The sequence below is a fragment of the Nitrobacter sp. genome, from assembly GCF_051535235.1.
Lineage (GTDB): Bacteria > Pseudomonadota > Alphaproteobacteria > Rhizobiales > Xanthobacteraceae > Nitrobacter.
Map to the genome: position 1 here is coordinate 57,672 of NZ_JBPPLZ010000009.1, position 54,675 is coordinate 112,346.

General features: G+C 62.6%; 54 protein-coding genes and 1 pseudogene (2 of these 55 running past the window's edge). 22 read left to right on the forward strand and 33 right to left on the reverse strand.

What is annotated here, in order from left to right; all coding sequences use genetic code 11:
- Both ACS3WA_RS12645 and ACS3WA_RS12650 read left to right on the forward strand, forming a co-directional pair.
- Positions 1 to 1,027: the 3' portion of an ABC transporter permease gene (locus ACS3WA_RS12645; RefSeq protein ID WP_438278868.1), read on the forward strand. Its footprint begins 152 nt before the window's first position; only the last 1,027 of its 1,179 coding nucleotides appear in the window; its start codon lies off the left edge, out of view; it ends in the stop codon at positions 1,025 to 1,027.
- A 6-nt stretch (positions 1,028 to 1,033) separates the two neighbouring features.
- Complete coding sequence (locus tag ACS3WA_RS12650; RefSeq protein ID WP_438278869.1) at positions 1,034 to 2,665, forward strand: ABC transporter ATP-binding protein; 1,632 nt, start codon at positions 1,034 to 1,036, stop codon at positions 2,663 to 2,665.
- 179 nt (positions 2,666 to 2,844) lie between these two features.
- Here ACS3WA_RS12650 and ACS3WA_RS12655 read toward each other — a convergent pair whose 3' ends face one another.
- Positions 2,845 to 3,687 carry a C40 family peptidase gene (locus tag ACS3WA_RS12655; protein WP_438278870.1) on the reverse strand — a complete coding sequence of 281 codons (843 nt, stop codon included), beginning with the start codon at positions 3,685 to 3,687 and terminating at the stop codon, positions 2,845 to 2,847.
- Positions 3,680 to 5,062, reverse strand: coding sequence for a leucyl aminopeptidase family protein (locus ACS3WA_RS12660; RefSeq protein ID WP_438278871.1), 1,383 nt, complete (start codon positions 5,060 to 5,062; stop codon positions 3,680 to 3,682). The genes ACS3WA_RS12655 and ACS3WA_RS12660 overlap by 8 nt, the downstream gene beginning before the upstream one ends.
- 147 nt (positions 5,063 to 5,209) lie before the next feature.
- On the opposite strand from ACS3WA_RS12660, the gene ACS3WA_RS12665 reads away from it, so the two are divergent.
- Complete coding sequence (locus ACS3WA_RS12665) at positions 5,210 to 6,019, forward strand: tetratricopeptide repeat protein (protein WP_438278872.1); 810 nt, start codon at positions 5,210 to 5,212, stop codon at positions 6,017 to 6,019.
- Between the two features lie 149 nt (positions 6,020 to 6,168).
- Here ACS3WA_RS12665 and ACS3WA_RS12670 read toward each other — a convergent pair whose 3' ends face one another.
- From ACS3WA_RS12670 to ACS3WA_RS12715, 10 genes are all read right to left on the reverse strand, one after another.
- A complete protein-coding gene (locus tag ACS3WA_RS12670; protein WP_438278873.1) occupies positions 6,169 to 7,146 on the reverse strand; it encodes a type II secretion system F family protein in 978 nt (325 codons plus the stop codon).
- A gap of 9 nt (positions 7,147 to 7,155) precedes the next feature.
- The gene (locus ACS3WA_RS12675; RefSeq protein ID WP_438278874.1) at positions 7,156 to 8,130 is read right to left on the reverse strand and encodes a type II secretion system F family protein; all 975 of its coding nucleotides are present in this window, start codon (positions 8,128 to 8,130) and stop codon (positions 7,156 to 7,158) included.
- A gap of 12 nt (positions 8,131 to 8,142) precedes the next feature.
- On the reverse strand, positions 8,143 to 9,612 hold the full coding sequence (locus tag ACS3WA_RS12680) for a CpaF family protein (RefSeq protein WP_438278875.1): 1,470 nt from the start codon (positions 9,610 to 9,612) through the stop codon (positions 8,143 to 8,145).
- 21 nt (positions 9,613 to 9,633) lie between these two features.
- Complete coding sequence (locus ACS3WA_RS12685) at positions 9,634 to 10,902, reverse strand: AAA family ATPase (RefSeq protein WP_438278876.1); 1,269 nt, start codon at positions 10,900 to 10,902, stop codon at positions 9,634 to 9,636.
- A complete protein-coding gene (locus ACS3WA_RS12690) occupies positions 10,899 to 11,642 on the reverse strand; it encodes a CpaD family pilus assembly protein (RefSeq protein WP_438278877.1) in 744 nt (247 codons plus the stop codon). Before ACS3WA_RS12690 ends, ACS3WA_RS12685 begins: the two co-directional genes overlap by 4 nt.
- A 20-nt stretch (positions 11,643 to 11,662) precedes the next feature.
- Entirely contained in the window at positions 11,663 to 13,129 is a 1,467-nt protein-coding gene (locus tag ACS3WA_RS12695; RefSeq protein WP_438278878.1) for a type II and III secretion system protein family protein, read from the reverse strand.
- 15 nt (positions 13,130 to 13,144) lie between these two features.
- Positions 13,145 to 13,921 (reverse strand): Flp pilus assembly protein CpaB, encoded by a 777-nt coding sequence (gene cpaB, locus ACS3WA_RS12700; protein ID WP_438278879.1) that lies wholly within the window; start codon positions 13,919 to 13,921, stop codon positions 13,145 to 13,147.
- 129 nt (positions 13,922 to 14,050) lie between these two features.
- The gene (locus ACS3WA_RS12705; RefSeq protein ID WP_438278880.1) at positions 14,051 to 14,575 is read right to left on the reverse strand and encodes an A24 family peptidase; all 525 of its coding nucleotides are present in this window, start codon (positions 14,573 to 14,575) and stop codon (positions 14,051 to 14,053) included.
- Between the two features lie 81 nt (positions 14,576 to 14,656).
- Entirely contained in the window at positions 14,657 to 14,797 is a 141-nt protein-coding gene (locus ACS3WA_RS12710; RefSeq protein ID WP_438278881.1) for a hypothetical protein, read from the reverse strand.
- A 96-nt stretch (positions 14,798 to 14,893) separates the two neighbouring features.
- Positions 14,894 to 15,064, reverse strand: coding sequence for a Flp family type IVb pilin (locus tag ACS3WA_RS12715; RefSeq protein WP_438278882.1), 171 nt, complete (start codon positions 15,062 to 15,064; stop codon positions 14,894 to 14,896).
- A 579-nt stretch (positions 15,065 to 15,643) separates the two neighbouring features.
- On the opposite strand from ACS3WA_RS12715, the gene ACS3WA_RS12720 reads away from it, so the two are divergent.
- The 3 genes from ACS3WA_RS12720 (at position 15,644) to ACS3WA_RS12730 (ending at position 17,512) form a co-directional block, all read left to right on the forward strand.
- Entirely contained in the window at positions 15,644 to 16,135 is a 492-nt protein-coding gene (locus ACS3WA_RS12720; protein WP_438278883.1) for a pilus assembly protein N-terminal domain-containing protein, read from the forward strand.
- A gap of 203 nt (positions 16,136 to 16,338) precedes the next feature.
- The gene (locus ACS3WA_RS12725; RefSeq protein WP_438278884.1) at positions 16,339 to 16,896 is read left to right on the forward strand and encodes a TadE/TadG family type IV pilus assembly protein; all 558 of its coding nucleotides are present in this window, start codon (positions 16,339 to 16,341) and stop codon (positions 16,894 to 16,896) included.
- Between the two features lie 13 nt (positions 16,897 to 16,909).
- Positions 16,910 to 17,512, forward strand: coding sequence for a TadE/TadG family type IV pilus assembly protein (locus tag ACS3WA_RS12730; protein WP_438278885.1), 603 nt, complete (start codon positions 16,910 to 16,912; stop codon positions 17,510 to 17,512).
- Between the two features lie 201 nt (positions 17,513 to 17,713).
- Here the strand turns inward: ACS3WA_RS12730 and ACS3WA_RS12735 are convergent, their stop codons facing one another.
- From ACS3WA_RS12735 to ACS3WA_RS12750, 4 genes are all read right to left on the reverse strand, one after another.
- Entirely contained in the window at positions 17,714 to 17,926 is a 213-nt protein-coding gene (locus ACS3WA_RS12735; protein ID WP_002714433.1) for a cold-shock protein, read from the reverse strand.
- Between the two features lie 266 nt (positions 17,927 to 18,192).
- Positions 18,193 to 18,474 carry a translation initiation factor IF-1 gene (gene infA / locus ACS3WA_RS12740; RefSeq protein ID WP_011508994.1) on the reverse strand — a complete coding sequence of 94 codons (282 nt, stop codon included), beginning with the start codon at positions 18,472 to 18,474 and terminating at the stop codon, positions 18,193 to 18,195.
- Positions 18,475 to 18,714: 240 nt separating this feature from the next.
- Positions 18,715 to 20,151, reverse strand: coding sequence for a DEAD/DEAH box helicase (locus ACS3WA_RS12745; protein WP_438278886.1), 1,437 nt, complete (start codon positions 20,149 to 20,151; stop codon positions 18,715 to 18,717).
- 340 nt (positions 20,152 to 20,491) lie between these two features.
- A complete protein-coding gene (locus tag ACS3WA_RS12750) occupies positions 20,492 to 21,361 on the reverse strand; it encodes an RluA family pseudouridine synthase (RefSeq protein WP_438278887.1) in 870 nt (289 codons plus the stop codon).
- 115 nt (positions 21,362 to 21,476) lie between these two features.
- On the opposite strand from ACS3WA_RS12750, the gene ftsY reads away from it, so the two are divergent.
- Positions 21,477 to 22,424: a signal recognition particle-docking protein FtsY gene (ftsY, locus tag ACS3WA_RS12755; protein WP_438278888.1), complete on the forward strand. Its 948-nt coding sequence runs from the start codon at positions 21,477 to 21,479 to the stop codon at positions 22,422 to 22,424.
- Positions 22,425 to 22,426: 2 nt separating this feature from the next.
- Positions 22,427 to 23,029: a septation protein A gene (locus tag ACS3WA_RS12760; RefSeq protein ID WP_438278889.1), complete on the forward strand. Its 603-nt coding sequence runs from the start codon at positions 22,427 to 22,429 to the stop codon at positions 23,027 to 23,029.
- A 27-nt stretch (positions 23,030 to 23,056) separates the two neighbouring features.
- On the opposite strand, the gene ACS3WA_RS12765 is transcribed toward ACS3WA_RS12760, so the two are convergent.
- The 7 genes from ACS3WA_RS12765 to ccmA form a co-directional block, all read right to left on the reverse strand.
- Positions 23,057 to 23,671 carry a hypothetical protein gene (locus tag ACS3WA_RS12765; RefSeq protein WP_438278890.1) on the reverse strand — a complete coding sequence of 205 codons (615 nt, stop codon included), beginning with the start codon at positions 23,669 to 23,671 and terminating at the stop codon, positions 23,057 to 23,059.
- A 57-nt stretch (positions 23,672 to 23,728) separates the two neighbouring features.
- Complete coding sequence (locus ACS3WA_RS12770) at positions 23,729 to 24,091, reverse strand: ComEA family DNA-binding protein (RefSeq protein WP_438278891.1); 363 nt, start codon at positions 24,089 to 24,091, stop codon at positions 23,729 to 23,731.
- Between the two features lie 345 nt (positions 24,092 to 24,436).
- The gene (locus ACS3WA_RS12775) at positions 24,437 to 25,027 is read right to left on the reverse strand and encodes a DsbE family thiol:disulfide interchange protein (RefSeq protein ID WP_438278892.1); all 591 of its coding nucleotides are present in this window, start codon (positions 25,025 to 25,027) and stop codon (positions 24,437 to 24,439) included.
- A complete protein-coding gene (gene ccmD / locus ACS3WA_RS12780; RefSeq protein ID WP_438278926.1) occupies positions 25,024 to 25,203 on the reverse strand; it encodes a heme exporter protein CcmD in 180 nt (59 codons plus the stop codon). The genes ACS3WA_RS12775 and ccmD overlap by 4 nt, the downstream gene beginning before the upstream one ends.
- A gap of 5 nt (positions 25,204 to 25,208) precedes the next feature.
- Entirely contained in the window at positions 25,209 to 25,940 is a 732-nt protein-coding gene (locus ACS3WA_RS12785; protein ID WP_438278893.1) for a heme ABC transporter permease, read from the reverse strand.
- Positions 25,941 to 26,031: 91 nt separating this feature from the next.
- On the reverse strand, positions 26,032 to 26,700 hold the full coding sequence (ccmB, locus tag ACS3WA_RS12790; protein WP_438278894.1) for a heme exporter protein CcmB: 669 nt from the start codon (positions 26,698 to 26,700) through the stop codon (positions 26,032 to 26,034).
- A 196-nt stretch (positions 26,701 to 26,896) separates the two neighbouring features.
- Positions 26,897 to 27,505, reverse strand: a complete 609-nt coding sequence (gene ccmA, locus ACS3WA_RS12795) for a heme ABC exporter ATP-binding protein CcmA (RefSeq protein WP_438278895.1) — start codon at positions 27,503 to 27,505, stop codon at positions 26,897 to 26,899.
- A 222-nt stretch (positions 27,506 to 27,727) separates the two neighbouring features.
- On the opposite strand from ccmA, the gene acnA reads away from it, so the two are divergent.
- From acnA to ACS3WA_RS12815, 4 genes are all read left to right on the forward strand, one after another.
- Complete coding sequence (gene acnA, locus ACS3WA_RS12800) at positions 27,728 to 30,445, forward strand: aconitate hydratase AcnA (RefSeq protein WP_438278896.1); 2,718 nt, start codon at positions 27,728 to 27,730, stop codon at positions 30,443 to 30,445.
- 174 nt (positions 30,446 to 30,619) lie between these two features.
- Positions 30,620 to 31,396 carry a DUF1223 domain-containing protein gene (locus ACS3WA_RS12805; protein WP_438278897.1) on the forward strand — a complete coding sequence of 259 codons (777 nt, stop codon included), beginning with the start codon at positions 30,620 to 30,622 and terminating at the stop codon, positions 31,394 to 31,396.
- A 650-nt stretch (positions 31,397 to 32,046) separates the two neighbouring features.
- Positions 32,047 to 32,418, forward strand: coding sequence for a DUF2794 domain-containing protein (locus tag ACS3WA_RS12810; RefSeq protein ID WP_438278898.1), 372 nt, complete (start codon positions 32,047 to 32,049; stop codon positions 32,416 to 32,418).
- 276 nt (positions 32,419 to 32,694) lie between these two features.
- Positions 32,695 to 33,303 carry a hypothetical protein gene (locus tag ACS3WA_RS12815; RefSeq protein ID WP_438278899.1) on the forward strand — a complete coding sequence of 203 codons (609 nt, stop codon included), beginning with the start codon at positions 32,695 to 32,697 and terminating at the stop codon, positions 33,301 to 33,303.
- Between the two features lie 165 nt (positions 33,304 to 33,468).
- Here ACS3WA_RS12815 and ACS3WA_RS12820 read toward each other — a convergent pair whose 3' ends face one another.
- Both ACS3WA_RS12820 and ACS3WA_RS12825 read right to left on the reverse strand, forming a co-directional pair.
- Positions 33,469 to 33,705: a DUF3551 domain-containing protein gene (locus tag ACS3WA_RS12820; RefSeq protein ID WP_438278900.1), complete on the reverse strand. Its 237-nt coding sequence runs from the start codon at positions 33,703 to 33,705 to the stop codon at positions 33,469 to 33,471.
- Positions 33,706 to 33,841: 136 nt separating this feature from the next.
- Complete coding sequence (locus ACS3WA_RS12825) at positions 33,842 to 34,909, reverse strand: glycosyltransferase family 4 protein (protein ID WP_438278901.1); 1,068 nt, start codon at positions 34,907 to 34,909, stop codon at positions 33,842 to 33,844.
- Between the two features lie 276 nt (positions 34,910 to 35,185).
- Here ACS3WA_RS12825 and ACS3WA_RS12830 point away from each other — a divergent pair, with 276 nt between their 5' ends.
- From ACS3WA_RS12830 to ACS3WA_RS12845, 4 genes are all read left to right on the forward strand, one after another.
- Positions 35,186 to 36,949: an ABC transporter ATP-binding protein gene (locus ACS3WA_RS12830; protein ID WP_438278902.1), complete on the forward strand. Its 1,764-nt coding sequence runs from the start codon at positions 35,186 to 35,188 to the stop codon at positions 36,947 to 36,949.
- Positions 36,950 to 37,040: 91 nt separating this feature from the next.
- A complete protein-coding gene (locus ACS3WA_RS12835; protein ID WP_438278903.1) occupies positions 37,041 to 39,212 on the forward strand; it encodes an amylo-alpha-1,6-glucosidase in 2,172 nt (723 codons plus the stop codon).
- A 152-nt stretch (positions 39,213 to 39,364) separates the two neighbouring features.
- Positions 39,365 to 39,874 carry a PRC-barrel domain-containing protein gene (locus ACS3WA_RS12840; RefSeq protein ID WP_438278904.1) on the forward strand — a complete coding sequence of 170 codons (510 nt, stop codon included), beginning with the start codon at positions 39,365 to 39,367 and terminating at the stop codon, positions 39,872 to 39,874.
- Positions 39,875 to 39,971: 97 nt separating this feature from the next.
- Positions 39,972 to 41,207 (forward strand): MFS transporter, encoded by a 1,236-nt coding sequence (locus ACS3WA_RS12845; RefSeq protein WP_438278905.1) that lies wholly within the window; start codon positions 39,972 to 39,974, stop codon positions 41,205 to 41,207.
- A gap of 134 nt (positions 41,208 to 41,341) precedes the next feature.
- Here the strand turns inward: ACS3WA_RS12845 and ACS3WA_RS12850 are convergent, their stop codons facing one another.
- Positions 41,342 to 41,500, reverse strand: coding sequence for a hypothetical protein (locus tag ACS3WA_RS12850; protein ID WP_438278906.1), 159 nt, complete (start codon positions 41,498 to 41,500; stop codon positions 41,342 to 41,344).
- Positions 41,501 to 41,867: 367 nt separating this feature from the next.
- On the opposite strand from ACS3WA_RS12850, the gene ACS3WA_RS12855 reads away from it, so the two are divergent.
- Positions 41,868 to 43,493 carry an FMN-binding glutamate synthase family protein gene (locus ACS3WA_RS12855; RefSeq protein WP_438278907.1) on the forward strand — a complete coding sequence of 542 codons (1,626 nt, stop codon included), beginning with the start codon at positions 41,868 to 41,870 and terminating at the stop codon, positions 43,491 to 43,493.
- 139 nt (positions 43,494 to 43,632) lie between these two features.
- Here the strand turns inward: ACS3WA_RS12855 and ACS3WA_RS12860 are convergent, their stop codons facing one another.
- From ACS3WA_RS12860 to ACS3WA_RS12870, 3 genes are all read right to left on the reverse strand, one after another.
- Positions 43,633 to 45,651 (reverse strand): carbohydrate porin, encoded by a 2,019-nt coding sequence (locus tag ACS3WA_RS12860; protein ID WP_438278908.1) that lies wholly within the window; start codon positions 45,649 to 45,651, stop codon positions 43,633 to 43,635.
- 432 nt (positions 45,652 to 46,083) lie between these two features.
- Entirely contained in the window at positions 46,084 to 46,344 is a 261-nt protein-coding gene (locus tag ACS3WA_RS12865) for a hypothetical protein (protein ID WP_438278909.1), read from the reverse strand.
- A 135-nt stretch (positions 46,345 to 46,479) separates the two neighbouring features.
- Positions 46,480 to 47,298 carry a creatininase family protein gene (locus tag ACS3WA_RS12870; RefSeq protein ID WP_438278910.1) on the reverse strand — a complete coding sequence of 273 codons (819 nt, stop codon included), beginning with the start codon at positions 47,296 to 47,298 and terminating at the stop codon, positions 46,480 to 46,482.
- Between the two features lie 134 nt (positions 47,299 to 47,432).
- Between ACS3WA_RS12870 and ACS3WA_RS12875 the strand changes: the two genes are divergently transcribed.
- The 5 genes from ACS3WA_RS12875 to ACS3WA_RS12895 are packed head-to-tail and all read left to right on the forward strand — an operon-like array spanning position 47,433 to position 51,849.
- A complete protein-coding gene (locus ACS3WA_RS12875; protein WP_438278927.1) occupies positions 47,433 to 48,485 on the forward strand; it encodes an ABC transporter substrate-binding protein in 1,053 nt (350 codons plus the stop codon).
- 11 nt (positions 48,486 to 48,496) lie between these two features.
- Positions 48,497 to 49,303, forward strand: coding sequence for an ABC transporter ATP-binding protein (locus tag ACS3WA_RS12880; RefSeq protein WP_438278911.1), 807 nt, complete (start codon positions 48,497 to 48,499; stop codon positions 49,301 to 49,303).
- Positions 49,300 to 50,139, forward strand: coding sequence for an ABC transporter permease (locus ACS3WA_RS12885; protein ID WP_438278912.1), 840 nt, complete (start codon positions 49,300 to 49,302; stop codon positions 50,137 to 50,139). Before ACS3WA_RS12880 ends, ACS3WA_RS12885 begins: the two co-directional genes overlap by 4 nt.
- A complete protein-coding gene (locus ACS3WA_RS12890) occupies positions 50,139 to 51,122 on the forward strand; it encodes a 2-hydroxyacid dehydrogenase (RefSeq protein WP_438278913.1) in 984 nt (327 codons plus the stop codon). The genes ACS3WA_RS12885 and ACS3WA_RS12890 overlap by 1 nt, the downstream gene beginning before the upstream one ends.
- A 1-nt stretch (position 51,123) precedes the next feature.
- Positions 51,124 to 51,849 carry an AprI/Inh family metalloprotease inhibitor gene (locus ACS3WA_RS12895; protein WP_438278914.1) on the forward strand — a complete coding sequence of 242 codons (726 nt, stop codon included), beginning with the start codon at positions 51,124 to 51,126 and terminating at the stop codon, positions 51,847 to 51,849.
- Positions 51,850 to 51,856: 7 nt separating this feature from the next.
- On the opposite strand, the pseudogene ACS3WA_RS12900 reads toward ACS3WA_RS12895, so the two are convergent.
- From ACS3WA_RS12900 to ACS3WA_RS12915, 4 genes and pseudogenes are all read right to left on the reverse strand, one after another.
- Positions 51,857 to 52,021: pseudogene (locus ACS3WA_RS12900) on the reverse strand (JAB domain-containing protein); the annotation flags it as partial.
- A 100-nt stretch (positions 52,022 to 52,121) separates the two neighbouring features.
- On the reverse strand, positions 52,122 to 52,352 hold the full coding sequence (locus ACS3WA_RS12905; RefSeq protein WP_438278915.1) for a helix-turn-helix transcriptional regulator: 231 nt from the start codon (positions 52,350 to 52,352) through the stop codon (positions 52,122 to 52,124).
- Between the two features lie 326 nt (positions 52,353 to 52,678).
- Positions 52,679 to 54,136 (reverse strand): nucleotidyl transferase AbiEii/AbiGii toxin family protein, encoded by a 1,458-nt coding sequence (locus ACS3WA_RS12910; protein ID WP_438278916.1) that lies wholly within the window; start codon positions 54,134 to 54,136, stop codon positions 52,679 to 52,681.
- Positions 54,133 to 54,675: the 3' portion of a type IV toxin-antitoxin system AbiEi family antitoxin domain-containing protein gene (locus tag ACS3WA_RS12915; protein WP_438278917.1), read on the reverse strand. The gene runs 267 nt beyond the window's last position; only the last 543 of its 810 coding nucleotides appear in the window; the start codon falls outside the window, past its right edge; the stop codon is at positions 54,133 to 54,135. Before ACS3WA_RS12915 ends, ACS3WA_RS12910 begins: the two co-directional genes overlap by 4 nt.

Consider the following 54,675-nt stretch of genomic DNA (forward strand, 5'->3'; position numbering starts at 1 on the left):
CTGGATATTCCTGATCCTGTTTTTCATTTCGCTATTTGCGGAATTGATCGCCAACGACCGGCCGTTCCTGATCCGCATCGACGGTCATTTCTATTTCCCGGCGTTCGTGACTTACCCGGAAACCGCGTTCGGCGGCGATTTCGAGACCGCCGCAGATTATCGCGACCCCTATGTTCAGAAGCTGATCAAGGATAAGGGCGGCACCATCATCTGGCCGCCGATCCGCTATTCCTACGACACCCACAACCTCGATCTGCCGACGCCGGCGCCCTCAAAACCGACCTGGCTCTTGACCGAGGCTGAATGCAAGGACGTGGTGCAGCGCAAGCACCTCACGGGCTGCCGCGATCTCGAATACAACTGGCTCGGGACCGACGATCAGGGCCGCGACGTGGTGGCGCGGCTGATTTACGGATTCCGGATCTCGGTGCTGTTCGGGCTTTGCCTGACCATCGTGTCGTCCATCATCGGCATCGCCGCCGGCGGCGTGCAGGGCTATTTCGGCGGCTGGGTCGATCTCGCCTTCCAGCGCTTCATCGAGGTCTGGACCGCGATTCCCTCGCTCTACCTGCTCCTGATTTTGTCGTCGGTGCTGGTGCCGGGATTTTTCGTGCTGCTCGGCATCCTGCTGCTGTTCTCATGGGTGTCGCTGGTCGGTCTGGTGCGCGCCGAATTCCTGCGCGGCCGCAACTTCGAATACATCACGGCGGCGCGGGCGCTCGGCGTGTCGAATGCGACCATTATGGTCCGTCACCTTTTGCCGAACGCCATGGTCGCGACCATGACGTTCCTGCCGTTCATCGTGTCGTCGTCGGTGATGACCCTGACCGCGCTGGATTTTCTCGGCTTCGGTCTGCCGCCGGGCTCGCCCTCGCTCGGCGAGATGCTGGCGCAGGGCAAGGCCAACGTGCAGGCGCCGTGGCTCGGCTTCACCGGATTTTTCGCACTCGCGATCATGCTTTCGTTGCTGATCTTCATCGGCGAAGCGGTGCGTGATGCCTTCGATCCGCGCAAGACGTTCAGGTAGGCCGGAATGGACGCCATCGATCAGCCGCTGCTCGAGGTTCGCGACCTGTCCGTCGCGTTTCACCATGCCGGAGGAACCTCGGTCGCTGTCGATCACATTTCGTTCGATATCAAGCGCGGCGAGTGCGTCGCGCTGGTCGGCGAATCCGGATCCGGAAAATCCGTCAGCGCGCTGTCGATCCTCAAGCTGCTGCCCTATCCGGCCGCGTCGCACCCCGGCGGCAACATCCGCTTCAAGGGCCGCGAGCTGCTCGGCCTGTCCGAGCGCGAGATCAGGAGCATTCGCGGCAACGACATCTCGATCATTTTCCAGGAGCCGATGACCTCGCTCAATCCGCTGCACACCATCGAAGCGCAGATCAGCGAGATCTTGCTGCTGCACGGCGGGGCTCGCGGCGCGGCGGCGCGACGGCGCACCGTGGAACTGCTGACGCAGGTCGGCATTCCCGAGCCGGAAACCCGCCTCGCCAGCTATCCGCATCAACTGTCCGGCGGCCAGCGCCAGCGCGTGATGATCGCGATGGCGCTCGCCAACGAACCCGACCTGCTGATAGCGGACGAGCCGACCACGGCGCTCGACGTCACCGTACAGGCGCAGATCCTGGCGCTGCTGGCGGACATCCGCGCCCGGCTCGGAATGAGCCTGTTGTTCATCACGCACGATCTCGGCATCGTCCGCCGCATCGCCGACCGTGTTTGCGTCATGAACGGCGGCAAGATCGTCGAGAAGGGACCGGTCGAGCAGGTCTTCGAGACGCCGAAGCATCCGTACACGCGCGAGCTTCTGGCCGCGGAGCCGAAGCCGGATCCGGCGCCGCCGCGGCCGGAGTCGCCGGTCGTGATCGCGGCAGACGATCTCAAGGTCTGGTTCCCGGTCCGGCGGGGGCTGCTGCGCAAGACGGTCGGTCACATCAAGGCGGTTGATGGCGTGACGCTGAAGGTGCGCAAGGGCGAGACGCTCGGCGTCGTCGGCGAATCCGGGTCCGGAAAGACCACCCTCGGTCTGGCGTTGTTGCGGCTGATTTCGTCGGACGGACCCATCGTATTTCTGAGCAAAAACATCCAGGGCCTGCGTTTCAAGGAGATGCGGCCGTTCCGCCGCGACATGCAGATCGTGTTTCAGGACCCGTTCGGAGCGCTGAGCCCGCGGATGTCGGTCGGCGATATCGTGGCCGAGGGCTTGAGCGTGCATCAACGCTCGCTGTCCGACGCCGAGCGCGAGGCGCGGGTGGTCAAGGCGCTCAACGATGTCGGGCTCGATCCGGCGACGCGTTTTCGCTATCCGCACGAATTTTCCGGCGGCCAGCGCCAGCGCATCAGCATCGCGCGCGCCGTGGTGCTGGAGCCCGACTTTGTGGTTCTGGACGAGCCGACCAGCGCGCTCGACATGCTGTTTCAGGCACAGATGGTTGATCTCCTGCGCGATCTGCAGCGCAAGCGCGACCTCACCTACATGTTCATCTCGCATGATCTGCGCGTCGTCGCCTCGCTCGCCAGCCATCTCATCGTGATGCGGCACGGCAAGGTGGTGGAGGAGGGGCCGGCATCGGCATTGTTCAAGAGTCCGAAGTCTGATTACACGCGGGAGCTGTTTGCCGCAGCGTTCCGGCTGGAGACCGCAAACGGCGCGGAAGCCTGAGACCCCGTTCGGGGTTTTCGTGTCAGACGCCATGTCCCGGACGCGATGCGGCGTGTGACGCCGCACCGCAGAGCCGGGACCGTTTCAGATACCGATGTCGCGAAATGTCCGTGTTGTGACGGTCCCGGGTCAGCACCGCGGCGCTGGCGCGCTGCGGCGAATCCGGGACACGGGCGCTGTTACAACCGCTTCACGCTGGTCACGTCGCTTCCGGCCGCCTTGATGCGGGCGATCGCTTCGTGAATGCCCTCGATGGCTGTCGCCATGTGATGCGCGTTGGCGTGGAGCAGCGTGGCCGCGTCGCGGACGATCGCGACGTGGCCTTTCCAGAAGATGAGGTCGCCGCGCTGCGGCTGTCGTGCTTCTGCGGGCGGCAATGCGTGTCCCAAGGCGGCTTCCTGCATGTCGCTGTCGCGCGGACAGTCGATGCCGGCGGCGTTGAGCGCCACCTGCACGAGACCCGAGCAGTCGATGCCGAGGCTGGTCTTGCCGCCCCAGAGGTAAGGCGTTCCGACGAACATTTCAGCGACCGCGACGAAATCGCTGGCTAAATGATCGAGCGGCGCGACATGAGCGGCGGGAATGTAGAGATCGCCGGCGGCGACGGCGAACACGCCGTTATGGCGGCGGATGGTCAGCGCCGCGCCGAGCGGCAGCGTCTGCGCCGGCGCGAGTTTGATCGATGGCCCCGGAAACACGAACGTCCGCAGCGCGATGACCTTGTGGGTCGGTGCTGCGCGGGGCCTTGCAAGCGCGCGGTCGGGAATCCATCCGACATAGCCGTCGCTTTTCAATTGACACCAGGCCCAGCCTTCGGCGCTGTGATCGTAGACCGTGACGCGCTCGCCGCGCAGCGCCTGGGTATCGAGCATGGCGTCGGGCAAAGGCTCGCGCTGCAGCGGTGCAATGGCGTCGACGACCTCGCGTTCCTCGCCGTCGGCGTAGCGCTCCGCCTTGACCTTGCCCTCCAGGTAACGTGCGGCAATCTCCGGCCGGGCGGGCGTGAGACGCGGATCATCCATAGCGTTCGCCCAGCAGTCGGTAGATCGCGCGCGCGGCCTGGCATTCGCCGCCTTCGGGTCGCGCCGGTTTCGCGGTCGGAGTCCAGCCGTAGATATCGATATGAAGCCAGCGTGTGGTCGCCTCGACGAAGCGTTGCAGGAACAGCGCGCAGGTGATCGAGCCGGCGAAGCCGCCCGAGGGCGCATTGTTGATGTCGGCGACCTTGGAATCCAGCCACGCGTCGTAAGCGGGCCATAGCGGCATCCGCCACAGCGGATCGTTCTCGGCCTCCGCGCAGCGCGCGAGATCGCGCGCGAGCCGCTCGTCGCTCGTATAGAAAGGCGGGATGTCCGGTCCGAGCGCCACGCGCGCCGCGCCGGTGAGCGTGCCGAGATCGATCAGCAGATCGGGTTTGTCTTCACCGGCCAGTGCCAGCGCATCGGCGAGAACCAGCCGGCCTTCGGCGTCGGTGTTGCCGATTTCGACGCTCAAGCCCTTGCGCGACGGAAAGACGTCCAGCGGCCGAAACGCGTTGCCGGCGACGGCGTTTTCCACCGCCGGGATCAGGACGCGAAGCCGGATTTTCAGCTTCTTATCCATGACCATCAGCGCCAAAGCCAGCACATTGGCCGCGCCGCCCATGTCCTTCTTCATGATCTGCATGCCGCTGGCGGGTTTGAGATCGACGCCGCCGGTGTCGAAGCAGACGCCTTTGCCGACCAGCGTGACCTTCGGATGCGCGGAATCGCCCCAGGTCATATCGATCAGCCGCGGTGCGCGCGGCGAAGCCATTCCGACTGCATGGATCAGCGGAAAATTCCTGTGCTTCAGATCGTCGCCGGTGATGCAGTTGAAATCCGCGCCGAAACGCCGCGCGAGATTTTGCGCCGCTGCCGCGAGTTCTTCCGGTCCCATATCGTTGGCGGGGATATTGATGAGATCACGCGCCAGCGCTGCGGCGTCGGCCATCCGCGAGATATCGGCGAGGTCGATACCGTCGGGAGGCACCAGCCGAGCCTTCGGCGCGTCGGCCTTGCGGTAGCGGCCGAAGCGGTAGCTGCCGAGTGCAAAGGACAGCGTCGCGAGATGCATGTCATTGGTCGCATTGGCGAAGCGGAATGTTCCGGCGGGCAACAGGCCCGGCAGCTTGCCGGCGAGGAAGGGGTCGTACGAGCGACCTGCCGTATCGCCGAGTCCGAACAGAATGCGAGAGACCTCGCCGTTCGCGGCCGGCAGCGCGAGGTACTGACCCGCCTTCGCCGCAAAACCGTTCGCCTCGGCGAACCGGCGTGCCGGACCGTCCAGCGTTGCGCCCGTCGTTTCCCACGCCGCCTCGGCGACGAGGGTGATCGGAACGGCCTCCTCGGCCGGCGCGGTCGTGAACGCGGGATGCATAGGTGTCTCGATCTCTGTTCGATGCGGAGAGTTTAGCGGCAGAGCGCGCGGGTGTCAGTCGGCCTAGTTAACCAGACGTTAGGGTTAACAGTCTATTGCTGAAGTCGCCCATTTTCCAAACGGCCCGCATTTACAAGCGAAGGTGCCATGCGTCAGCAGTCGTATCTTGCCAGGCTTCTCGCATCCGCCGCCATGTCGGTGATGCTGGCGAGCGGACTCGGCGGCTGTCAAACCACCGGGGTCCCGGATATCACCGGCTCGCTTGGTGCTAAGGCGAACACGAACTCCGCGTCCGATCCCAATCAGGCCGCCGAAGTTTATGGCGAAAGATTTCGCGCCAACCCCAAGGACGCCGACGCGGCGCTGAAATACGGACAGGCATTGCGCGCCATCGGGCAGCGCGCCCAGGCCGTTGCGGTGCTGGAACGCGCCGCGATCTTGAATCCGGGCAACAAAGCGGTACTGGCCGGCTGGGGACGGGCGCTCGCCGATAACGGTCAGTCGCAGCAGGCATTCGATGTGCTCAGCCGCGCTCACACGCCGGCAAATCCGGACTGGCGGATTCTTTCGGTCCAGGGAACGACGCTGGACAAGCTCGGCCGTCACGACGAAGCGCGCCGCTATTACGATAGCGCGCTCAGGATCGCGCCGGACGAGCCGTCGGTGCTGTCCAATCTCGGCATGTCGTACGTCCTGACCAAGGAACTTCCCAAAGCCGAGGAAGTGTTGCGCCGCGCTTACGCCAGCGCCCGCGCCGACAGCCGGATCCGGCAGAATCTGGCGCTTGTCGTCGGATTGCAGGGCAGGTTCGACGAGGCAGAGAGCATCGTGAAGGCCGATCTGCCCGCCGACGAGGCCGAGGCGAACGTTGCCTATCTGAAGCAGATGCTCGGGCGCGGAGGTAACGCGCGCGCCGGCGCCGGAGATGTTCTCGCTCAGGGCGCCCGCAAATCGTGAGACTTGCCGGGTTTTGATCGAATCGGGGTTCTGTTCTCGTTATTGCGAGAAGCGGAGCGACGAAGCAATCCACAGATGCTTTTAAAGCAAGGACTGGACTTGGATCGCTTCGCTCTGCCCGCAACGATCCCTCGCGCCGAGGGCAGGGATCAATGCATCGTGGCTGCGAGCTTGATGCCCGTCGGTCCGAGAATGACCACGAACAGCACGGGCAGGAAGAACAGGATCATCGGCACCGTCAGCTTGGGCGGCAGCGCGGCCGCCTTTTTCTCGGCTTCGGACATGCGCATGTCGCGGTTTTCCTGCGCCATCACGCGAAGGCTTTGCGAGAGCGGTGTGCCGTATCGTTCCGACTGCTGCAGCGCGAGGCATACGGATTTCACGCCCTCGACCCCGGTGCGTTTCGCCAGATTCTCGTAAGCGACCTTGCGGTCCTGAAGGTACGACAGTTCGGCCGTGGTCAGCGTGAACTCTTCGGCCAGTGCGACGGACTGGCTGCCGATTTCCGTGCTGACCTTGCGAAACGCGACTTCGATCGACATGCCGGATTCAATGCAGATCAGCAGCAGATCGAGCGCGTCCGGAAAAGCCCGCTTGATCGAAAGCTGGCGCTTGGTAATCGAGTTTTTCAGAAACAGCATGGGCGCTTGCAAGCCCAGAAACGCTGCGCCGATGCAGATGCCGACCTTGAGCAGAATGGACTGCTCCATGTGCGACAATAGAAAGACGTAGACGGCGGCCCCGATCAGCATCACGATCGGGGTGACCATGCGGAAGAACAGGAAGGTGATGTAGGGAGCCTGGCCGCGATACCCCGCCATGACGAGCTTGTCGCGCGCGGCTTCCTGAGCCACCCATTTGCCGAGATTGAGATCTTCCACGACCCTCGAGATGAATTGCTTCGGTGCCTGACGCAGCGAGACCTTTTCGGATTTGGCGAGCCGCTCGCGCTCGCGCTGGCGGATGCGCTCGCGTTCGCTGGCGACGGCCTTCATCCGCTTCGTCAGGCCCTCCGCCGCAAAAAACGGCGTGATCAGCGTATAGACAGTGGCGCTGGCTGCTATGGCGGCGAGCACCATCGTCATGAATCGCGGATCGTGGAGTTTCTCGACCAGGAGTTCGAGCATGTTGCACCGTCAGAAGTCGAAATTGATCATTTTCTTCATCACGAAGATGCCGGCAGACATCCAGATCACGCAGGCAGCCAGCATCAGCCGTCCGGTAGGATGGGTCCACAGCAGAGCGATGTAGTCCGGCGTGGTCAGGTAGACGAGCAGCATGACGACCACGGGCAGCGCGCCGATGATTGCGGCCGACGCCTTGGCTTCCATCGACATGGCCTGGATTTTCTCGGCCATCTTCTTGCGGTCGCGCAGCACCTTGGACAGATTGCCGAGAGCTTCCGACAGGTTGCCGCCGGATTTCTGCTGGATCGCGACCACGATGCCGAAGAAGTTCGCTTCAGGAAGCGGCATCCGCTCGTACAGCCGCGAACAGGCATCGCCGAGCGGCATGCCGATCGCCTGAGTTTCGATGATCGCGGCGAATTCGCTTTTCAGCGGTTCGGGAGAATCAACCGCGACGACCTTCAGCGATTCGAACAGCGGCAGGCCGGCCTTGATGCCGCGGACAATCACATCGACCGCATCGGGAAGAGCGCGCAAAAACGCCTTCTCCCGGCGCTTCTTGAGGAAACTCAGCAGCCAGCGCGGCAAACCGAGGCCCGCCGCGAATGCGAGGCCGGCGGCAGGCAGAAATCCGGACCCCAGGATTATCGGAACGGCAAAACAAACCACAGCGAAAATGCCTGAAACGATCAGAAACTTCTCCTTCGACCAGGACAGGCCCGCCTGCGCGATTCGCGTGCTGAGCGCGATCTTGCTGTTGCGCTTGCTGCGTTGTTCGATTTCCCTCAGCGATCCTTCGATCTGTTCGCGTCGCGAACGTTGGGCTCGATCGACCTGACGGACCGCCGGCGCCGTCCGCGCGAACGCGGCGCGGCGCTTTTCGGCCTTCGTCTCGCCCGATAGCGCCGGATACAGGAACACCCATGCGATGCCGCCCACCGCGGTCGCGGCCATGAATGCCATTGCGAGCATCTGCAAGTTCATCGGCGCACGTCCTCAGATTTCGACCTTGACTTCCGCCGCATCCAGTGCGGCTGCGAGTCGCTTCTCCTCGTTGTAGTACCGCGCGCGTTCCCAGAACCGCGGCCGGCCGATCCCCGTCGAACGGTGCCGGCCGATGATGTGTCCGTTGGCGTCTTCGCCCAGCAGGTCGTAGATGAAGATGTCCTGGGTGATGATGGTGTCGCCCTCCATCCCCATCACTTCGGTGATATGAGTGATGCGGCGAGAGCCGTCGCGAAGGCGGGCAGCCTGCACGATAATGTCGATCGAGGCGCAGATCATCTCGCGGATGGTGCGCGAGGGCAGCGAATAGCCGCCCATGGTGATCATGGATTCGCAGCGCGACAGCGCTTCGCGCGGGTTGTTGGCGTGCAGCGTGCCCATCGAGCCGTCATGGCCGGTGTTCATCGCCTGCAACAGGTCGAACGCCTCGGGGCCGCGGACTTCGCCGACGATGATGCGTTCCGGACGCATGCGCAGGCAGTTCTTGACCAGATCGCGCATCGTCACCTGGCCCTCGCCCTCGATGTTCGGCGGACGGGTTTCCAGACGCACCACATGCGGCTGCTGCAACTGAAGCTCGGCGGCGTCCTCGCAGGTGATAATGCGCTCGTCATGGTCGATATAGTTTGTGAGGCAGTTCAGCAGCGTGGTCTTGCCGGAGCCGGTGCCGCCCGAGATCAGCACGTTGGCGCGGCAGCGTCCGATGATCTGGAGGATGGTGCCGCCCTCCGGCGTGATGGCGCCGAACTTGACAAGCTGATCGAGCGTCAGCTTGTCTTTCCTGAATTTTCGGATTGTGAGCGCGGGCCCGTCGATCGCCAGCGGCGGAACGATGGCGTTGACGCGGGATCCGTCGGCGAGGCGCGCATCGCATATCGGCGAGGATTCGTCGACCCTGCGGCCGATCTGGCTGACGATCCGCTGGCAGATGTTCAGCAGTTGCTGGTTGTCCCGGAACCGGATGCCGGTTCGCTGGATCTTGCCGCCGACCTCGATGAAGACCGTGCCGGCGCCGTTGACCATGATGTCCGCGATGTCGTCGCGCGACAGCAGCGGCTCGAGCGGGCCATAACCGAGAACGTCATTGCAGATGTCGTCGAGCAGTTCTTCCTGCTCGGCGATCGACATCACGATATTCTTGATCGCGATGATCTCGTTGACGATGTCGCGGATTTCCTCGCGCGCGGATTCGCCGTCGAGCTTGGCGAGTTGGGCGAGGTCGATCGCCTCGATCAGGGCGCCGAAAATCGTTGCCTTGACCTGGTAGTATGTATCGGATCTGCGCGAGTCGATGACCGGCGCGGGCGGCGCGGCGCGTGCCGGCGCGATCGGCGGAGCCGAAGCGATTGGTGAAGCATTTTCCGCGGGCGCTGGCGCGTTCCGGGTGGCCGGCGCGGCCTCCAGCGTCAGGCCTCCTGGCTTCCGGGCCTCGTTCTCTGGTCCGCTACGCTTGCCAAACACGACCGTACTCCACGCAAGGACTTATCTTGCCCGCAACTTTTCGATGAACGGAAGCAGAAGCGATTTCCGCGACTTCTTTGCCTCGCCGCGGCCGGTCAGGCGCTGCCCGATCTGCAAAAACATTTCCGCGGCGCGGTGGCTCGGCGCGACTTCGGCGATCATCTGGCCGTTGTTTGCTGCCGATCCGAACATCTGCGGCTCGAACGGAATGGCGACGATCGGCTGGCTTTCAATGGCTTTGGCGAATTCGTTGGCGCTGATCTCCGGGCGCTTCGGAACGCTGACCTGGTTGAGGCAATAAAGCGGCGGCCGGTCGTTCGGGCGCGCCAACTTGAGCAGGTCGATCAGGTTTTTCGTATTGCGAAGATTGGCGAGATCGGGCGTGGCGACGACGAGGATGTCGTCCGCGCCGATCAGGGCCCGTTTGGTCCAGCCGGACCATTGGTGCGGGATATCGAGCACGATGCAGGGCATCGTCGCCCGCAGGGTGTCGAGAATCGAATCGAACGCTTCCGTTCCGAAGTCATAGACCCGGTCCAGCGTTGCCGGCGCGGCCAGCAGGCTCAGATGATCGGTGCATTTCGACAACAGGCGATCGACAAAGGCCGTGTCGATGCGGTCGGGCGAGAAAACGGCATCGGCGATGCCCTGCGCTGGGTCTTGATTGAAATCCAGTCCCGCCGTTCCAAAGGCGAGGTCGAGGTCGGCGACGACGGAATCGAGCGCCAGATCGCGAGCGATCATCCAGGCGACATTATGGGCGACGGTCGACGCGCCGACGCCGCCCTTGGCTCCGACAACGGCGATGATCCGGCCGACCGCCTTCGCTTCAGGAACTGAAAACAGGCCGCAAACCGAGCGTACGACGTCAATGGCGCTGACCGGCGCGATGACATAATCGCTGACGCCACGCTTGACCAATTCGCGATACAAGCTGACGTCGTTGACGCGGCCGATCACGACGACCCGCGTGCCCGCGTCGCACACGCTCGCAAGCTGGTCGAGCGCTGCGAGGATGTCGCCGCGCTCTTCCGCCTCGAGAATGATGACGTTCGGTGTCGGCGCCGAGCGATAGGCCTCCACGGCCGCGGTCATGCCGCCCATCTGGATCTTGAGGTGGGCCTTGGCCAGCCGGCGATCCTCGCCGGCCGATTGCACGGCTGTGGCTGTTTCCATCGTCTCGCAAAAAGCCTGCACCGATACGCGCGGCGCCGGCGCGACGTGATCGTCGGCTTTCGGCGGAAGCGAGGCAGTCGGCTCTTCTGCGTTCTGGCGAGCGTAATTGATCATTTGCCTGTATCGCTGAGTTTGGCCTTTTCGGCTTCGGGATAGTCCGTGGTCGTGGTGTTGCCCTTGCGATATTTCTCGAAGCCTTCGGAGCGGCGGGCGGTGTAGGGCGGGGTTTCGGGCCGCGGCTGCACGAGGTCAGAGGGATTGTCGATCATCGAGGCAAGGTTGCGCTGGGTGGCGCATCCGAAATTCCAGTACGGCTTGTTGTCGAGATAACCCTTGTTCTTGATCGAGGGGCCGAGATCCTCAGGCCAGACGCCGCAGGGGCCCGCCGTGGCCGCGATTCGCGGGTAGGTCAAGCGAATGGTAGCGAACAGGCGCGGGTCGGCGGGGCGGTATTGCCGGACGATGATTCCACGCGGCGGAATGCCGGCGGCAGCCAGCAGCGAGCGAACTTCCTTGAACGAATCGGCGGCGGCCCGGGCGTTGCTGGTGCCGACAGGAACCTCGGCGACGATGGCGCCGGTTCCCTCGCGGAGCCAGATGCTCGCAAGCCCGATGACATCGGCGCGCTGCGATGCCGACAGTCCGCCTCGCGTGTTGCCGACGAAGATGTTTACGGTTCGGTTCGCTTCCTGGATCGCGATGGGGTGTCGCAAGCGATAATCGTTCGGAATGCTCGCGGTGATGTCCTCGTCCTGGCTCGTATGAGTGCAGGCGCCCAGTGCGGCGGCCGCGCTGACGACGAGGACAGCTACGCGAAGACGGCGGTAGCGATTGGCGGAATCTGTGGATGTCATCGTTTCGTTCCTTGCCCGCCTCAGTCGGTGATGAAGCCGTAGCTGCCGCGATAGTGACGCGCGGGTTCGGCGCGGCCCGGAGCGCCATAGATGCGATTGATATTGCCGAGCAGGTCGGACTGCGGATCCGATGCGTCCACGAAACCGTCATCCGGCCGCGAGAGATCCTTTTGCGCGACGGCGCGCACGACATAGGGTGTCACCAGGACCATCAACTCGGTCTGCCCGTTGACGTAGTCGCGGCTGCGGAACAGCGATCCGAGCACCGGCAATTGCGTGAGACCGGGCAATCCATTGATGGCCTGCTTGGTCTGCTCCTGAATCAGGCCGGCCATGGCCATCGAGCCGCCCGACGGAATTTCCAGCGTCGTTTCCGCACGCCGGGTCCTGATCGATGGGATGGTAAGCGAATTGCCGACCGCCTGGGTCAGCGTAATGGCGTTCTCGTTCGAAAGCTCCGAGACCTCCGTCATCACCCTGAGGCTGATCCGGCCTTCGGTCAGCACCACCGGCGTGAAGTTCAGCGAGATACCGAATTTCTTGAATTTGATTTGCGTCGTGCAAACATGAGTGGTGGGATCGCAGGAATAACCCGCGGGAATCGGAAACTCACCGCCCGAGATGAATGTCGCCGATTCACCCGATATCGCGGTCAGATTCGGCTCGGCGAGCGTCCGAACCACGCCGACGCTCTCCATCGCGCGCAGAGTCGCGGTGACTGCGGGCACGGCGCTGCTGCCCCCGAACGAACCCGCAAGACTGTTGGGCGTCAGCGGCCGGCCATAAGCAGTGAACGGGTTTGCGTTGTTGAAATTCACCACCGCGGTGCCGTAGTTCAGGTTGGCGCTGAGGTCGATGCCCAACTGCTTGATGACGGTGCGGGCGACCTCGGCGACCGTGACCTTGAGCATGACCTGGTCGCGGCCTCGCACAGCGATGTTGTTGACGACCTTTTGCGCGCCGTCCGCAAGGCGTGCGGCGAGATCGCCCGCCTGCTGCGCTTCAATCGGACTCGACACCCAGCCGGAGAGCATGACACCGTCGCCCAGGCCATCGACCTTGATGGCGGCATTCGGCAAAAGCTGCTTGAGCGCGGTGCGCAGGCCGTTGAGATCGCGCGTGACCGCGATATCGTAGGCTGCGATCTGCTGGCCGTTGCTGTCAAAGAATATGATGTTGGTCTGACCGACCGCGGCGCCGATGATGTAGGCGCGCTGCGCCGATCTGACCACGGCATTCGCGATCTTCGGATCGGCGACGAGAACGTCCTTGACGTCGCTGGGCAGGTCCACCACGACGGACTTGCCGATGCCGAGCGACAGCGAATGCGCGTGCATATCTGCACCGGATGTCGCGGCGGAAACACGGTAATCGCTTGCAAACACCGGCGTCAGCGCAGGGTTCAGCGTGAAGGCGGCGATCGCCGCGAACGAGAGCGACCGCGTCACGAAGGCCTGCAACGGTGTCGGATTTGTCGTCCACTTCATGACGGGCGTCCTTGATTACCTCTGTACGGTGGTCTGGGTTGGAACGCCGTAACGGACGACATTGATGCTGTCGCGCCTCTGGTCGTCGGTGCTTTCCGGAGCATTGGCATCGGCAAGGCTGCGCAGCGCCAGCGACAGCGTTCCCATCTGGCGCGACCGCGCCAGCGACTCCGCCTGATCCGGCTTCAGTTCGAGCGTTGCAGTCTTGCCGACAACGACTTTCTGACCGTTTTTCTCCTCGATGGTCTGATCGATCGCGAGAACCCGCACATTGCTGAGAATGGTCTCGGAATTGACGGAATCAGAAGGATGGTCCGCGTTTTTTTCCCGTTTTGAGAGGATCACGTCGACGCGGTCATTGGGAAGAATGAAGCCGCCCGCGCCTGTCTCGGGCGAAATCTCGGTGGAAACCGCGCGCATACCGGTCGGCAGGATCGCGGCCATGAAGCCGGATCCCTTCGCGCTGACCAGCTTGGGTTCGCGAATGGGCTCTCCAGCGATGAAGGGCGAGCGGGCGATCGATCCCGCCAGCTCCGTGGTGGCGTTGGGACGCTGGTCACGGCGAATGAAGCTGCTGCTGGCGGCGCTCGCGGGCCATGCCTGCCACGCCACCTCGTTCGCGGTTACCGCCTGTCCGAGTTGAATCTCCGACTTCGCAACCAGAACGTCCACGGTCGGGAGCTGCGCGGTCTGGACCGGCGGCGGCTTCTTGTCGGACCCGCTCGCGAGATAGGCGGCGAGGCCGCCGGCACCGACAGCGACGGCCAGGACGACGATGCGTGCGGTATTCATACGCTTCACTTTCCCAGTTGCGGTGCGGCCCTTGCGCCGCCTTTAACCGGGAGTTGAACATTTATTCGTCAAAGCATGGTTAATGAGGCGTATCTAAATCGCGTTAATGAGACCTTTATCGCGTGCTCGTCAGTGAAGCGCGAAGCGCGTCAGGTCGACCGCCCGGACCCATTCGGTCTCCGGATAGACCAGCAGCGCGCCAAGCGCGAGCGCGATGCCATAAGGAATTCCGCTCTCATTATTGTGCAGGCGCGCCAGCCAGGGCTGACCGTACAACACGGCCGGAAGCGGCCATTGCCTGAACTGCAGAAGAAGCAGCGTCAGGGCACCGCCGAACACGGAGGCATAGACCAGGTAGTCCAGCATATGTCCGAAGCCGAACCAGAGCGCGACCGCCGCCGCCACCTTTGCGTCACCGCCGCCGATCCAGCCCATGGCAAAGCAGGTGAACGATACCGCAAGTACGGTGGCGCCGGCCGCGATATGCAGACCGATCACGGTCGGCCCCATGCCGGAGGCGACCGCGAGCACGAAGAAACCGGCGATCAGCAGCAGCGATACGCGGTTCGAAATCGTCATGGTCAGGAGATCGCTGGAGGCTGCGAACGCCATCAGGGTCGGAAACAACAGAAGCCGGAGAAGGTCGAGGATCATGAGGCTGCCCGTGTCGCGCGTTCCATGGGGGCGTCATACTAACCAGCGAACAATGAACAATCACGAAATGCGCGCGACGTTTCACAACAGGCTGACGGCCCGGATCAGAAGGGTGGCCGAGGCCAGCGCGAGTGCCATGCAGACGGTCTGAAGAACCCGTCGTGTCCGCTCGCCGTCAGGCGAAGGGGGCAGGTCCGGATGGGCGAACTTCAACGGGGCCATTCCGTTTCACTCGAATTGTCGCCTCGGTGCGGTCGGAAGCGAAAAGGGTCCCGGGTTGCCCGGGACCCTTTTGTGGCAAGAACAAAAAGCTGACGACTAGGGAGTGGCGAGCTGTCCGTTGATGCCGGTAAATACGCCGTTCAGCGTGGTTCCGAGTGTCCGGACGGCCGCGATGATCACGACGGAAATACCGGCGGCGATCAGGCCGTATTCGATCGCGGTCGCACCGGACTCATCCTTCAGAAAACGCGAAAAAAGATTCTTCATAATTGGCTCCATGTGTTCACGTAGCTGTCGAACTGCACCTGGTCGTAACGGCGTTCTCAGCACCGTGACCATGGCATCATCGTAGGGAAGGAAAATTGCAGCGCAGTTAATTCGATTGCAGAAACCCCGGTGTAATGGGATGTTCTTGCTCAGAGTAAATTTAGATTTAAGTCGAATGCAAAGCGCTGCGTGGCGATGGGATCGCCTCGGGTCTCTCTTCATGAATGCGTTTCGAGCGTTCGGTTTTGCGCGTCGCCGGGCAGAGGACGACGACATAACTAGAGGCCGCCGGCGTACTTTAACTTGCCGACCAAGCGGGCGGCGGACCTCTATTCTGGTGTCGCGGCGCTCCCGAATCCGCTGCGGCTGAAGCCGTCTCCTCTGATCCTGCCGAACCCCGTGCGCATTTCAGCACCGTTTCGCGGCGGCATACCGGTCTGCCGTTTCAGCAAGCATGGGACCGGAAGCCCGGCCGTCGCGTTTGCAGTTCGTTCATCAATTAACGGCAGATTTGCCATATCGGGCGCCGGCACCGTTACCTATGTCCTTATGCCGGCTCGTATGCGTCCGGAGTGTAGTATGTGGTTCAAGTCCCTGCGCGGCCGTTCGCGTGCTTCGGTCATCGGCCTGTCGCTTGCAACGGCGGTCTTGCTTTGTCCGGCGGCGTTGCTCGCCGAAGTGACGAGCGATCCGATCTCGGTCAATGTGGACCAGGCGAAATTGATCAAGCTGCCCGGACATATCGCCACGATCGTGGTCGGTAATCCGCTGATCGCCGACGTCACCTTGCAGCCTGGCGGCCTCGTCGTCGTCACCGGAAAAGGTTATGGCGCAACCAATGTGATTGCGATGGATCGCGCCGGAACCATTCTCGTGGATCGCCTTATCCAGGTCGAAGGGCCGAGCGATCGAGTCGTGACGGTTTATCGCGGCGTGGAGCGTGAGTCCTATAGCTGCATGCCGATTTGCGAGAAGCGGGTCACACTCGGCGACAGCGCTCCTTATTTCAAGGCCACGATGGAGCAGGCCAGCAATCTGAGTTCACAGGCCGGCGGCGCCCCAACAAAATAATACAGCCGGACAATCGTCCGGCAACCGGCGTGGGGCACTCGCGCGTGGGTGCGTCCCCGATCCGCGTCGCTCGGCCAACCAGGTATGGTCAAGATCGAGTTGACGAAGTGGGGTATTTTGCTCTGATCGGGCGAAACACTTCAACAATCACTTTAAGCTAGTCCTTGACGGTAGATAAATCCGCCGCGTGCAAGGATTTTGTGATGTCGCCGTCCCCCCGTTTCAGGATAGCAGCCGCCAGGGCGGCCAACCGTTTTCGTGGCAACAAGCGCGGGTCCGCGGCCGTGGAATTCGCCCTCGTCGCGCCAATGTTCTTCGCGCTTCTGTTCGCGATCATCGAGACGGGACTGGTGTTCTTCGCGAGCCAGAGCCTGGAAACCGCATTGCAGGACTCGGCGCGCACGATCCTGACCGGTCAGGCGCAGGTCGCCAAGTACGACAAGCAGGGCTTCAAAAAAGACGTCGTTTGTCCGCATGTGAGCGCGCTGTTCGACTGTGCGAACGGAATTTTCGTCGATGTTCAGAGCTACCCGTCCAGTTCGGGGTTCGGAAGCGTTGCGATTTCCGATCCGGTTACGGGCGGAAGTTTCGTCGATAATACGAAATACAGCCCGGGCGGTCCGGGCGATATCGTGGTCGTTCGGCTGTTCTATCAGTGGCCGCTGTTCGTCACGGGGCTTGGCTACAACATCGCGAATCTGAGCGGTGGCAAGCGGCTGCTGTCGGCGACGGCTGCTTTCAAGAACGAGCCCTACAGCTGAGGACGTGAAGCCGATGTCCAGCATCTGGTCATGTATCAAGGTTCCGGCGGCAGCGCTGTGGCGTGATTCGCGGGGCCTCGCGGCGACTGAATTTGCGATGATCGTGCCGTTGATGCTCCTGATGCTGTTCGGGACCATCGATGTGTCCTCAGGCGTGGCGGTCGACCGCAAGGTCACGCTGGTCGCGCGGACGCTGTCCGACCTGACGTCGCAGTCCAAGGCCGTGGGCGACGCGGACTTGGATAATTTCTTCCTCGCCAGCTACGGCATCATGTGGCCTTATCCGTCGACGCCGGTCCAGGCCACGATTTCGGAACTGTATATCGACCCGGCGAGTTCGGTGGCGCGGGTGCAGTGGAGCAAGGGATCGGCGCCGCGAGGCGCGGGATCGACAATCGGAGTTCCGCCGGGCCTCATCGGCCGGGATTCGTCAGGTAACATTCTCCCCAATCAGTACCTGATCTTTAGCGAGGTCAGCTATCTCTACCGGCCGATCGTCGGCTATGTCATGGCGAAAGCCGGCGTGACGCTGAGCGACACCGCCTATACGCGACCGCGTCAGTCAACCTGCGTGTTTTACGGCAGCGAGACCGCCTGCCCGAAAACGGGGACCTGACCAGACGGACCGGCGAGCCGGTTCTGCCTCGCGAAGGACGGGTCACGCTAAACACAAAGGCCGCGCTTGACGCGCGGCCTTTGTCCGATCTGGTCTTCGATGGAGTAACGCCGAAGAAGCTAGAGCGCGATCAGCAAAGTGAACTCCCGTTTTGCGTCCGGTCGATCGTTTCGCCAAACCGCCCGTACTTGGCGGATCGTGCTAGCCGGCAGCGCGCAGATTGTCTGCCGACGATTTTCCAGAGCGGCGATCAGCAACGATCTCGTAGCTGATCTTCTGTCCTTCACGCAGCGTTCCGAGCCCGGCCCGTTCAACTGCGCTGATGTGAACGAACACGTCGTTGCCGCCATCGTCAGGTTGAATGAAGCCGTATCCCTTGGTCGCGTTAAACCACTTCACGGTTCCCATGCTCACGGGTAGTCCCTTTATCAGATACGTATGTCGAAGCCCGCTTTCGGCGGGCTGGTGAGATTGGATTTTTGGAAGGGTCGTCAGTGTCTAAACCGGCTGTACCGGTGGTAGCTAATGTCGTCCGGCCGAAAATCGCTGAATGCCATATTATTCGAAGGCAGCCCCCAAAACAATCCTGACGTGCACGATTTTTTGAGATGTGCCGATGTGCAGGTTCGGCCGAGAGCTTTCGGCTGATATCGGCGGGGTCGTGACGCTGCGGGACCCGGCTATCTGCGACGGAACTGGCCCCCCCGGGGCGGTCCTCCACGCGGTGCGCCGCTGGGGCGTTCGTCCTTGTGCCGGAAGATCAGGCGTCCCTTTTCGAGATCATAAGGGGACATCTCGATGGTGACGCGATCGCCGGCCAGTGTCTTGATCCGGTTCTTTTTCATCTTGCCTGCGGTATAGGCAACGATCTCATGTCCAGCATCGAGTTGCACCCGATAGCGGGCGTCGGGCAGGATTTCGGTAACCAGTCCTTCGAACTGGATCAGTTCTTCTTTCGCCATGGCGTTCTCCGGATCAAGTGACATTTCGCTGGATCGATGATTTTTGGATCCAAAATCATGAACGTGATCTATTCCAATATCTTAAGAAGCGGGAGGCCGGCGAGGAAAACCGCTACGCGCTTTTCCTCATCCTGCTCCGGTGGCCCGGTCCTGGCATTTGCATCCGCCGCGGCAGCAGTCCTTGCCAATGTTGGAATTTAAACGACCGCGGACAACCAGGTTTCCGGTGAAATTCCCCCGCTAACGTTGAGGACGCAGGTTGGACTTGGCGCGCGCCGGCCGGCTTTCGCGATGCAGGAAGGCAACCCCCTGTATCCCCTCGGCCTTGCCGCCTCGCGCCGGCCGGGCGGACTCTTGCCGGGGGGCCTCCGGCCGGTTCGGTTTCTTCGGTGCGCCGTCGCCGTGCCGGCCGCGCCGGCGCGGACCTTTCGCGCCCGGAGCAGTGTCCCCAGACCTGGTCGCATGACCGTGGGGCGCGGGACGTCCGGCGCGATGCTGCTGGCGGGCCGGCGTCGCCTCGCGCTGCCCCGGTGTCCGGCGATCTTCTCTCGGTAGCGCCACGCGGATCAGTTTTTCGATGTCGCGGAGATAGGTCATTTCCTCGGCGCCGGCGACCAGCGAGATCGCCGCGCCTTCGGCGCCCGCACGCGCGGTGCGTCCGATGCGATGGACGTAGGTCTCGGGAACGTTCGGAAGGTCGAAGTTGACGACGTGGCTGATCCCGTCGACGTCGATGCCGCGCGCCGCGATGTCGGTCGCGACCAGGGTGCGGATCTCTCCGGTCCGGAACGCCGCCAGCACGCGCTCGCGGTGGTTCTGCGACTTGTTGCCGTGGATCGCATCGGACCTGATGCCGGCCTTGGCGAGGCCCTTCACCACCTTGTCGGCGCCATGCTTGGTGCGCGTGAAAATCAGCGCACGGTTGACCGGCTCCTGCTTCAGAAGCTGGGCGAGAAACGCCGGCTTGCTGGCGTGATCGATCTGGATGATGCGCTGGGCGATACGGTCCACGGTCGAAGCGACGGGCGTTACCGCGACGCGCGCCGGATCGCGCAGCATCTGCTCGGCGAGTTCGGCGATGTCCTTCGGCATGGTGGCCGAGAAAAACAGCGTCTGGCGCTTGACGGGAAGCTTGGCGACGACTTTGCGGATGTCGTGGATGAAGCCCATGTCGAGCATGCGGTCGGCTTCGTCCAGCACGAGAAATTCGACCTGGCCAAGCCTGAGCCCGTTGCTCTGAACGAGATCGAGCAGGCGGCCCGGCGTTGCGACCATCACCTCGACGCCTTGCATCACGGAGCGGACCTGACGTCCCATTGGAACGCCGCCGATCGCGAGAGCCGAGGTCAGGCGCAGGTGGCGGCCGTAAGCATTGAAGCTGTCGAGGATCTGGCCCGAAAGTTCGCGCGTGGGGCTGAGCACCAGAACCCTGCAGCTCTTGGGCTGCGGCTTGATGCGGTTCTGCAGCAGGCGATGCAGGATCGGAAGAGCGAATGACGCAGTCTTTCCGGTGCCGGTCTGGGCAATTCCGACGACATCGCGTCCGGAAAGGGCAAGAGGAATGGTTTGAGCCTGGATGGGCGTGGGCGTCAGATAGTTCTCTTCTGCGAGCGCACGTGAAATGGGATCGGCAAGGCCGAAATCCTGAAAGGAGGGCAAAAGGTTGTTTCTTTCCATTATGCGACCGGGCGCCCGGCAATGTCAGCCGGAGCGTGCCAGGTTGTCTGGAGACACCCGCGTGTCGAGGGCGTCGATTGACGTTAGCTGAAGGGGCAAGCCAGAAACCGTCGAACGGGCTCAGAACACGCGGCTCGCAGTGACCCGAAGATCTCAGGGTCATGCCACCATATGGAACAGGAACGCGGCAGATTCAAGGTGAATTGTCGCAGTTTCGTCTGACGTTGGGTTTCCGGAAGCTAGGCTGGGCGTGCTTTAGCCGGGATCGGCAACCCGTCATGCCTCGGCGTTATGCCGATCCACGTCTCTCTAAGACTCGCGAGCTTTGTGCGTCCGCAAATTACTCCCCGTTCCACCCGCAGGCCTTGAGGCGCTCATGCAGATGCTCGGGTGCGGGTGCGGTGACCACGATAGGCGGTTTGTTCTTCGACAGGGGAATAGCAACCTCACGGGCATGCAGGTGCAGGCTCGGTTCGCCGAAACGCGGAACGTATTGTTCATTGCGCAGCCGTCGTAAGCTTGCCTGCGTTCCGTAGATATTATCGCCGGCGATCGGCCAGCCCATCGCCGCACAATGGACGCGCAGTTGATGGGTTCGGCCTGTCACCGGCTCCAGTGCGAGCCAGGCCAGTCGAACTCCCTCTCCCATCTCTCTTGCTCCCTCCTCCCTTGCGGGGGAGGGTTGGGGAGAAGGATGAACCGTTGGTTCAACCACCCCCTTCCCGAACGCTTTGCGTTCGATCTCCCCCAAAAGGGGAGAGGTGGTTAGCGATCCGCGCCCCAGCACTTTCCATTTCGTCACCGAAGGCAGCCCGTCCGGGTCGGGCTTCTGCCACCAGCCCCGTTCGTGGTTCAGCCGCCCGAGCGGGATGTCGATGGTGCCCTCGTCCTCAGCGGGGCCACCCTCGACCACGGCCCAGTAGGTCTTCGAAATCCTGCCGTGCTTGAACAACAGGCCGAGCGAGGCCGTCGCCTTGCGATGGCGTCCGAGCACCAGGCAACCCGAGGTGTCCCGGTCGAGCCGATGGGCAAGCACCGGCGGCCGGGGCAGGCCGAACCGCAGCGCCTCGAACGAGGCCTCGAGATTGGCGCCGCCCTTGGGGCCGCGATGCACCGGAATGCCGGCCGGCTTGTCGATCACCAGCATCAGCCCGTCGCGATGGAGCACACGGGCCCGGATTTCCTCCGGTGTCGGCTGTGGGGTGTCCATAAGTCACTTTAATCTGATTGCGGCATGATCCTATCCGAAAACCGGTCTCCACTTTTCGGGATCATGCCGCGCAAGTCTTTCGCTCGCAGGTCGAAACGGCTAACACACCTCCACAATGAGCGACAGCACCGACGACAAACCGAAACAGAGCTGGTGGCGCAGGCTGTCCGGCGGCCTCAAGCGGACCTCGACCTCGATCGGCACGGCGGTGGCCGATCTCGTCACCAAGCGCAAGCTCGACCGAGCCATGCTCGACGATATCGAGGACGTGCTGCTGCGCGCCGATCTCGGAACGGCGGTCGCGGAGCGGATCGCGGCCGCTGTCGGCGAGGGCCGTTACGACAAGGCGATCTCTGCCGACGAGGTCAAGACGGTCGTCGCGACCGAAGTTGAAAAGGTCCTCGCGCCGGTGGCGCAGCCGCTGGTCATTGACGAAACCCAAAAGCCGTTTGTCATCCTGGTGGTCGGCGTCAATGGTTCGGGCAAGACCACGACCATCGGCAAGCTCGCGGCGAAACTGTCGGCCGAGGGCCGCAAGGTGATGATGGCGGCGGGCGACACGTTTCGCGCGGCAGCCATCGATCAGTTGAAGGTCTGGGGCGAGCGCACCGGATCGCCCGTCGTCGCGGGCGCGCAAGGGTCGGATTCCGCGAGCCTTGCCTTCAACGCGCTGACCGAGGCGCGCCACGACAGGCGCGATGTGCTGCTGATCGACACCGCCGGCCGCCTGCAGAACAAGGCCGAACTGATGAACGAACTGGAAAAGATGGTTCGCGTCATCCGCAGGGTCGACGAATCAGCGCCGCATGCGGTGCTGCTGGTGCTGGATGCGACCGTCGGGCAGAACGCGCTGTCGCAGGTCGAGGCGTTTCACCGTATCGCCGGGGTTACCGGCCTGGTGATGACAAAGCTGGACGGGACAGCGCGCGGCGGCATTCTGGTGGCGCTGGCGGAAAAGCACAGACTGCCGGTGCATTTCATCGGCGTCGGCGAGGGGGTTGACGATCTTGCGCCGTTCACCGCAGGCGATTTTGCAAAAGCGGTCGCGGGGATTGAAGGCTGACGATGGACAAGAAGCAACCGCACCCGCTGTTCAAGCTCGCGACCGAACTCGGCCCGCTCCTGGTGTTCTTCGCCGCCAATGGGAGGTTTGACCTGTTCATCGCGACCGGCGCATTCATGGTGGCGATCGTGGCCGCGATGATCGCGTCCTACGTGGTGACGCGACATATCCCGCTAATGGCGCTGGTCACCGGCGTCGTCGTCATCGTGTTCGGCACGCTGACGCTGGTGCTGCACGACGAGACCTTCATCAAGGTCAAGCCGACCATCATCTACGGACTGTTTGCAACCGTACTCGGCGGCGGACTGTTATTCGGCCGCTCCTTCATCGCGATCATGTTCGACCAGGTATTCAACCTCACCCCCAAGGGCTGGCGACTCCTGACGCTGCGCTGGGCGCTGTTCTTTTTGGGCATGGCGGTCCTGAACGAGATCATCTGGCGGACCCAGAGCACGGATTTCTGGGTCAACTTCAAGGTTTTCGGCGCGATCCCGCTCACCATGATCTTCGCGATGATGCAGATGCCGTTGACCAAACGCTATCATCTCGAACCCGCCACGCTCGAGGCCAGCGATGCGAGGGAAGGCGATATCGGTAAAGGATAAGGGGCGGGGGCGGTATGCCCTCAAGGACTATTCGTCAACGACATAAAAATGCGGTGCGAGGCGAATAACATTCGTAAAACGATCGGGCCTGCCGAAGCCGTGACTTTCCAAGCGCTGGACAAATGCAGCCGATTGTTCCGATGAAGGCAGCATGATTTCATCGCTCTCGTCGTAGACGACAAACCGGTTCAGACCGACCATGGCATTGCCACCCCAATCGAAGAACGCCAGTCGCGCACCCTTCTGACCGAGACGGGCAATTTTGTCCTGGTACTTACTTTCATACAAAAGAAAATGAACGCGGTCGACGACCGGCGCGGCGTGGCGAGCGAAGGGAAGCGCTGCCAACAGCAACAACGGAAACGCACAGGCTGAGATTGCCCTGCGCCACTGCCGATTGACTGCAGACCGGACGATCGTCCAGAGAGCTACGACGGATAAAATGACGATTATAATGGCTAGAAACGGAGCCCATATTAAGGACAGCATCGAAAACGCGATTGCGGCAACAGGCCACGAGAATACAAAAGCGGCAAAGAGCATCATGGCGGCGCCGGCATACGACGGCCAGTAAATGAATCTGTCCTCGATTGTCGAAGGTTTTTCTGACGTCGTTACCGAATCTGTACCGGGGCTTGTCATGTCGGCGTGCCGCCGCATCGGCGCGGGAGCGCCGATGCGTTCAAAAAGAGCCCAGCGTTACTTCGGCTGCGACGCGATGATCTGGCTGGAGATCTTCTTGTAGGTCGCTTCGGGAAGAATCTTCTTGGAGACGAGTTGGTCCTTCTTGGCGTAGGGCCGGCCGGCGATGATCTTGTCGGAATACTTGTCGCCGATGCCCTTGAAGGCCATCAGTTCTTCCTTGGTCGCGGTGTTGATGTCGAGCTTGGCCGCCTCGGCGTTTGCGGGCGCCATCTTGCTGGCAGGAGCCATCTTCCCCGCCGGCGCCATCCTGTCGGACTTGGCAGCGGGCTGAGTCGACTGGGCCATCGACGGCGTTGAAGCGAGCAGACCGAGCGCAAGCGCGGCGGCGGTAATCGAGGCAAGCGTAAAGCGACGCATGAAAAGTGTCTCCCTCCCGGGGGCTGTTGCTAGAGCACGATCCCGAAAAGTGGAAACCGGTTTTCGGATAAGATCATGCTCAATCAAAATACAAGGTCAGGGTCTGGTTCAACGTAGTTGAACCGGACCCTAACGGCAAAGCTATCTGCGGATTTGCGGCGGCGCGATGGCCGCAAAATGAACGGCAGATAAACGTTGGGAATATATTTGACGTCATTCCGGGCCGTGCGAAGCACGAACCCGGAATCCAGTAAAGTTAAGCGAGACTTGTGCCTGGATTCCGGGTCTGGTCCTGCGGACCATCCCGGAATGACCGTGCAGACTTTTGCTGCGTCAACGCCGATCTCAGGAGCCCGCCTTCAGCGCTTTCTCGATTTCCGGCTTCAGCACGGTGTCGACATTGTCCGGCGTGATCGCGCCGACCAGCTTGTAGACGATGGTGCCGTTGCGCCCGACCACGAAGGTCTCCGGCACGCCATAGACGCCCCACTCGATCGAGGCGCGGCCATTGTCGTCGACGCCGACGGCGCCGAACGGATTGCCGTAGCGGCCGAGGAAACGGCGGGCGTTGTCCGGCGCGTCCTTGTAGTTGATGCCGACGAACTGAACGCGCCGGTCCTTGGCAAGTTCGGTCAGCAGCGGCGCCTCGCCGTGGCAGGGGACGCACCAGGACGCCCAGACGTTGACCAGGCTGACCTTGCCCTCGAACGTCGCGAGATCGATGCCCGGCACCGGCTTGCCGTCGCTGACGAGGCCGGACAACGCAGGCAACGTGGTTTTGGGGGCGGCATGGCCGATCAGCGCCGAGGGGATTCGCGAGATGTCGCTGTCGCCGAGCCGGAACCAGAACAGCAGCGCCAGCGCGGCGAAGACCACGAGCGGCAGCGCCATCAGCCAGCGTCGTTTCGCCGTCGCAGGCATCGCGGGATCGGTCATTTGACGTCCGTTGCGCTGCGTCCCGATCGCCTGACCGCGCCGGCGGCCTCGAGGTCGCGCAGGCGCGCCTTCTGGCGGCGGTAGTCGGTGATCACCCAGATAACGAGCGCCGCGACGACGGTTGCGACCGCGACATAGGACGCGACGATGAAGGAAGCATAGGGACCGAGCGTCATGATCGTCACGCCGCCGACTTGCTGGCTTGCAGCATCTGCAGGGTGCGGACGCGGCGGCGCAGGATTTCGTTTCGCATCGCGGCGATATGCAGGGTGAGGAACAGCAGCGTGAATCCGATCGCCATCACCAGCAGGGGGATCAGGAAGGCGCGGTCGAGCGTCGAGCCGCCCATGCGGATCACCGAGGCCGGCTGATGCAGCGTATTCCACCAGTCCACCGAGAACTTGATGATCGGAATATTGATCGCGCCGACCAGTGTCAGCACCGCGGCGGCGCGCGCCGCGCGCGACGGATCGTCGACCGCGCGCCACAGCGCCATCAGGCCGAGATACATCAGGAACAGGATTAGCACCGAGGTCAGCCGGGCGTCCCATTCCCAGTAGGTGCCCCACATCGGGCGGCCCCACAGCGACCCCGTCAACAGCGCAAGGAATGTGAAAGCCGCGCCGATCGGGGCCGCGGTCTTGGCCGCGACGTCTGCCAGCGGGTGCCGCCACACCAGCGTGCCGAGCGCGGCGACGCTCATCACGCCCCACACGAACATCGACAGCCACGCATTGGGAACGTGGATGAACATGATCTTGACGGTCGCGCCCTGCTGGTAGTCGTCGGGCGCGGTCGCGGACTGGTACAGGCCGACCGCGAGCACGAGCACGGTCAGGGCCGCGAGCCACGGCAGAATCCGGCCGGCGAGCGAGAGAAAGCGGGAGGGATTGGCGAGATCGATCAGCGTCATGGCACCACTGATAGTCGCCGAAGCCAGCGCAGGCAATGCGGATTTGGGCGCGGTTTTCCGCTTGAGCAAAAGTTGATCGGCCGCATGGGCTTCAATCCAGCCCGTGCCGCAGGCTTGCGGCCGCGGCAAACGGGCCGATCACGAGGCTTATCAGCGACAGCGCGCACAGAATCGAGAATGGCGTTCCGAACGGCGATGGTCCCGACAGCGCGGCGTTGGAGGCGGCGATGCCGAAAATCAGCACCGGAATCGACAGCGGCAGCACCAGCACGGAGAGCAGCAGGCCGCCGCGACGGAGTACGACGGCGAGCGCGGCGCCGATCATGCCGGTGAAGGTGAGCGCGGGCGTTCCCGCAAGGAGCGTCAGCGCCACCGCGCCGGTCGCGGTGCCGTCGAGGTTGAGAAGCAGCCCCAGCACCGGCGTCGCGGCGACCAGGGGCAGCCCCGCCGCCAGCCAGTGCGCCAGCGCCTTCGCCGCGCAGGCCAGTTCGAGCGGCGTGCGGCTCATGACGATCAGATCGAGCGAGCCGTCGTCGTGATCGGCGGTGAACAGCCGGTCGAGCGTCAGCAGGCTCGCCAGCAGCGCACCGAGCCAGAGGATCGCGGGGCCGAGTTTTTTCAGAAGCGCGAGGTCGGGGCCGACCGCAAACGGCATCAGCACCACGACCGTGAGGAAGAACAGCACGCCGATCAGCGCGCCGCCGCCGACGCGCAGCGCGACGCTGACATCCCGGCGAATCAGTGCGGCGAGGGCGGTCATGCCGGCTCGCTCCCTTCTGGTATTAGCTCCCTCTCCCCTTGCGGAAGAGGGTGCCCGAGCGAAGCGAGGGCGGGGGCGCGGTCAAGCATCGCGTTTCGGATCGGCCCCCCGCCCGGTTTCTCGCCACGCTCGAAACCACCCTCTCCCGCAAGGGGAGAGGGGAGGAGCGCCCGCTGAACGACCCTGCTCAAGCCCTTCACGCCGCCCCCCCGATCCGCAGGTCCTGCACCGCGATGCCGAGCGGCGTGTGGGTCGCGGCCAGGATGATGCCGCCGCCTTTCAGGTGCTCGGTCATGATGGCGGCGAAGGCGCTTTGGCCGGAAACGTCGAGCGCGGAGGTCGGTTCGTCCAGCAGCCAGACCGGCCGTTTCACCGCCAATAGCCGCGCGATCGACAGCCGGCGCCGCTGCCCGGCCGAGAGATAGGCCGCCGGCAGATGCGCGACGTGGTCGAGTCCCACGGTAGCCAGCGCAGTATCGGCTGCCGATGAGCGCGCCGCGCCGCCGAGAAACTCCCGCCAGAACGACAGGTTTTCGCTGACGCTGAGCGCGGGTTTCAGGGCGTCGCGATGGCCGAGATAATGCGCCTGCTCGGGCAATGTCAGCTCGGGATCGCCGCCCTCAAGACTGACCGACCCGCCCGCCATCGCCAACAACCCCGCCAGGAGCCGCAGCAGGGAGGTTTTGCCCGCGCCATTGGGCCCGGTGACCGCCACCGCGCGGCCTGCTTCCGCCATGACGTCGAGGCCCGAAAATACCTCCCGTCCGCCCCGCACGCATCGCAAGCCGCGCCCTGAAAGTTTCATGATGACCCTGTTTGCACAGCCGTCGTGCGATCTGTGTGCATGGCTGAAAGGCGGGGAGCAAGCATTGTTGGCGTGGCGGACAGTCTGGAAAAACTCTATAAATTCGGAACTTGATGCAGCACAAAATCCCCCGCAACGAAACCCCGCGCGTCAGTTTCTCCTGCGGTGTTTTGATACCGTCAACCAATCCGGTACACCTAACCCCTGGATCGGGATCCTCATATGGCTTCGCTCGACAGCTTCAAATGTCTGAAAACCCTCAAGGTCGGCGGCAAGACCTACGCCTACTACAGCCTGCCGGCCGCCGAGAAAAACGGTCTCAAAGGCATCTCCAGGCTGCCCTACTCCATGAAGGTGCTGCTGGAAAACCTGCTGCGCAACGAGGACGGCCGCTCCGTGACCAAGGAGGACATCGTCGCCTTCTCCAAATGGCTGAAGAAGCGCAAGCTCGAGCATGAGATATCCTTCCGCCCGGCGCGCGTGTTGATGCAGGATTTCACCGGCGTTCCGGCCGTGGTCGATCTCGCCGCGATGCGCAACGCGATGCAGAATCTCGGTGGCCGGCCGGACAAGATCAATCCGCTGGTGCCGGTCGATCTCGTCATCGACCACAGCGTGATCGTGAACTTCTTCGGCGACAACAAGGCGTTTGCCAGGAACGTGGTCGAGGAATACAGGCAGAACCGGGAACGCTACGAGTTCCTGAAGTGGGGCCAGAAAGCGTTCTCGAACTTCTCCGTGGTGCCGCCCGGCACCGGCATCTGCCACCAGGTCAATCTCGAATATCTCGCGCAGACGGTCTGGACCAGGAAAGAGAAGCTGACGATCGGCAAGAAGACCGCGACCATGGAGGTCGCCTATCCCGATACGCTGGTCGGCACCGACTCCCACACGACGATGGTCAACGGCCTCGCCGTTCTGGGCTGGGGCGTCGGCGGCATTGAAGCCGAAGCCGCGATGCTCGGCCAGCCGCTGTCGATGCTGTTGCCGGACGTGGTCGGCTTCAAGCTCAAGGGCGCGCTGAAAGAGGGCGTGACCGCCACCGACCTCGTGCTGACCGTCACGCAGATGCTGCGCCAGCAGGGTGTCGTCGGCAAGTTCGTCGAATTCTATGGTCCCGGCCTCGATCACCTGTCGGTGGCGGACAAGGCGACTATCGGCAACATGGCGCCGGAATACGGCGCGACCTGCGGCTTCTTCCCGGTCGATGCCGCGACCATTGATTACCTCAAGACGTCCGGCCGCGCGGCGGCCCGCGTTGCGCTGGTGGCGAAATATACCAAGGCGCAGGGCCTGTTTCGCACCACCGCGTCGCCGGATCCGGTATTCACTGAAAAGTTGACGCTCGATCTCGGCACAGTGGTGCCGTCGCTTGCGGGACCGAAGCGTCCCGAGGGCCGGCAGGCGCTGCCCGCGATCGCCGACGGTTTCGCGAATGCGCTCGTGAATGAATACAGGAAGAGCGACGCCGCAGCCCGCTTCCCGGTGGAGGGCCGCAACTTCGATCTCGGACACGGCGACGTGGTGATCGCGGCGATCACCTCGTGCACCAATACATCCAATCCGAGCGTGCTGATCGCCGCCGGGTTGCTGGCGCGCAAGGCGGCGGCAAAAGGACTGACCGCAAAGCCGTGGGTGAAGACGTCGCTGGCGCCCGGCAGCCAGGTCGTCGCGGAATATCTCGCGAACTCGGGACTGCAGCTTGACCTCGACAAGGTCGGCTTCAATCTCGTCGGGTTCGGCTGCACCACCTGCATCGGCAACTCCGGGCCGCTGGCGCCGGAGATTTCGAAATCGGTCAACGACAACGGCATCGTCGCCGCGGCCGTTCTCTCGGGCAACCGCAACTTCGAGGGGCGCGTATCGCCGGACGTGCAGGCGAATTATCTCGCCTCGCCGCCGCTGGTCGTCGCCTATGCGCTGGCGGGCTCGGTGACCATGAACCTCGCCACCGAGCCGCTGGGCACGGACAAGGCCGGCAAACCGGTGTATCTGAAGGACATCTGGCCGACATCGAAAGAGATCAACGCTTTCATCAAGAAGTTCGTGACCTCGCGAATCTTCAAGAAAAAATACGCCGACGTGTTCAAGGGCGATACCAACTGGCGCAAGATCGACACCGTGAAGAGCGAAACCTTTCGCTGGAACATGGGTTCGACCTATGTGCAGAACCCGCCTTACTTTGAAGGCATGACGAAAGAGCCGGAGCCGATCGCCGACATCGTCGATGCACGGATCCTGGCCGTGTTCGGCGACAAGATCACCACCGATCACATCTCGCCGGCGGGATCGATCAAACTGACGTCGCCTGCCGGCAGATATCTGAGCGAACATCAGGTGCGGCCGGCGGATTTCAATCAATATGGCACGCGGCGCGGCAATCACGAGGTGATGATGCGCGGCACCTTCGCCAATATCCGCATCAAGAACTTCATGCTGAAGGACGCGGATGGCAACATTCCGGAAGGCGGACTGACCAGGCACTGGCCCGACGGCGAGCAGATGTCGATCTACGACGCTGCCATGAAGTACAGCCAAGAGAATGTGCCGCTCGTCGTGTTCGCGGGAGCGGAATACGGCAACGGCTCGTCGCGGGACTGGGCCGCCAAGGGCACGCGCTTGCTCGGCGTGCGCGCGGTGATCTGCGAGAGCTTCGAGCGCATCCATCGCTCCAACCTGGTCGGCATGGGCGTATTGCCGCTGACGTTCGAAGACGGCGTGTCCTGGCAATCGATCGGGCTCAAGGGAGACGAGACGGTTACGATCCGCGGCTTGCAGGGCAATCTGAAACCGCGTCAGAAGCTGACGGCTGACATCGTCTCGCGCGACGGCACGCTGCATCGCGTCTTGCTGCTCTGCCGCATCGACACGCTGGACGAACTCGACTATTACCGCAACGGCGGCATCCTGCATTATGTGCTGCGCAAGCTCGCGGCTTAATCGCGTGGTCCGATTACGGCATTCGCGCCTCATTTCATCGGCGATGGCCTCACCGCGAATTGAGTGGCAGGTGAGCGAAAGGCAGCCTATGAAAATGCCGGCCTCTCGCGCTCGGAAGCGTGCTTCCTTTCATAACGCAGGCACACGTCGTGCCGCGATTTCGGTGTGGCCTCGATGATGTCTCAAGGCTCTTTGTCGCGTGATCGTTTGTCTCGACTGTTCGGCGTTTGCGCGCTTGGCGTTTGCGCGTCCGTCGCGGTCGTTCGTCCTACCCTGGCGGATCCGCGCGCCGTGGTCGAACTGTTCACGTCGCAAGGCTGCTCGTCATGTCCGGCCGCCGACAAGATTCTTGGCGATCTCTCCAAGGATCCCTCGATCGTTGCGATGAGCATGCCGATCGATTACTGGGACTATCTCGGCTGGAAGGATACGCTGGCCGACAATCGCTTCACCGCGCGCCAGAAAGCCTATTCGCTGATGCGCGGCGATCGCGACGTCTACACGCCGCAGGTGATCGTCAACGGATCGGCTCATGTGATCGGCAACGATCGTGAGGCCATCGACACTGCCGTCCGCGATACGCGGAAAAACGAAGAGGTGATGTCCGTGCCGGTTTCAATGGCCATATCGGGCAAGCAGCTCAATGTGTCGGTGGCATCCGCCAGGGCCGACCATCCTTCCGATCACGGTGAGATCTGGATATGTGCGATCGCAAAAGCGGTGCCCATCGCGATCGGGCGCGGTGAGAACGGCGGCCGCGAAGTGACCTACCACAACGTCGTGCGGAGCTGGCTCAAGGTCGGTGACTGGACCGGCAAGGCCGGTACCTGGGCCGTGCCGATCGAGAACATCGCGCGCGATGGCGTCGATGCAGCGGTGGTCTACGTTCAGGACGGCAATCGTGACAGGCCCGGTCTGATGCTCGGTGCGGCCTACACCCCGCTTCACTGACTCAATTCTTTCATTAGAGCGTTTTCGAGCGAAGCATGTCCTCGAGCTTGACCCGAGGATGGATACCCGCGCGTGGGAAGAAGCGCGTCAAATAAAATCATTCAAACAAAAGCATGGAGCCTCGCTTCTGATTCCATCAGAGGCGGACGAGCTCAGCATTCGCCCGGATGCTCATGCCGATTGCTGAGACGTCTTCGCCTCCGTGCGGCACGTTCGAACGCGTGCGATCAGGCATCAGCGTCAGTCGCATCAACGACCACGTTCCAAAGAGGAATGCTCGCGCAAAAGAACCGGCGCAAAAAGACAAAAAGAAAAGGACCAGCTTTCGCCGGTCCCAAGCCGTCCAGTTATGAAGTTCCCTGCGAAAGGGGCCCGATCCTGACGGCCCCGGGGGGCTGGGGGCTGAGGATCCGGTGCCGAAAGAATCGGGCCATCGCAGAGAAGTTTTTTTCGCAATACAGCGGGGCGGTTGCTTGACGGAAATTGGGCTGCATTATGATTTTTGATCATCGATTTCGTGATGGCGCTGTTCTGAGCGCGCCGTTTTGACGCAACTTGCGGGATGGGTTCCGGCAAATCGGCCGAGACGAGGCCCCTTGCGGTGAGGCCCGTCCGGCGCGATCATGTCGCGACCCTGACAGGAGGCGCCGATGAGTTCGCCATCGGACGACGTCGATCCAAGCGACAACCGCACGGCAGAACGCAGTCCCGCCGTGCTCCCCGTTCCAAGTCGGGTGACGTTCAATCGTCTCGAACTCAATCGCATTCTCAATCTTTATGGACGCATGGTCGCCGACGGCGAATGGCGGGATTACGCGATCGATTTTCTTAAGGATCGTGCGGTGTTTTCGATCTTTCGTCGTGCCTGCGAAGTTCCAATCTATCGGATCGAGAAAGACCCGCGGCTGACGCGCAAGCAGGGCGCCTATAGCGTGATTTCGGCCAGCGGGTTGATCCTGCGGCGGGGTCACGAGCTCGACCGCGTCCTGCTCGTCATCGACCGCAAGCTGGCGCTGGTCTGACGGCAGCCTCGGTCCGTCGCCGTGTCGTCGACGTGGGGCGATATCGCGAGGCGGCCTTTTGCAGAAATTTGAAAACGCGAACGACCGCGCGCGCCATCGGCAGGATCGGCGACGGGGGCAAACAGCCGCTTTTGGAATCCGTCAAGCAAACGCGGGATAAGCCGTGATCGGGGAGTGACAAAGCGTCGATATTTCCCGAGAATCATTCGATCCGAAGAGGATTGGACGAGGCTGTTGGCGGTGGCTGGCGCGAGAAGACTTCTGGCCGGTTTTGCAATGGCTTGCTGCACGATGGGACTGGTTTCCTCCCACGCGGATGCGGCATGGTGGTCGCTCGCCCCTGCCGACTTCGAGGAATGCGCTGCGAGCGCACAAAAGAATTCAGTATCGCCCGAGGACAAGGACAAGCGGATCACGGCGTGCGAAGCCAAGTTTGCCGGACGGCGCAAGCCAGGAGGCGGCTATACCTACTTCGACTTCATGCAGAACCGGCATTTCGACATCGCGGGGCCAAACCCGACTCGGGCAGAGCAGAAATACATCGACGAGCAATATGCCACCTATCTGAAGGACCAGCGGCACAGCATCATCGCGGCGGCATTTCTTCGGAAGCAACAGCAGGTAGAGCAGACTCAGATCGCGAACCCGACCGTCGCCAAGGCGGCGACCGATCGTACGATGCGCTCCGGCGGCATCAGGCCCGCGGCAGCGCCGAAAGCGGCTGACAGGCACGTAGCCGTGCTTCCGCAGCCGCGTCCCAGGATCATGTCTCCTTGCGAAAAGGAACTTTTCTCCGCCTGCGGCTGGTCGCGGATTTCGACCGGGATGCAGACTCTCAAAAGGGTCCTGTTCGGCTCATCCCCCGGCAAACATGAACGCAGCTAGATGAGCATGATCCCCAAAAAAACCTGCCCCGGGCTCGATCGGGTAGGGCACCGGTTTTCGGACAAGATCATGCTCGATCAGAAGGCTGGAGGCTGTTCAACGAAGCGGGATCAGACCCCGATAGGCAGGCGCGTCTGATGAACACGGGTCGATCACGGCCCCGGCTTATCGGTAACGTCCCCGCTCGCGAAAAGCGACGCGCGGGTTGATGCCGCAATGGGCGTAGGTTCCCGACGCCGTAGCCATGCACTGCCGATAGGTCGAGAACTGGCAGTTTCCGGGATAACCCCATTCCCTGCCTTGCAGGCAGTATCTGTAGTCATGAGCCGAAGCCGACGAAGCCGCGGCGGCGACCATCAGGACGAAAGCGGTCAATAAAGCCGCACCGATCGGGTTGTGCATCTCGCATCTCCTTTGCCAATGAACGAATCGGAAATGAGGACGTTCCATTATCCTCGACGGATGCAGAGAATAATCGGTTTGGCGGGAGCCGTCTCGCGGGTCTTCGAGACGCTCCCCGCCGAGCTGAGCGGTCGAACTACTCCGCGCTACTCACCAGCTTGATCTTCGGCGTCGCGGCCTCGACCAGTTCATGATAGGCATCGAGGTAATCCAGCGCCATGCGCCGCGCCGTGAAGCGCGCCTCGAATTCGGCCCGGATGGTTCTGCGGTCGAGGGTTGCCAGGCGGTCGACGGCGGCGACGGCGCTGATCTCGTCCTCGACGATAAAGCCGGTCAGGCCGTCCTCGACGATTTCGGCGGCGGAGCCGCGATTGTAGGCGATGACGGGAGTTCCGCACGCCATGGCCTCGATCATGACAAGGCCGAACGGCTCGGGCCAGTCGATCGGCAGCAGCAGCCCGACGGCGCCGCTGAGGAAATCCGGTTTTTCGCGGTCGCTGATCTCGCCGATATAATCCACGAGCGGATGGTCCATCATCGGGCGGATGAATTCATCGAAGTAATCCTGATCGGCCCGGTCGATCTTTGCGGCGATCTTGAGCGGGATGCCGCAGCGAATGGCGATCTTGATCGCGCGGTCGACGCCTTTTTCCGGAGCGATGCGTCCAAGGACGGCAAGATAGCCCGGCGTGACGGGCCGCGGCGTCAGCAGATCTTTCGGAAGTCCGTGATGGATCGTGCGCAGCCAGCCGGCCTGCGGGACCGGACGACGTTGCGCATTCGAGATGGATATCACGGGAATTGATGAAAATGCGTTGAATACCGGCTGATGTTCCGGAAGATCGAGCCGTCCGTGAAGCGTCGTGAGAAAGGGCGTCGGCTGCCGCGAAAACAGAGAGAACGGATAGTAGTCGAGATGGAAATGGAGGATGTCAAATTCCTCGTCGTCGCATTTTCGGCGGACCCGTTCCAGCATGACCATATGCAAGGCGTTCGGATCCCGCACGGCGCCATCGAGCCGCAGGGCTTTCGGCCACGTCGCATCGAGCCGGGCCGAGGTATGAGAATCGCCGCTGGCGAAAAGCGTCACGTCGTGACCAAGTGCGACGAGCTCCTCGGTCAACCAGTGAACCACGCGTTCAGTGCCGCCATACAGTTTCGGCGGGACAGCCTCCGTCAACGGAGCAACCTGCGCAATGCGCATCTAATCGCCTCCTGTCACATTTACGTTTTCATGAGATTAAAAAGCCCTCGACAGCGCCAGCTTCGCCATTTCGGGGAACGCATTTGCGTCAGCGCAGTTCCCTACATTCTTCCACATTGTCGTCTTGCTGATGCCATCACAGCCTTTCAGATAGGCTAAGCGGTCAATGCAACGAAGTTTCTGCGTATTGACGGCTTTTCTGAGGGTCTTGTGGGGCGGCTGGATCCGAGGAGACGTCACATCCGATCAACTCTGAAAGCGCCTCGGTGGGAATGCATGAACGATTTATCGGGATATGCCGGTCGGCCTTTCTCCTTCGTGATGCGCTATTGCCGTCAGCGATCGGCTTCGCATCTCGCGATCCTTTTTTGTGTCGTGGCGGCGGTGGCCTGTTCGGTGGGAACGCAATACGGCGTTAAATCGCTGGTCGATGCGCTGGCATACGGACCTGCGCATAGCGGCGCAGTATGGCTGGCATTTATCCTTCTCGTCGCGCTGATCGCCGCCGACAATTTTCTGTGGCGGGTCGCGGGCTGGGTCGCGAGCTTCACCTTCGTCGGCGTCACCGGCGACCTTCGCCGCGATATTTTCCGGCATCTCACCGGCCATGCGCCGAGCTACTTTGCGGACCGGATGCCCGGGATGCTGACAAGCCGGATCACGGCAACATCGAACGCGGTGTATACCGTCGAAAACATGCTGCTCTGGAACGTATTGCCGCCCTGCATCGCGACCATCGCTGCGATTGCATTGATCGGAACCGTCAGCCCGGCGATGGCGGCGGGGCTGACGATCATAGCCGTCGTCATGATTGCCGCGATGTTTAAAATGGCGGCGGCGGGAAAGCCCCTGCATGACGATTTCGCCAACAAGGCCGCAGCGGTTGACGGCGAGATGGTCGATGTCGTCAACAACATGCCGCTGGTCCGGGCGTTCTGCGGGCTCCATCACGAGCATGACCGTTTTGATACGACAGTCGGCCGCGAGCTGAGCGCGCGTGGCCGAAGCCTCCGCTATCTCGAAAAGCTCAGGATCACCCATGCCGCCATTACCGTTGTGCTGACCATTTTGCTTTTGGCATGGGCCACCACGCTCTGGCAGCGCGGCGGCGCCACAACCGGCGACGTCGTTCTAGTCTGCACGCTTGGCCTCTCGATACTGCATGCGACGCGCGACCTGGCGGTCGCCCTCGTCGACATCACCCAGCATATCGCGCGCTTGTCCGAAGCTGTCGCGACGCTGCTGGTTCCCCATGAATTGACCGATCACCCCGAAGCCGAGCCGCTTCGGGGACATGGCGCGGCCGTCGCGTTCAACACCGTCACGTTTCGGTATCCCGGCAGTCAGGCGGTGTTCGAGCGGTTCAATCTTCGCCTTCAGCCCGGACAGCGTGTCGGACTGGTCGGCGAATCCGGCGGCGGCAAGTCGACGCTGTTCGCCCTGTTGCAGCGGTTCTACGATCTCGAGCGCGGCAGCATCACGATCGACGGCCAGGACATTTCGCGGGTCACGCAGCAGAGCCTGCGCGCTGCCATCTCCGTGGTGCCGCAGGACATTTCCCTGTTTCATCGCTCCATCCTCGAGAACATCCGCTACGGCCGTCCCACTGCAACCGACGACGAGGTGCTGCGCGCGGCGATCGCGGCGCGTTGCGATTTCGTCGAGAGCCTGCCCGAAGGGCTCGCGACCATGGTCGGCGATCGCGGCGTGAAACTCTCCGGCGGGCAGCGCCAGCGCATCGCCATCGCGCGCGCTTTCCTCAAGGATGCGCCGATCCTGCTGCTTGACGAGGCGACCGCGGCGTTGGACAGTGAATCCGAAGAAGCCATCCGCGAGGCGCTCGGTCGCCTGATGCGGGGCCGCACCGTGATTGCGATCGCGCACCGGCTTTCGACGTTGCGTGATTTCGATCGCGTCATTGTGCTCAAGGATGGAAAGATCATCGAAGACGGTCAGCCCGGCCGCCTGATACGCAAGGACGGACACTACGGGCAGCTCGTCGCGAAGGAGATGAGCCGCCTCTCGGTTCATGCGGCTTGAGGCCGTTGGCGTCGGGCGTCGGGGGGCGCGCGATGGGAATCCGGCAGGGGTTAGAATGACGGCAATCAAAGCCACGGCTCAAATCACACTCATGCCGTCGCCCGATGGTCTTGTGACAGAGTCGCCGTTCTATATTCCGATGACGGGTCCCTCGGCCCGCCCGCGCCGCACATTGAAGCACGACGACACTTTCGTGGTGCTCGACAGTCACGGCGATATCGGAGCGTCCGCAGGAGGACCCGACGGCCTGTTCAATACCGACACGCGCTATCTCGCCAGACTTGAGATGGTTCTCAACGACATGCAGCCGCTGCTGCTCGGCTCCAATCTGCGCAACGACAATTCCGGCCTGACGGTCGACCTGACCAATCCGGATATCTACGACGGCGACCGGATCGTGTTCCGCAAGGATACGATCCATATCGTGCGCACGGTCTTTCTCTGGCGCGGCACCGCGTATCAGCGGATCGGTATCCAGAACCACGGCGAGCAGACCGCGAGCTTCGATCTCTCCCTGCTGTTCGACAACGATTTCGCGGATCTGTTCGAGGTGCGCGGCGAGCGGCGGGCCCGCCGCGGCGTCGGCACCGGCGAACTGTCCGATCCGTCGACCGTCGTCCTGTCCTATGTCGGTCTCGACCACATCGTTCGAACCTCGCGCCTGCACTTCGAGCCGCGCCCCACGCGCCTGTCCGTCAACCGCGCGATCTATCATCTCGATCTGCCGCCGCAACGGACCGCCGCGATATTTCTCACCGTGTCCTGCAACAAGCCGGCGACGGAGGTGCCCGCTCCGTTCTATCGGGGCCTGCTGGCGCATCGCCGCGAAATGCGGCGCGCCTGGTCCGGCGCGACGAACATCGAGACCTCGAACAACATCTTCAACGAGGTCGTGTGCCAGTCGATGGCCGATCTGAATATCCTGATGACGCAGACGCCGCACGGCCGCTATCCCTACGCGGGAATCCCCTGGTACTCGACGACATTCGGGCGGGACGGACTGATAACGGCGTTGCAGATGTTGTGGATCGATCCCGGCATCGCACGCGGCGTTCTCAACAGGCTTGCGGCGTTCCAGGCCCAGGTCGTTGATCCCAGCGCCGATGCGGAACCTGGGAAGATTCTTCACGAGATGCGCGGCGGAGAAATGGCCGCGTTGCACGAGGTGCCGTTCGAGCGATACTACGGCAGCGTCGATTCGACGCCGCTGTTCGTGCTGCTGGCGGGACTCTACGTCGAGCGCACGGGCGACAAATCGATCCTTGAAGAACTGTGGCCGGCGATCGAGGCTGCGCTGAACTGGATCGACGGGCCCGGCGATCCTGATGGCGATGGCTTCGTCGAGTATCGGCGCGCGTCCGAACAAGGGCTCGCCAACCAGGGCTGGAAGGATTCGTTCGACGCGATTTTCCATGCCGACGGTACGCTTGCGGAAGGCAATATCGCGCTGGCCGAGGTTCAGGGATACGTCTTTGCCGCCAAGCGGTCAGCGGCGCGGTGCGCGAGCGCGCTCGGTCTGACCGACCGCGCCCATGAACTGGAGCGCGCCGCGGAACGCCTGGCGTCCCGGTTTGAGGAGGCGTTCTGGCTGCCGGATCTGCGCACCTACGCGCTGGCGCTCGACGGAAAGAAACGGCCCTGCAAGGTACGGACGTCGAACGCCGGGCAGTTGCTGTTCACCGGCATGGTCCGGGAAGAACGGGCGCGGATGGTCGCCGCCGACCTAATGCGGTCGTCGCTCTTCACCGGCTGGGGCATCCGCACCGTCGCCACCGGGGAAGCGCGTTACAATCCGATGTCCTATCATAACGGTTCGATCTGGCCGCATGACAACGCGCTGATTGCGCTCGGGCTCGCGCGATACGGCCTCAAGCATTCGGTCGAACAGGTCTTCAAGGGATTGTTCGATGCGGCCACCTACATGGATTTGCGGCGGTTGCCGGAACTGTTCTGCGGGTTCCGCCGTGAACCGCGGCGCGGGCCGACGCTCTATCCGGTCGCCTGCTCGCCGCAGGCATGGGCGAGCGCCACCCCCTTCACGCTGCTGGAAGCGGCGCTGGGTCTGGAGTTCGATGCCGCAAGAAACGAAATCAGGCTGCGCAACCCGCGGCTTCCGGCATTCCTGAACGAGATCATCCTGCGTGGACTGCATCTTGGCGAATCGAGTGTCGATCTGCGCCTGCGCCGTCATGACGAAGATGTGTCGCTCGAGGTGTTGCGGACGCGAGGTCACATTCAGGTATCGATCGTTCTGACGCGCTAGAGTCTGTTTCAACTGCGTTGAATCAGACTCGTCGGTTATCTTTTTGTTTGAGCATGATCTCTTCCGAAAACCGGTTTCCACTTTTCGGGATCATGCTCTAAACCGCTTTCGCGCTCCACGATGCAATTGGGTCAATTGGCCAGCGAGGATTCATGTCTCGAAAAGGCTCGACCAATGCCGGTATTCTCGTAGCCGCCCTGGTTTTCGCCGCCACGCCCGCGATGGCCGACGACGCGGCTCAGCCGCAGGCCACTCCCGCCCCAGTCAACCCGCCGGTGGCCGCAAAGCCTTCGGACAAGGCGACCGCTCCGCCGCCATCGATCACCGTGATCGGTCCCGCCGATGCGCACAGCGTGCTGGGACGCGAGGTGCGGAGCACGAGCGGTCAGGACATGGGGCGGATCGTCGATGTGATCGTGGACCGGGCGGGCGCGGTCCGCGCCGCCGTGATCGATTTCGGCGGTTTCCTTGGGGTCGGCAGCCGGAAGATCGTTGTCGACTGGAATGCGCTTCGCTTTGGCAAGGTAAAGGGCGCGAGCGACAGCATCAGCCTCGAACTGACGCAGGACCAGGTGAAGGCGGCGCCGGAATACAAGGAAGGCGCGCCTGTCGTGGTGCTGGGCGCGTCGGGAACTCTTCAGCCTCTCAACCTGGGCCCTTGATCGGGGAGATATCCAATCTGTTTGCGCAACTGGCCGACGGTCGTCCGATCCGGATAGCGCGCGCCAGCGGCGGGCGGGCGTAGAGGGTGTGAATCCGATGCCCGGCGCGCAGGACCGTCATCCCTCGGCGCAAAGCCAGCGTGGCCTCGACTGGTTCATCTTCTTCCTTGCCGACCTGCAGACCGGCTTCGGTCCCTTCGTCGCGGTCTATCTCACCACGCAGAAGTGGACACAATCCGAGATCGGACTGATCCTGTCGATCGGCGGGATCGTCGGTCTGATCGGTCAGATGCCGGGCGGCGCTATTGTCGATGCGGCCCGTTCGGAGCGTCTGGTGGCGGGACTCGCTGTCGCTACCATCGGCGTCAGCGCGCTCGCCTATGCGGCGTGGCCGATCTTTCCGGTTATTGCGCTGGCGGCGATCCTGCATGCCGTGGCGAGTTGCGTGCTCGGGCCCGTGATCGCCGCCATCAGCCTCGGTCTTGTCGGGCCACGAGCGATCGGCGAGAGGCTCGGACGCAATGCGCGCTTCGCATCGCTTGGCAATGGCGTGGCGGCGGGGGTGATGGGCCTCGTCGGATACCTGCTGTCGAGCCGCGCGGTGTTCGTGGTGAGTTTCGGGTTTGCGGTCGCGACGGTGCTCGCGCTGGCGCGGATTCGCGACCGGGAAATCGATCCGGAACAGGCCCACGGAGCGATCGAGCGCGCCGAGCCGGATCCCGCCGCGACCAGCGTCCTCCACCTTCTGCATCGGCGGCCGCTGGTCATTTTTGCCTGTACGGTTTTCCTCCTCCAGTTCGCCAATGCGGCCATGCTGCCGTTAATGGCGGGCATCGTGACCGAACGTTCGAGCGAGGGGGCGCCGGCATTGATCGCGCTCTGCATCATCGTCCCGCAGGCAATCGTCGCCTTGATCTCGCCTTCCGTCGGCCGCAAGGCGCAAGCCTGGGGGCGCCGCCCGCTGCTCATGATCGCCTTCGCCGCGCTGGCCGTTCGGGGGGCGTTGTTTGCAACGGTCCACGATCCGTCGCTGCTGGTCGCGGTGCAGGTGCTGGACGGCATCACGGCCGCCGTCTTCGGCGTCATGATCCCGCTCATTGTCGCAGACGTCGCCTTCGGCTCCGGTCATTTCAACCTCGCGCAGGGCGTCATTGGCACCGCCACCGGAATAGGAGCTTCGCTCAGCACGGTGGTTGCCGGCACCATGAGCGATCTCTTCGGACATGGCGTCGCGTTTACGGGATTGGCCGCCGCGGCGTTATCGGGCCTGCTGGTGGTCTGGACCCTGATGCCTGAAACCCGCCTTGCGGAGAGGTCGCAGCGAGAGTCGTAAGGTGGCTATCTATGACGTTGTCGAGCGAAGCATGTCCTGGGACTGACCGAGGATGGATGCCGATTCGTCTGAAGAAAGCGCATCAAATCAAGATCATAGAGTCTCGCTGCTGATCCGTCCGGAAGCGAAAGGTGCTAACGGCTCCAGGGTTCCGAGTTGCGTTTCTCGAATGCCCTGATTTGCACTTCGTATTCCTCGGCGAGCTTGAGCAGGCGCTTTTCGGTAAACGGATCGGTGCCTTTTGCGAGACGGCGGCAGCGTTCTGCCTGCTGTCTTAGGAAATCGATGTCCATGATGCCGTCTGAAATCCTGAATGTCGGTCCGCGTTCAATGCCCGTCAGAAAAAGCTCCCTCGAGAATCTGAAACGAAAAGGAAGCTACGATCCCGTGATCAATGCGAATGCTGGGTAACCCGCGCAGCGGTTTTGCGTTCCCGGTTATGCACAGGAGTTACGGTGGCTTGAGGAAGGGCAGCGCGCCCAAACGTCGCGGATGTCGTGTAATATCGGGGGAGACTCAAGGGGCTGCGCCGCCGCGCCCGATCGCGTGGCCTTGCGCGGTCGTCGTCCCGCCGGTTCGCCGCGGGGTTGCGGGCAAGGATTGGTTCGCAAGGATTGGTTCGCAAGGGTTGGTTCGCAAGGGTTGGTTCAGCGAGGATCCATGGAAACGTTGCTGCTTCCCTTTTCGCCACGCTTCATCGTGCTGACGATCTGCGCGGTGGTCACGGCGCTGCTGGTCGGCCTCGGGATTGAGGACCACGAAACCCTCAAGGTGGTGGTCGTTCCGATCCTGATTTTCGGGGCATTGACCGCCCTCGGTATCCGGGACCTCCTGCAAAAGAGTCATGCCATCCTGCGCAACTATCCGATCGCGGCGCATATCCGTTTCCTGCTCGAGGAGATCCGCCCCGAGATGCGGCAGTATTTCTTCGAGAGCGAAAAGGACGGCATGCCGTTCAGCCGGGACACGCGCTCGGTGATCTACCAACGCGCGAAGATGATGCTCGACAAGCGTCCGTTCGGCACCCAGGAAAAGGTCTATGGCGAAGGCTACGAATGGATGCACCACTCGATGGCGCCGACGCCTCATGCCGAGGAGAAATTCCGCATTATGATCGGCGGGCCGGATTGCACCAGGCCCTATTCGGCGTCGGTCTTCAACATATCCGCGATGAGTTTCGGCGCGCTCAGCCCCAACGCCGTGCGCGCACTTAACGCCGGCGCCAAAAAGGGCGGCTTCGCCCATGACACCGGCGAGGGCGGCGTCAGTCGTTACCACCGTGAAGGCGGCGGCGACCTGATCTGGGAGATCGGCTCCGGCTATTTCGGCTGCCGGACCCGAGACGGCGGCTTCAATCGCCGCGAATTCGCGCGCGTCGCGGCCGACGACCAGATCAAGATGGTCGAACTCAAGATCAGCCAGGGAGCCAAGCCCGGCCATGGCGGGGTCTTGCCGGCCGCCAAGGTTTCCGAGGAGATTTCCAGCATTCGCGGCGTCGGCATGGGCGAGGACTGCATTTCGCCGTCCCGCCACAAGGCGTTCTCGACGCCGGTCGGCCTGATGGAATTCATTGCCGAGATGCGGCGGTTGTCGGGCGGCAAGCCGGCCGGGTTTAAGCTCTGCATCGGGCATAAATGGGAATTTCTCGCCATCTGCAAGGCAATGCTGCAGACCGGAATCTATCCCGATTTCATCGTCGTCGACGGCAAGGAGGGCGGCACCGGCGCCGCGCCGCTGGAATTCATGGACCACCTCGGAATGCCGATGCGTGAAGGCGTCAACTTCGTCCACAATGCGTTGATCGGCATCAATGCACGCGACCGGATCAGGATCGGCGCGTCCGGCAAGGTCGCGACCGGTTTCGACGTCGCGCGCGCCATGGCGCTCGGCGCCGACTGGTGCAACTCGGCGCGCGGCTTCATGTTCGCGCTCGGCTGCATTCAGTCGCTGAACTGTCACACCGATCGCTGCCCGACCGGGATCGCCACGCAGGATCCGTCCCGCAGCCGCGCATTGGTGGTGCCGCACAAGCTCGAGCGAGTCTACAATTATCATCGCGCCACGCTGCTCGCGCTGACCGAACTGATCGCAGCGGCGGGACTGGAGCATCCGAGGGAACTGCGCCCGGTCCACTTCTCGCAGCGCGTATCGAACACCGAGGTGGCATCGTTCGACACGCTTTATCCGACGTTGCGGCGAGGGGAACTGCTCGACGGCACCACCGATCCGCGCTTCCGCGATGCCTGGGCACGAGCCCAGGCGGATTCGTTCGCGCCGGCGGGATGAAGTCGCGGCCTTGCCCCGGACGCGATGCAACGCGAAGCGTTGCTTCGCAGAGCCGGGGCCGTTTGAACTGTATGTGGCGGTCCCGGTTCTGCGGAGCGGCATAAAGAATGCCGCACCGCGCCCGGGACACTTGCTCCCTTCAAAACTCCCCGTGCAGCCGTCCGGAAAACACATGCACAGGGCCGCGGTCGGCGTTGTAGGCGGGGTTCGTAATGAACTGATAGTCGGCGGTCAGCGTGAACTGCTTGTCCAGCGCATAAGCATAGTAGGCTTCCAGCACGCGTTCGCGGCGGTAGTCGAGCTGGCCGTCGCCGATGAGGACGCCGAGGCCGCCGGCGGCGATGAAATCGCGATGATCCCGTGACAGGGCGTTGATCGCGCCGCCCAGACCGATCACGTCGTCCGGCCGTCCCCAGCGCCGGCCCTTGAGCGAGGTGCCGAAGGAAAGGCTCGCATCGATGTCGGTGAATGCCATGATTTCGGTCTTGCCGTCGTTCCAGCTCCATCGGCCGAACAGTCCGATGTCGTCGGTAACCGCCTGTTCGACATTGAGGACGTAGCCGTACTTGATGCGGCCGGCGCGGGTCTGCGCGATGTCGAGGTTGAAAGCGGGATTGTTCAGCGTGTCGCGATAGCTGCCCATGTAGGCGCTGTTGATCCAGCCGAGGGTCCGGATCGTGCCGGGTTGCCCGAACAGGGAGTGCCGCGTCTCCAGTTCCAGCACATACTCGCCGCGCTGGAGCAGGCGGGTGTCGAAGCTGTTGGAGTTCGACACAGAATCCATCAGGAAATAGCCGCCGCGCAGCGCCCAGCGCTTCTGGTTCAACTCCGCTGTCACGCCGTAGGTGAGACCGAGCTTGTCGGCCGAATAGTCGAAAGCGCCCGGTGCCCACAGCGACCAGTTCATGAAGTCCTTGCGCGTGTCCTTGGCATAAGCGTTGCCGTCGAAGACGTCGGTCACCGCGAATTTGCCGCCCTGCAGCGTCAGCCGCGAGATATCGGCCTTGCCGGCGATCTGCGACGGCCCGCTCGCAAGTTCTTCCTGCTCGCCGCCGAAGCCGAAGGTCTGGCGAACGAACAGCCGCGAGGTGTTGTAGTGCGGATAGGGAAAGTCGGACTTCTGTGCCTCGCCGCTCGGGAAGCCCGCGACGCCCACCGTATCGCTGAGGCCAAAACCTTGCAGCAGTTCGGGGTTGTAATAGACCTCGCCGCCGTCCCAGAGCCGCGCGTTCAGAAACAGGCTGTTGCTCCATGTCGCCTGATATTGCGCGGCCGGACTGAGGCTGTTGGCGCCGCTGTAGAGCGCGCGGAAGGATGGATAGCCTTGCCCGAGATACGTGGTCTGGCCGTGAATCTCCCAGCGGTCGGATTCGGGATCGGTCGGCGACTTTGCCGATGGGTCAGGAATGCCGGCTGATCCGTCGAGCTTGCGGTTGAGACCGATGCGGAGCGACTGAAAGTCCGTGGTCGCGACATACTGTGCGCCCGAGGGAAACCGGACATTGGCCTTGTCGAAGTGGTAGGCGAGATATTCGAGCCGCGCGCTCCAATGCGGCGCGAAGGCGTATTCCAGCCCGCCGCCGGCGGCCCAGCCGAGCCGGGCGTCCAGCAATTTCTCCTGACCGCCCGGCGTCGGATCGTTGAGATAGCGTTCGCCGGTGAAGGCAAGACCGCCGCTGGCATAAGCGAGCCATGGTCCTGCTGCGTAGCCGATCCGTCCGCGCGCTGATCCGACGACGTCCCATTGGTGCGTGACGTCGGAGCGCGCTGTGGCGAGTTTCGAGACGACCGAATTGGACTCGATGTAGCTCGGAAATGAGACGTCGGCCTCGACGCCGAATAGCAGTCCCCGGGAAAGCTGGACGTTGTAACCGGCCTGGACGCCGCCGATGATGCCGCCGAAATCATGGCGACTCGCGATGGATGCCGGATCCATGAGCGTCGCAGCCGACCGGCCGCCGCCGAACCCGGCATGGGCGCCAAAATAGAGGCCGGTCCAATCCACCACCGGTCGGACCATGGCTTTGACCGGCAGGGCGGATGCGTGCAAGTCGGCAGCGACGGTCGGGTGGTCAGGAAGCGCCAACATGCCCAGTGTCCCGGCGGCGAGCACGACGTGGCTCCTCCGCAGCAGCCGGAATGGCGGGATCGCCTTCATCCTGCCTTCCGCTGAGGCTGGCTTGGACTTCGATCAACCATTCTTGCCCCTACTCATCCAACGATCGTTCAACCCGGACGCAGCCGGCACGATCCGGCCCAGAACTGCGGAATACCGTTATTTTCGTTCGGCCAGATCCATTTTCCGGACAAATGTCGCCGCTATCCCAGGTTATAACTGCAACTAATTCGCAATTGCAACTACATTTGGGGAATGAGAAGGGGAAATCGTACTTGCCATCGTTTGACGACAACGGTGCGACGGAGGCTGGCTGGATGCCGGGCCGGGAGGCTGCGGTTTACCGTGAGGTGCGTGCCGAAAGCGGCGGATACATGCGAAAGCGACCCGCCCGAGGAATGGGCGGGCCGTTTTCGGCAGGGGAGCGTTGAGGCGCGGCGCGTTCCATTGCGCACAGATAGATACGTTGATCGATCAATCGCAGACACGGACGCGGCCGACATAATTGCCGAACGAGTCGTACTGGCGAACCCAGCCGCAGCGGCGATAGTCGTCGACGTAATAACCGTCAGCCGCGATGGCGCTGCCGACCGCGGCTGCGCCGATCACCCCGGCTGCGATACCGAGGCCGAGACCCAGGCCCTTGGCATCAGCGTGCCGTGTTGAACTCGCGACCATGCCGGTGGCGGTGAGGGCAACGAGTGCGACGGCAGCGATCCTGGTCTTGAGCGACATCTGAAACTCCATCCTGTTGGCACGGCCTGCCTGGCCGGCATGCTCATTTGGTGGAGGCGTCGCCGATTCCGGTTCGAAACAGTTTGGTTTCCGTTCGGTTTCATCGCGGTCGCGAACGTTTGAACGGTTAACGATTCAGCTTTGATCGAGCGGCCCGTTCTTGAGCATCGCCATGTCGAACCGCTGCACGTCAGCCAGCAATTCGCAGAACGCGCGCGCGCCGTGCTCGAGCAGCCGTTCGCCCTTTTCCGCCGACGCCTGCGTCGCATCGCCCACGGCGCCGGTCGGATGAAGGTCCTGCGTCTGCCACGCAAACGGTGCCGGCCGCTGCGTGCCGAGCCAGCGATAGGTCTTTTCGATCGTGAGGCTCGCGGGACGGAAGTTGGCGACATGCTCGCGGCGCACTTGCTCCGGGTCGCGCGCCAGCATGATCGAGGTTTCAACCGCGCCGCCATGGATGCCGTGACGCAATTCCTCCGCATCGAACAGTCCGTCCGGCACGCCGAAGCGCGACCACGCGGTTGTGACCGCAAGCATATGATGCCGTGCACGCAAGTCCTGCGCTACCATCGTCATCGCCGCGCTGTTGCCGCCGTGACTGGACACCATCACGATTTTTCGAATCCCGCGCCGCGCCACCTCTTCGCCGAGCGCGGTCCAGGCCTTCAGCGCCGCCTCGTTGGTCAACGTCTGCGTGCCCGGAAAATCGGTATGCTCGGTGGAAATGCCGACCGGCTGCACCGGCAGAAAGATCGCGGGTATGTCCTGCGGCAGCAATTCGCAAAGGCGCGCAAGATAGGCTTCCGCGATCAGCACGTCGGTCGTGAGCGGCAGATGCGGACCGTGCTGCTCGGTCGCCGCCAGCGGCAGCACTGCGATCCAGTTCGCCGCGGTGTCGGGGGGCACGTCGGGCCAGTGGATGGCGGCCCAGTCGAAAGGGGGTGTCCTGGTCATATCACGCAGCGTTTCATCGAGGCGGAATGCGGGTTATAGCGTTTTCGAGCGGAGCATGTCCTCGGGCCGCCAGGATTCGCGCCGATCCGGGTCGCCTCCTGATCATGAGCCAGAACCATCGAGAGAGTCCAATGATGCGTCTTGCCCTTCTGCTGCGAACGTTAACGGCCGGACTGGTGCTGGCGCTCGGCATCACCGCAAGCGCGGCGGCCGGGCCGGCGCTGGACAAGGTTTCCTTCGGCACCAACTGGGTGGCCGAGGGCGAGCACGGCGGCTTCTTTCAGGCTTTGGCGGATGGCACCTACAAGAAATACGGCCTCGATGTCACAATCGTTCCGGGCGGTCCAAACGTGAACAATCGGGTTCTGCTGATCTCCGGCAAGCTTGATTTCTTCATGACCGCGAACACGCTGCAATCATTCGATGCGGTTGCCAACAATGTGCCGGTCGTCGCGGTCGCTGCGATGTTCCAGAAGGACCCGCAGGTTTTCCTCGCCCATCCTGAATCGAAGGTGACGAAAATCGAGGACCTGAAGCCCCTCACTTTGTTCGTCTCCAAGGAAGGCATCGCCAGCTACTTCCAGTGGCTCAAATCGGAGTACGGTTTCAGCGAAGAGAAGGTCAAACCCTACACCTTCAACGCGCAGCCCTTTCTCGCCGACAAGAACAGCGCGATGCAAGGCTACGTGACTTCGGAACCATATGCGGTGGAGAAGCAGGCCGGCTTCAAGCCGACCGTGATTCTGCTCGCGGACGCCGGATTCAACCCGTATTCGACCCTGATCGAAACCCGCCGCGATCTGGTCGAGCACAAGCAGGACCTTGTGCAGCGTTTCGTCGACGCCTCGATCGTCGGCTGGTATACTTACCTGTACGGCGACAACACGGCCGGCAATGCCATGATCAAGAAGCTCAACCCTGAAATGACCGACGGTCTGCTGGCCTATTCGGTGGCGAAGATGCGAGAATATGGCATCGTCGACTCCGGCGATTCCTTGCGCGACGGCATCGGCGCCATGAGCGATGCGCGTTATGCGAGCTTCTTCGACAAGATGGTGCTGGCCGGCGTGGTGCGCCGCGATATCGATTTTCGCAAGGCCTATACGCTGCAGTTCGTCAACAAGGGCGTCGGCATCGACTTGCGGCCCAAGAACTTGAATCCCAAGAATCCGCAACCCAAGAAATAAATCCGGTGCCGATGATCGAGCCCGCAACAGCGCCATCCGAATCCGGCACGAGTGCGCGCGCGGGTGACGCCGTCAGCATGAAGGGTGTCACGAAACGCTACGACGGCGGCGTCGCGGCGCTGGGGCCGCTCGATTTCGATGTGAGCAAGGGCGATTTCGTGTCGCTGCTCGGGCCGTCCGGCTGCGGGAAATCGACCGCGCTGCGAATCATCGCCGGCTTGAGCGCGCCGACATCCGGGACGGTTCGCATTGCAGGCGGCGGGCGCTCCATCGGCTTCGTGTTTCAGGAGCCCACCCTGATGCCGTGGGCAAGCGTGCGCGACAACGTGGCGCTGCCGCTGAAGCTTGCGCGCCGCTCACGTCCGGACATCGAGGGACATGTCGAGCCCGCGCTGGCGCGGGTCGGGTTGGCCGAATTCGCGACCGCCTATCCGCGCGAACTCTCCGGCGGCATGAGGATGCGGGTGTCGCTGGCGCGCGCGCTCGTCACCGATCCGGATATTCTTTTGATGGACGAACCGTTTGCGGCGCTCGACGAGATCACCCGCTTCCGCCTCAACAACGACCTGCTGGCGCTGTGGCGCGACTTGCGCAAGACCGTCATCTTCGTCACCCATTCGGTGTTCGAGTCGGTCTATCTTTCGCGCCGCGTCGTGGTGATGACGCCGCGCCCCGGCCGCATCAGCGCCGAGTACCGCATCGACACAGTCGAGCCTCGGAACGAGGATTTCAGGACCTCGGCGGAATACGCCGCCTATTGCCGTGAGGTATCGATCGGGTTGTCGCTGGCGACCGGCAAGGGAGCGCCCCGCCAATGACCGTATCCGGTTCATCGGCGGCGTCGGCCGGCAGTGACGTATCGGAGCGCGATCGGCGAGCGCCGGTCGCGCGCGTGCTGTTGCCGGTCGCGGTGCTGGGAGCCGGCGTGCTGGCGTGGCATATCATCGTGCAGGTCTACGCCATTCCGCCCTATGTGTTGCCGGGTCCCATGCTGGTGGCGGCGACGCTGGTGCAGGACTGGCCGATCCTGTGGCAATCGCTGCTGACCACCCTGCTGACCACTGCGGAGGGTTTTGCCGCAGCACTGGTGGGCGGCATCGCGCTGGCGCTGTTGTTCAACCAGTCGAAATGGCTGGAGCATGCGCTCCTGCCCTATGCGATCATCCTGCAGGTCACGCCGGTGATCGCGATCGCGCCGCTGCTTCTGATCTACCTGCCGCAGCAGACCGCGGTGGTCGTCTGCGCCTGGATCGTCGCGTTCTTTCCCGTTCTGTCGAACACCACGCTGGGTCTCAATTCGGTGGACCGTAATCTGGAAGGGATGTTTCGCCTCTACGGCGCATCGCGGCTGCAGACGCTGCGTTATCTGAAACTGCCGGCGGCGCTGCCCTACATTCTCGGCGGACTGCGCATCGCCGGCGGCCTGTCGCTGATCGGCGCGGTGGTTGCGGAAATCGCGGCCGGGTCGGCCGGCGCAGGTTCCGGACTCGCCTACAGGATCGCGGAATCCGGCTACCGGCTCAACATTCCGCGCATGTTCGCGGCGTTGTTGTTGCTCTCGGTGGCGGGCATCGTCATCTATATGTGCCTTGCGGCGGTGTCGCATCTGATGCTGCGGCGCTGGCACGAAAGCGCACTTCGGAGGGAGAACTGATGGCCGCCAACGGCTCGCCGGAAAGGATCGAACTCCTGGTCTACGGACCGCGCAAGCCGACGATCGACAACGGCTTTGACGACGGGTTCGTGCTGCATCATTGCGAGCAACTCGCCGATCTGGACCGGCTGGCGCCCGCCGTCACTGGGAAAATCCGGGGTATGGCCGTCACCGGTCTGGTACCTTGCGGCAGCGCGGTGCAGGCGCTCTTTCCCGAACTCGAGATCATATCGACCTTCGGCGTCGGCTATGACCATGTCGATACGGGTTACGCACGCGACCACAACGTGGTCGTCACCAACACGCCCGACGTCCTGACCGAGGAAGTTGCGGACGTCGCGCTCGGCCTTCTGATCGCGACGCTGCGTGATTTCGTCAGGGCGGATCGCCATGTGCGGGAGGGGACGTGGGCGACGCGGAATTTTCCCTTGAGCGCCGGCTCGCTGCGCGACCGCACGGTGGGCATGGTTGGCATGGGCCGGATCGGTCAGGCAATCGCGAGGCGGCTCGATGCGTCGCGGGTGCCGGTTGTCTACCACTCGCGCCGTCCGGCCACGGGCGTGTCCTACCGGCACTATCCGGACCTGATCGAGATGGCGAAGGCGGTCGATACGCTGATCGTCATCACGCCCGGCGGCGCATCGACGGAGAAGCTGATCAATGCCGATGTGCTGGCGGCGCTCGGGCCGCGCGGCGTCGTCATCAACCTGGCGCGCGGCTCGGTCATTGACGAACCGGCGCTGATCCATGCGCTGAAATCCGGCGTTATCCTGGCCGCTGGTCTCGATGTGTTCGCCCATGAGCCGCACGTTCCGGAGGAGTTGCGCGCGCTGCAGAACGTGGTGCTGTTGCCGCATATCGGTTCGGCGTCGGTGGTGACGCGCAATGCTATGGACCAGCTTGTCGTCGACAACATCACGGCCTGGTTCGCCGGCAAGCCGCCGCTGACGCCGGTTCCGGAAACGCCGGTGGAGGGACGCTAGCATGACGAGCATAAACCGCAGCAAGCGGGCATGGCGGAAGCGGAGCGCCTTTCTCGCCGCCGCTGTTGCGGCATTGATGACCTGCGGATCGGCCGCATTGGCGCAGGATGCGTCGGCATTGAAAAAAGGCATGATCGGGCAGTGGGAATTGTCGACCACCGAACGCAGCAAGACCTGCGTCGTGACGCTCAAGGGAGATTCATCGCCGCACGGTCTCAAGCTCGAGCTTGAGCCAGGCTGCGCGGCCTCGCTGCCGTTCACGAAGGACATCGCGGCCTGGACCGTCGCCGGCCTCGATATCGTGCGCCTGCAGAGCGCCACCGGAGAACCGGTGATCGATTTCACCGAAGTCGAAAGCGGCATTTTCGAAGGCCGGCGGGAGAACGAGGGCATCTACATTCTGCAAAATCTCGCCGAGGCCCGCTCGCTCGCCAAATCGATGGATCAGATGATCGGCGACTGGGCTTTCGTTCGCGGCAACGGCCAGACCGTCTGCGGCATCACGCTGACCAACACGGAGGTCCCGCCGGACAATTTCCAGGCTTTTCTCAAACCCAAATGCGATCCCGCGATCGCCGGCTTTAAGCCGGAGGTCTGGCGGCTCGATCACGGTGAAATCCTGCTGATATCGGCGGGTGGAGAAACCTGGCACTTTCAGGCGGACGACAACGCGCAGTGGCGACTCGTTCCGGACACCGCAAATCCGCTGATTCTGGTGAGGCAATGAGCCGAGTCTAGATCAGCCGCAGCCCTTTCAGGCTGGCATGGCCGTTCTTGCCGACGATGATGTGGTCGTGCACGGAAATGCCGAGCGGCGCGGCGATCGCGACGATGGATTTCGTCATCTGGATGTCCGCCTGCGACGGCGTGGGATCGCCTGAAGGATGGTTGTGCATCAAACCACTCTCATCCACATCTTGCTGATTTTATTGTTATTTCTTGAACCGTTGATTTCATTGGGGCCGGAGATTGGAGGCGGTGGATATTGACGGTTCGTGATCATCCCGCTGCCTCTCGTTCCTTCGCGCTCAGGACCTTTGCGGCACGACAGATCACGAGGTTCTTCCGATCCCATGCCTCTAGCTCCGAGAGAGGATATAAAACCGCGCGTCCGAGCTTCAGAAAGGATGGCCCGATTTTCATCATCCGCCAATTGCGCAACGTGCCCAAGCTGATCATCCCTCGATAACGCTCGTAGACCTCCTCGGGTGTGAGAAATAGAGATGACATAGTGCAGCGCGAGTGGACAGGAGGACGACTTCAAAGATCGGCGAGTTGCTCAATGCTCGACCGTCTGGCTTGCTACTCGGAGAGCACCACGCCGCGCCCGGGGTTCACGGAAAGCTCCTTGGTTCGAGTTCGTTCGAGTCAGCGGGCGGATGGATAATGGGTGGACCTGCGGTTTGTACAGAGGCCGATGCGGAGTCGCAGCTCCTTGAAGAGGAGGGCCTTAATCAAGCCATTTGTGCAACGGCCTGTTGCACAATCATGATCAAGTATCTCATCCGCAGTTTAGTTGCCAAGCTCATCCTCTCCGACCATCGACGGCCGATTCGCTAGTATTTTGTTCTCACAAATGTTCCGAACGTTCCGAAACATTCGTAGCCCGTCCGGTTGTTCTTGTGTTTGTTCAGCGTCGCGTCATAGCTCTTCTTATTGAAGGTTTTTCCACAAACGGTGCATTTGAAAACGTAGGTTGGACCGCTTGGCGCCCCGAAACCCGTGCTTCGTGCCGATCGGCGGACAGGCGAGCGCCGAATGGGCGAACGGCCCAGTCCGAACACACTTCCTGAACCCGAGCTCGCGGTGTGCGGAATGGTCTGGGGGCCAGACGGCGTGAGTTCGATGGGATATCGTGGCGAGAATGACGACTGAGTGGCGTTCACCCCAAGAATGCTATTGACCAGATAGCTGCGCGGTTGACCGTTGTCCGCTCGCACGGCCATGAGCAACACGTCTCCCGCTTGCGAGCGGCGGAGCGAATAAGCCTCGATTGCTCTCGTTGCGCGGTTGCCCTGCTTATCGCGATAGTCGATTTCAACGAGGAGACGGTTGGCCGCTGCGAAGCGGATCATCTCGATATAGTTCTGGCCTCGGCCGCCGGCAGGCAAGCCGACGATGCGCTCGCGGATGAGTGTATCACCGGCGCCGATGGGCATCGCCGCGAGGGGTTGCGGAAGGGCGCCTTGGAGCCAGGCGAAGATTTCCGGGAGCGCGTCCCAGAAAGTTGCCACGGGTAGCAGCGCAGGAAGCTGGTGTTCCAGCATGTGGCTCCAGCCGGCCTCAAGATCCGCACGGTGAGGTTCGAGGTCGGCTATGCTCGGAATGCCGATGCCCTTGAATTCGCATTTGGCGCGCAGGACCTCCATGAAGCGCCGCGGCTCCGGGCGCGCCTCGCCGTTTCGGTACAGATTCACCACGTCATAGAGGTCGCGAGGACGCGTTCGCTCGGCGAGAGCCCGGAATTTTTCGGCGAACGCCTCTATGTAGTCGTAGGCCAGGACGTGAATGCCATCCTCTGGAGCGTCGCTATAGGGGTGAAAAATCTGTGCTTGGACGGGCGGCAGAACGACACGCTCGTCCGCTGTCAGGTCGAGTTTGATCCGCGGAAGACCGTGGGTCGATGAGACAGGCCCTTTGTAGCTGATCTTTCCCTGGCACGAGATCTGTCCGCGCGGGTTCTGATAGATCTCGAACTCCTGCTTGTCGGCTGGAATCTCGATGCCGGTCTGTTCGTAAATCCACTCGCCGATCTCAGAAAATGCGTTCTTCAGAAAGTCGGCGTCGAGGTGCTCCGGCTTCGTGAGCGTGAAGTCGAGGTCCTCGGAGAAGCGGTAGGTCTCGAAGAAACACTTCTTCAGGCAGGTGCCGCCTTTGAACACCCAACTTTCCGCGAGGTCTTCGTGGCTGTAGATGCCCGCGAGCATCCATCCGAGGACATAGTCCTTCTCCACGACGTGTGGCGTGAGGGACGTCTGCTGAGAGATCGCGAGGATTTCACGCTTATCGATCATGTCGTTTCCTCGCGAGCCCAGCGTTGGGGCACGCGCAGCCGCCACTTTGTCACCACGTGCGATCCATCCTGGGCAGGGTCGAGCTTCGCATGGCCGCCGCTTAGATGGTGTTCGCAAATGCGGGCGAGCTCAGCACCGTCGGGCAAGCGCTCGGCCAGAAAACCGAGGCGCTTAAAGATGGCGCCGTTGCCGAGACGCACCGCGTACTCGATGACCTTCTCGTTGTCGCGATCGTCGCGCCGCAGATAGGCGGCAAGGCAATCCGCTACATGCTGGATCCCGCCGCCCACCGCGGGGTCGTCCAGCATATCGATAACAGTGCGGTGCACGTCGGAGACAGGCACGCGAGTCTGATGGCGCCAGACACTCTTCGTGCCGAAGAGCTTCCGTTCGTCGATGTGCTTCAGCGAGAACAGCGCGCCGTGCCGCTCCTGGCGCTTCTGACGTACGGCCTGAGCCGTCATCACCACGATGTCCTTGAAGATTTGCTCTGTGAGATCCCAATGCTCGGCCGCTGTGCGCCCGCCTATATATGCAGG

What these genes read in the sequence shown, in the direction of transcription:
- ACS3WA_RS12775 (WP_438278892.1), bottom strand. Translation starts at nt 25,027, where the DNA reads ATGACCGATCCCGCGATGCCTGCGACGGCGAAACGACGCTGGCTGATG.
- ACS3WA_RS12910 (WP_438278916.1), bottom strand. Translation starts at nt 54,136, where the DNA reads ATGATCGATAAGCGTGAAATCCTCGCGATCTCTCAGCAGACGTCCCTC.
- ACS3WA_RS12805 (WP_438278897.1), top strand. Translation starts at nt 30,620, where the DNA reads ATGATGTCTCAAGGCTCTTTGTCGCGTGATCGTTTGTCTCGACTGTTC.
- ACS3WA_RS12845 (WP_438278905.1), top strand. Translation starts at nt 39,972, where the DNA reads ATGCCCGGCGCGCAGGACCGTCATCCCTCGGCGCAAAGCCAGCGTGGC.
- ccmA (WP_438278895.1), bottom strand. Translation starts at nt 27,505, where the DNA reads ATGAAACTTTCAGGGCGCGGCTTGCGATGCGTGCGGGGCGGACGGGAG.
- ccmB (WP_438278894.1), bottom strand. Translation starts at nt 26,700, where the DNA reads ATGACCGCCCTCGCCGCACTGATTCGCCGGGATGTCAGCGTCGCGCTG.
- ACS3WA_RS12690 (WP_438278877.1), bottom strand. Translation starts at nt 11,642, where the DNA reads ATGACATCCACAGATTCCGCCAATCGCTACCGCCGTCTTCGCGTAGCT.
- ftsY (WP_438278888.1), top strand. Translation starts at nt 21,477, where the DNA reads ATGAGCGACAGCACCGACGACAAACCGAAACAGAGCTGGTGGCGCAGG.
- ACS3WA_RS12895 (WP_438278914.1), top strand. Translation starts at nt 51,124, where the DNA reads ATGACGAGCATAAACCGCAGCAAGCGGGCATGGCGGAAGCGGAGCGCC.
- ACS3WA_RS12720 (WP_438278883.1), top strand. Translation starts at nt 15,644, where the DNA reads ATGTGGTTCAAGTCCCTGCGCGGCCGTTCGCGTGCTTCGGTCATCGGC.
- ACS3WA_RS12875 (WP_438278927.1), top strand. Translation starts at nt 47,433, where the DNA reads ATGCGTCTTGCCCTTCTGCTGCGAACGTTAACGGCCGGACTGGTGCTG.
- ACS3WA_RS12820 (WP_438278900.1), bottom strand. Translation starts at nt 33,705, where the DNA reads ATGCACAACCCGATCGGTGCGGCTTTATTGACCGCTTTCGTCCTGATG.
- ACS3WA_RS12810 (WP_438278898.1), top strand. Translation starts at nt 32,047, where the DNA reads ATGAGTTCGCCATCGGACGACGTCGATCCAAGCGACAACCGCACGGCA.
- ACS3WA_RS12670 (WP_438278873.1), bottom strand. Translation starts at nt 7,146, where the DNA reads ATGCTCGAACTCCTGGTCGAGAAACTCCACGATCCGCGATTCATGACG.
- ACS3WA_RS12710 (WP_438278881.1), bottom strand. Translation starts at nt 14,797, where the DNA reads ATGGCCCCGTTGAAGTTCGCCCATCCGGACCTGCCCCCTTCGCCTGAC.
- ACS3WA_RS12840 (WP_438278904.1), top strand. Translation starts at nt 39,365, where the DNA reads ATGTCTCGAAAAGGCTCGACCAATGCCGGTATTCTCGTAGCCGCCCTG.
- ACS3WA_RS12655 (WP_438278870.1), bottom strand. Translation starts at nt 3,687, where the DNA reads ATGGATGATCCGCGTCTCACGCCCGCCCGGCCGGAGATTGCCGCACGT.
- ACS3WA_RS12765 (WP_438278890.1), bottom strand. Translation starts at nt 23,671, where the DNA reads ATGACAAGCCCCGGTACAGATTCGGTAACGACGTCAGAAAAACCTTCG.
- ACS3WA_RS12705 (WP_438278880.1), bottom strand. Translation starts at nt 14,575, where the DNA reads ATGATCCTCGACCTTCTCCGGCTTCTGTTGTTTCCGACCCTGATGGCG.
- ACS3WA_RS12870 (WP_438278910.1), bottom strand. Translation starts at nt 47,298, where the DNA reads ATGACCAGGACACCCCCTTTCGACTGGGCCGCCATCCACTGGCCCGAC.
- ACS3WA_RS12760 (WP_438278889.1), top strand. Translation starts at nt 22,427, where the DNA reads ATGGACAAGAAGCAACCGCACCCGCTGTTCAAGCTCGCGACCGAACTC.
- ACS3WA_RS12730 (WP_438278885.1), top strand. Translation starts at nt 16,910, where the DNA reads ATGTCCAGCATCTGGTCATGTATCAAGGTTCCGGCGGCAGCGCTGTGG.
- ACS3WA_RS12725 (WP_438278884.1), top strand. Translation starts at nt 16,339, where the DNA reads ATGTCGCCGTCCCCCCGTTTCAGGATAGCAGCCGCCAGGGCGGCCAAC.
- ACS3WA_RS12865 (WP_438278909.1), bottom strand. Translation starts at nt 46,344, where the DNA reads ATGTCGCTCAAGACCAGGATCGCTGCCGTCGCACTCGTTGCCCTCACC.
- ACS3WA_RS12850 (WP_438278906.1), bottom strand. Translation starts at nt 41,500, where the DNA reads ATGGACATCGATTTCCTAAGACAGCAGGCAGAACGCTGCCGCCGTCTC.
- ccmD (WP_438278926.1), bottom strand. Translation starts at nt 25,203, where the DNA reads ATGACGCTCGGTCCCTATGCTTCCTTCATCGTCGCGTCCTATGTCGCG.
- ACS3WA_RS12665 (WP_438278872.1), top strand. Translation starts at nt 5,210, where the DNA reads ATGCGTCAGCAGTCGTATCTTGCCAGGCTTCTCGCATCCGCCGCCATG.
- infA (WP_011508994.1), bottom strand. Translation starts at nt 18,474, where the DNA reads ATGGCGAAAGAAGAACTGATCCAGTTCGAAGGACTGGTTACCGAAATC.
- ACS3WA_RS12835 (WP_438278903.1), top strand. Translation starts at nt 37,041, where the DNA reads ATGCCGTCGCCCGATGGTCTTGTGACAGAGTCGCCGTTCTATATTCCG.
- ACS3WA_RS12695 (WP_438278878.1), bottom strand. Translation starts at nt 13,129, where the DNA reads ATGAAGTGGACGACAAATCCGACACCGTTGCAGGCCTTCGTGACGCGG.
- ACS3WA_RS12855 (WP_438278907.1), top strand. Translation starts at nt 41,868, where the DNA reads ATGGAAACGTTGCTGCTTCCCTTTTCGCCACGCTTCATCGTGCTGACG.
- ACS3WA_RS12880 (WP_438278911.1), top strand. Translation starts at nt 48,497, where the DNA reads ATGATCGAGCCCGCAACAGCGCCATCCGAATCCGGCACGAGTGCGCGC.
- ACS3WA_RS12715 (WP_438278882.1), bottom strand. Translation starts at nt 15,064, where the DNA reads ATGAAGAATCTTTTTTCGCGTTTTCTGAAGGATGAGTCCGGTGCGACC.
- ACS3WA_RS12815 (WP_438278899.1), top strand. Translation starts at nt 32,695, where the DNA reads ATGGCTTGCTGCACGATGGGACTGGTTTCCTCCCACGCGGATGCGGCA.
- ACS3WA_RS12750 (WP_438278887.1), bottom strand. Translation starts at nt 21,361, where the DNA reads ATGGACACCCCACAGCCGACACCGGAGGAAATCCGGGCCCGTGTGCTC.
- ACS3WA_RS12785 (WP_438278893.1), bottom strand. Translation starts at nt 25,940, where the DNA reads ATGACGCTGATCGATCTCGCCAATCCCTCCCGCTTTCTCTCGCTCGCC.
- ACS3WA_RS12830 (WP_438278902.1), top strand. Translation starts at nt 35,186, where the DNA reads ATGAACGATTTATCGGGATATGCCGGTCGGCCTTTCTCCTTCGTGATG.
- ACS3WA_RS12660 (WP_438278871.1), bottom strand. Translation starts at nt 5,062, where the DNA reads ATGCATCCCGCGTTCACGACCGCGCCGGCCGAGGAGGCCGTTCCGATC.
- ACS3WA_RS12905 (WP_438278915.1), bottom strand. Translation starts at nt 52,352, where the DNA reads ATGTCATCTCTATTTCTCACACCCGAGGAGGTCTACGAGCGTTATCGA.
- ACS3WA_RS12825 (WP_438278901.1), bottom strand. Translation starts at nt 34,909, where the DNA reads ATGCGCATTGCGCAGGTTGCTCCGTTGACGGAGGCTGTCCCGCCGAAA.
- acnA (WP_438278896.1), top strand. Translation starts at nt 27,728, where the DNA reads ATGGCTTCGCTCGACAGCTTCAAATGTCTGAAAACCCTCAAGGTCGGC.
- ACS3WA_RS12890 (WP_438278913.1), top strand. Translation starts at nt 50,139, where the DNA reads ATGGCCGCCAACGGCTCGCCGGAAAGGATCGAACTCCTGGTCTACGGA.
- ACS3WA_RS12745 (WP_438278886.1), bottom strand. Translation starts at nt 20,151, where the DNA reads ATGGAAAGAAACAACCTTTTGCCCTCCTTTCAGGATTTCGGCCTTGCC.
- ACS3WA_RS12650 (WP_438278869.1), top strand. Translation starts at nt 1,034, where the DNA reads ATGGACGCCATCGATCAGCCGCTGCTCGAGGTTCGCGACCTGTCCGTC.
- ACS3WA_RS12885 (WP_438278912.1), top strand. Translation starts at nt 49,300, where the DNA reads ATGACCGTATCCGGTTCATCGGCGGCGTCGGCCGGCAGTGACGTATCG.
- ACS3WA_RS12675 (WP_438278874.1), bottom strand. Translation starts at nt 8,130, where the DNA reads ATGAACTTGCAGATGCTCGCAATGGCATTCATGGCCGCGACCGCGGTG.
- ACS3WA_RS12685 (WP_438278876.1), bottom strand. Translation starts at nt 10,902, where the DNA reads ATGATCAATTACGCTCGCCAGAACGCAGAAGAGCCGACTGCCTCGCTT.
- ACS3WA_RS12860 (WP_438278908.1), bottom strand. Translation starts at nt 45,651, where the DNA reads ATGAAGGCGATCCCGCCATTCCGGCTGCTGCGGAGGAGCCACGTCGTG.
- ACS3WA_RS12770 (WP_438278891.1), bottom strand. Translation starts at nt 24,091, where the DNA reads ATGCGTCGCTTTACGCTTGCCTCGATTACCGCCGCCGCGCTTGCGCTC.
- cpaB (WP_438278879.1), bottom strand. Translation starts at nt 13,921, where the DNA reads ATGAATACCGCACGCATCGTCGTCCTGGCCGTCGCTGTCGGTGCCGGC.